We start from the raw sequence: 55780 nt of genomic DNA on the forward strand, positions 1-55780 counted from the left end.
CATGGTGCAACGGCCTGCGCCTGGCGCACGGGCAAGGTGATGCGGAAGGTGGTGCCGCGGCCGATGACGCTGCGCACGTCGATGCGGCCATGGTGTTTCTGCACCGTCGTGTAGGCCAGCGACAGGCCCAGCCCCGTGCCCTTGCCGACGGCCTTGGTGGTGAAGAATGGATCGAAGATGCGCGACAGGTGTTCGGGCGCGATGCCGCCGCCCGTGTCCTCGACCTCGATCCACACTTCCGTCGCGTTGTCGCTGCCCGTGCGCAGCGTGATGCGTCCGCGCGCCTCGCCCATGGCGTGGGCCGCGTTGACGACGAGGTTCATGATCACCTGGTTCAGCTCGGAAGGCTGGCATTCGATGTCGGGAATGTCGCCGTACTCGCGCACCACGTCGGCCTTGTACTTGACCTCGTTGTTCACGATGTTGAGCGTGGTATCGATGCCCTGGCGCAGGTCGGCCCAGACCCACTCCTGGTGCGCATCCGTGCGCGAAAAATCCTTCAGGTCCTGCACGATGCGGCGTACGCGCGCAATGCCTTCCTTCGACTCGCCCATCAGCATGGGAATGTCGGTGCGCAGGAAGTCCAGGTCGATCTGTTCGCGCAGCGCGCGCAGGCGCGCCGCCACCACGGGGTCGGCGACGGCCGGTTCGGCGTCCTCGTAGGCGTCGAGCATGCTGAACAGGTCATCCAGATAGCCTTCCAGGGTGCCGACGTTGGAAAACACATAGCCGATGGGATTATTGATCTCGTGCGCCACGCCGGCGGCCAGCTGGCCGATCGACGCCAGTTTTTCCGACTGCAGCAGCTTTTGCTGGGCCAGCGACAGCTTGCTGTTCAATTCCGTCAGGGCCAGGTTGCGTTCGCGCAGCTCGAGATCGGCGATCTGGCGCTGGCGGATGTCGTCGGCCAGGCGCTCGTTCATTTCGGCCAGCTGGGCCGTGCGCTTGGCCACCAGGTGTTCCAGGTTGTCGTGCGCCTTGCGCAGCGCCAGTTCCGCCAGGCGCCGTTCGCTCACGTCGCGCAGGGTTTCGATGGCGCCCACCAGACGCCCCTGGCGGTCGCGCAGGGGCGCCGCCGTGAAATGCAGCCAATGGCCGTCGGGCCCGATATCGGCAAAGAAATCTTCGGCCTCAAAGGCGCCGGGGATCACGGGAGAACGCTTGAGCTTGCCAAGGTAGAGGTCATTTTCACCGAGCGCGATATCGTCGGCCACCAGCAGGTCGGCCAGGCAGGCGCGCGGCTGCGGATAGAACGCCTTCCAGTGGTCGCGCGTGCCGACCATCTCGGCGGCCGTAAAGCCCAGCAGCTGCTCGCAGGCGCTGTTCCAGTGCGTCACCACGTGGTCCGTGTCGATGGCGAAGGTGGCCACGGGATGGCCGTCGAAAAACGCCGACAGCGCGATGGTGTCGCCCTGGCGGCGTTCCGGCGTGGCGGGCAGCGCCTGCCCTGCGTCTGTGTCCATGGCCTTTGTCCTGTTCATGCCAGCATGATCCGCGACATTTCATCGAAGGTGTGTTCCGTTTGCGCCAGCAGCGCCAGCCAGGCCTGCTCGTCCAGGGCGATGCTGCGCCAGCCCGCCGGCGACAGCGGCGGCACCAGCGCATCGTCGACGCCGGCCAGGTCGAGCGCCAGGGCGACGGCATTGGCCATGTGCACGGCCAGCGGCAAGCCGCCCGTTTCCAGCCGTTCGATGACATGGTGGTCAGCCACCGCCTGCTGTATCGTCTCGGGAAACTTCCAGTAGGCGGCCAGGGCGCTGCCCACCTGCGCGTGATCGATGCCGATGACGGCCAGTTCCGCCTCGGCCATCTGGCAGTCGTGCGCCTGCCGGTGGCTGCGCACGAGCGCGTGCTCGGCCGGGAAGCGCGTCACCAGCACCAGGGTGCCCAGGTCGTGCAGCAGGCCGGCCGTGAATGCCGTTTCGGGATTGACCCGCAGGTGCGGCGCCAGCAGGCGCGCGGCGATGGCCGTGGCCAGCGAGTGGCGCCAGAACGCCTGGAAATCGAAGCCGCCGCTGACGGGCGCGAAGCTGCCCGTCAGGGCGCAGGCCGTGACGACGGTGCGGATGCTGTGAAAGCCCAGCACGGAAACGGCTTGCGGAATGCTGGTGACCTTCGATTGCATGCCGTAGAACGAGGAATTGGCGATGCGCAGGGTCTTCGCCGCCAGCCCCTGGTCCAGCTCGATCTTTTGCGCCAGCACGTGCACGTCCGTGTCGTCCTGGTCCATGCTCGACAGCAGTTCCAGCACCACCACCGGCAGCGAGGGCAGCTCCTGTATCTGGCGGATGATGTGTTCAAAACTGAGCCGTGTCATGCCCCGCTCCCTTGCCGGTAGCGCCGCAGCAGCGCCAGCAGTTCCGCCCCGGCGGAATCGGGCGGCGTGGCGCGGAACAGCACGGCCAGCCGTTCCAGGCGGCGAGCCCGCTCCTGCTCGGCATACGCCTGCGCGGCGGGGTCGGGCTCCTCTGCCATGACGACGTGGCAGCGCTCCACGTTACGCCTGCGCAAGGCCGTCAGGTTCGCCGCCGTCAGGGTGGCGCCCTGAGCCAGCAGCACGGCGCCGCTGGCGTCGCTCAGCGCCAGCGCCAGCACCATGCCTTCCTGCGCCTGCTCGATGGAAATCTCGCGTCCGCTCTCACTCACGCTTCCACTCATGTATCCGCTCCATGACGGCTCAATGTGACCAGGCTGCCGCGCGAGCGCGAATGCAGGCCCATGGGATGAACGGCGACGGCATACGGCTGGCCGTCGATGGCGGCCAGGCGGGGCGCGCCCTGCCCGTCGAACAGCTGCGGCAAGACGACCGCCGCCTCGTTGCCCAGCAGGGCCGCGCCCCGCTCGAACAGGCTGGCCGCCGCCGCGTTGATGAAGGCGATCATGCCGTCCTCATCGAGCCCGATCACGGGCAAGGGTAAGAATTGCAGCAATTCGCGCGCGATGCCCAGGCTGACCTCGTCGCGGCTGATCTGGTGCTGCTGCTGGCGCACCAGCGCCTGCATGGCGGCATTGGCTGCCGCCAGCGCCTGGTTGGCGTCGCGCAGCTGCGCATTCAGGCGCACATTGTCGTCATCGATGCCCTTCAGGCGGAACGCTTCGGCGATATGCTCGCGCAGCTGATGGTCTTCCCAGGGCTTGGTGAGGAACTTGAAGATGGCGCCCTCGTTGACGGCGTCCGTGACGGCCTGCAATTCGGTATAGCCCGACAGCATGATGCGGATGGTTTGCGGGCACAGCAGCTTGGCCTTGCGCAGGAAGTCGGCGCCCAGCATGCCGGGCATGCGCTGGTCCGACACGATCACGTCAACGGCATGGCTGGCCAGCACGTCCAGCCCTTCCTGGCCGCTGCCGGCCGTCAGGATGTGGTAGGCATCGCGCCGCAGCAGGCGCTTGAGGGAGGCGAGGATATTCGGCTCGTCATCGACCAGCAGCAAGGTGCGCGGCGGCGCAGCCCGCTGCCCGGCATCCGCCGTCAGCACCGCGCTACCCGGCACACCTTGCTCGTCGTGCACATCCATCGGACCATCCTCTCATCGCCACGGCGATATCGGAGCTTGCCTGGAGGGGGAATCTGCCGCGCAAGCCAGTCTTGCGAGTCTTGCGCGGCAGCCAGCCTGCGTTGAAATTATACGACTAAATATTCCTTCATTGCACTTATCCGCGCCGTGCCGGACACGGCGTGTCGCGGTAGAACACAAAGCCGCCCAGGCCGATGGCCCGGGTGTCGGCTTTCACGCCATATACCAGCGTATTCTTGTCCGCCTCGATGCGCAGCAGATTCTGGTGCTGCACGATTTGCGCGTGGGACAGCTCCAGCGAGGGCGTCGGCGCCAATGCCAGACGCAATTCGGACGTGGCCGCGTCATACGTCCAGCGGCCCGGGTTATAGAAGGCGAAGCCGCCGTCGAAACGCAGGCTGCCATCCTTGAACTGGGTCAGGCAAATGCCGGGAAATTCGCTGGGCGGGTTGTACCAGGTGGCGGCCACGGCCGCATCGGCCGGTGTCTTGCCCGGCATCTGCATGCCGGTGCTGCCGCTGTTGCCGCCCATGCCGGCGCAACCGGCCAGCGCCAGCGCGCCGGCCAAAGCGCCCGCGCGTTTGATGAATGTCATGTGCATTCCCGTCCCCTTGCTTTATAGAAACACAATCTTAGTCCGGGAAACGTGGCCGTTCAAGCGGCTAGCGCACATAAGGCGAATTTAATTACCTGCGGCCGCCTTGGCAGCCGCTTCGCGCAATTTGTCCTTCTTGCTCTTGCGCGCGCCCTTCACGCCGCCGTTCACCGCATCGGTAACGGGGTTCGCGGGCGCGGGCAGTTCCGTCGGCTCGAAACCGGCCACCACTTCGCGCACGATGCGCAAGTCGTTGCGGTTTTCGATCAGGCGGAAATGCGCTTCCGTGTCGGCCGTGACGAAACTGATGGCCGTGCCGCTTTCGCCCGCGCGGCCCGTGCGGCCGATGCGGTGCGTGTAGTCGACGGCTGAGCGGGGCAAGTCGTAGTTGACGACGGCGGGCAGGCCGGCGATGTCGATGCCGCGCGCGGCCACGTCGGTGGCCACCAGCACCTGCAGCCGGCACGCCTTGAAGTCGGCCAGCAGCTGGCTGCGCGTGCCCTGGCTGAATTCGCCGTGGAAGGCGCCCACGTGCAGGCCCGCGCGCTGCAGCTTGTCGGCCACGTGTTCGGCCGCATATTTAGTGGCGACGAACACCAGCACGCGCTCCCACTGCTGCTGCAGGATCAGGTAGCGCAGCAGCTGCGTGCGGCGCGGCACGTCGACCGTGATGGCGCGCTGCACGATGTCGGGCTTGTCCTGCGGTTCGGACGCCACTTCGATGCGCACGGGGTCCGTGAGCAGGCTGTCGGCCAGCGCCTGCACGCTGTCGGGGAAGGTGGCGGAAAAGAACAGGTTTTGCCGTTGTTTGGGCAGCAGCGCCAGGATGGCGTTGATTTCTTCGCTGAAACCCATGTCGAGCAGACGGTCCGCCTCGTCGAGCACGAACAGCGACACGCCGCCCAGCTTCACGGCATTTTGCCGCACCAGGTCGAGCAAACGGCCCGGCGTGGCGACGACGATATCGGCGCCGCCGCGCAAGTCCATCATCTGCGGATTGATCGACACACCGCCGAACAGCACGGAAATCTTCAGTTTGACGGGCAACGGCTTGGCCAGCGCGTGCACCGTCTGCCCCACCTGCGCCGCCAGCTCACGCGTGGGCACGAGGATCAGCGCGCGCGCATGGCGCGGGCCGGAAGCGGGCGCCATCAAGGCCTGCAGCAGCGGCAGCGCATAGGCGGCCGTCTTGCCGGAACCCGTCTGCGCCGCGCCCAGCACGTCGCTACCGCGCAGGATGGCGGGAATGGCGGCCGCCTGGATGGCCGTCGGCGCGGCATAGCCGGCCTTGTCGACGGCGCGGACCAGGGCGGGAATCAGACCCAGGGAGGAAAATGGCATAGCGGGCCTTCTTTATTCGTAAAGTGAGACCGGCCGCAATGTGCGGCCGGTCGGAATAGCGACAGTATAAGGCAGGCGGCTACTGCCTGGGCATTTGCAGCGTCGGATGGCCCGCGTCATCATAGCCCGGCATGCCGCGCCGGATCGCGTGCGAAAAGTCTGCGTCGTCGTTGGCGGCCCGCGCACGCGCCGTGATGTGGCCCCCAATACGCAGCTGCTGGAAGCTCAGGCCGGGCACCAGGCCCTTGACGTCGAACAGATAGCGGTCGAGGTAGCCCGAGGCCATCAGCCGGTAATCGAGCGGCAGGCCCGGCACGATGCGGCGCACCATCTCGAAGACGATGGTGGTGCAGTTGGCCGTCAGCGTGTTGTAGAACTGCGGCTGCGCCTTCAGCGCCTGCGCCTCGTCCAGGTAGGCGAGGAACAGCGAACGCATGGCCGCCTTCGGCATCATCACGCGGTACAGATGCATGTCCTCGCCGCGCGCATTCGTGCGCACGCGCAGGATGTCGCGCTCGTCGGCGGCGATCAGGCTCATCTCGAAATGCTTGAAGAAGCCGCCGATGGCGGAAAAGCTCTCGCCCTTTTCCTTGCGGATCTCGATGGAAAACGTCAAAAAGCGGCCGTCGGCGAAGCCGAAGGAAATGAGGGTGTGCGCGATGTAGGGCCCCGTCCAGTACGACAGGGCCGTGTCCACCGTGCGCAATTCGTCGAGGTCGTAGCTGCGCTGCTCCCACTTGACCGTGTAGTCGTCATCGCTGCGCCAGTCGAAATTGCGCACATTGTCCAGCGTGACCATATTGCCCTTGACGGTGCCCGTCACATTGCGCGCCACGTCGTCGGCCCACACGCGCTGCTGCTTCGGCGTGATGAAACTCCACCACACGAGCAGCAGGATGAAACCGGCCGCATATGGCAGCAGCGCGCGCGCGTCGCCGCGCGTCCACCACAACGCGATGCTGGCCACGCCCAGCGCGGCCCACAGCAAGGCGCCGATGGCTTGCGCCGCCGTGCCGCCGGACAGCTGGTACCACAGCGCCAGCGCGCCCCACAGTGCGGTCAACAGGAGAATCAGGGAAACGGCCATTTTGCCGAAGGTGGCCAGCACGGAGCGGGCACGCAGTGATAAGAAAGTCATGCCCCGATTATACGGGCAAGCGCAGGAAGAGGTGCGTCCGGGCAAGTACAGCTGCAACAGGCCCTGGCCGCAAAATTATTTCTTGCCTGCCAATTTATTTCATGAGAGCATGTTGCAAAAATAAAATGTATAGACAAGGCATCCTGTCTCCGCAGCGCTGCCTTGCCGATTTCCGGAGACGCCTTTGCAAGCCCCTTCGCTGTACGCCCTCGCCGGCAGCCTCAATTCCCTGTTCATCGTCGTCAGCCTGTTCGGCCTGTGGTCGCAGCTGCAAAAAATCTGGCGGCGCAAGCGCGATGCCGGCATCGGTGCCGGCCAGACGACGGACATCCTGTCGATCAACCAGTTCACCGTCAGCTTCCTCGCGTATTGCGCCTTCTTCGTCTACGGCTATTCGATCACGCCGTTCAACCACTACATCGTCTGGCCCCGCCTGGTCGCCTCCTTGATCGCGCTGGCCATCCTGTATGAAATCGACCGCGACCGCCGCAGCCTGGCCTCGCGCCACGCGCTGCTGGCCTGCGCGCTGCTGCTGGGCGCGGGCGTGGCGGGCCTGGCCTTCGGCCCCACGTTCAGCGATGAAAAACGCGTGATCTCGCAAAGCCTGATCGTCGCCGTCACCGTGCTGCTGGCGCAGGGCTATGCGCACCAGATCCGCCTCATTTACCGGTCGGGCAGGACGGGCGCCGTGTCCCTGAAAATGAGCCAGTTCATCCTGGCGATGGATGTCAGCACCATCATCTTCGCCTGCGTCATGGGCCTGTCGACGGGCTGGCCCCTGCTGCTGCTCGCCAGCGTCAGCGCCACCACCAAGCTGATCATCATGTGGCTGTTCCGCTGGGAAAAGACCAGTTCCGCCGCACGCATGAAGCGCCAGGTGCCGGCCTGAGGCTAGAATGGCGGCATCGCCACCTGTCGAAAGCACCGCCATGCATGCCGCCATCCCCATCCTGCGCATCTTCTCGGAAGAAAAGGCGCGCGAGTTCTACCTCGGCTTCCTCGGCTTTACCCTGGACTGGGAACATCGCTTCGAGCCCACGGCGCCGCTGTACCTGCAGGTGACGCGGGGCGAGCTCGTGCTGCACCTGTCCGAGCACTACGGCGACGCCACGCCGGGGTCCGCGCTGCTGATCCCCGTCGACGACGTCGCCGCCCTGCATGCGGAACTGCAGGCCAGGGATTACCCGTACGCGCGGCCCGGCATCCGCGACGAGGACTGGGGCCGCATCCTGGAAGTGGCTGACCCGTTCGGCAACCGGCTGCGCTTCTGGCAGCGCAGCGAGTAAGGTCATTGCCCGCTCAGCGCCCGCATTTCCGCATACAGGTTCGCCTTGCCCTCGAAGCCGATGCCGACCAGGTCCGGCATGGTGATGTGGCCGTTTTCGACGCGCACGCCGTCGGGGAAGCCGCCGAACGGCTGAAATAAATCCGGATACGATTCATTGCCGCCCAGGCCCAGGCCCGCCGCGATATTCAAGGACATCTGGTGGCCGCCGTGCGGGATGCAGCGGCTGCGCGACCAGCCGTGCTGGTGCAGCATGTCCAGGGTGCGCAGGTATTCCACCAGGCCGTAGCTGAGGGCGCAGTCGAACTGCAGCCAGTCGCGGTCGGCGCGCATGCCGCCGTAGCGGATCAGGTTGCGCGCATCCTGCATGGAAAACAGGTTCTCGCCCGTCGCCATCGGCTTGTCGTAATAGCTGCGCAAGGTGGCCTGCAGCTCGAAGTCGAGCGGGTCGCCCGCCTCCTCGTACCAGAACAGGTCGTACTGGCGCAGCGCCTTGGCGTAGGCGATCGAGGTATCGAGGTCGAAGCGCCCGTTGGCATCCACGCACAGCTTCTGCCCATCCTGCAGCACCTCCATGATGGCGTCGATGCGGCGCAAGTCCTCGTCCAGCGAGGCGCCGCCGATCTTTTTCTTGACCACCGTGTAGCCGCGGTCGACATAGCTGCGCATCTCGTCCTGCAGGGCGGACAGGCTCTGGCCCGGGTAGTAATAGCCGCCCGCCGCATACACAAAGACTTTTTTGTCGGGCGCGCCAGTGCCGTGGCGCTCGGCCAGCAGCTGGAACAGCGGCTTGTTCTCGATCTTCGCCACGGCATCCCAGATGGCCATGTCGATGGTGCCGATGGCCACCGAGCGCTCGCCATGGCCGCCCGGCTTTTCATTGGTGTACATGCAATCCCACACCTTGTGCGGATCGAGGTTGCCGCCGTCGTCCGTGATCAGCGAAGCGGGCTCGGCGTCGAGGATGCGGGGGATGAAGCGCTCGCGCATCAGCATGCCCTGGCCGTAGCGGCCGTTCGAGTTGAAGCCGTAGCCGACGACGGGCTTACCGTCGCGCATCACATCCGTGACGACGGCCACCAGGCTCAAGGTCATCTTCGTGAAATCGATGTAGGCGTTGCGGATGGGGGAAGAAATGGGGATGGTCTTTTCGCGGATGTCGACGATTTTCATGCGGTTCTCCTGTGCTTGACGGGTGACGCCAGCTTACCCGCGATACAAAGCCCTATAATCGACTTCAATTTAAAGCATTATTCACTTGAAGTGAAAGATGAACCATGAAAACGGATGCCACCACGGAAATGGCCTTCTTTGTGCTGCTGGCCAAGCTGGGCAGCCTGTCGGCCACGGCGCGCGAGCTGGGCATCACGCCGCCCGCCGTCAGCAAGCGATTGGTGCTGATGGAGCAGCGCCTGGGCGTGCGGCTGCTCAACCGCAGCACGCGCCGCATCAGCCTGACGGGCGACGGCGAAAGCTATCTGCAGCAGGCGCGGCAAATCCTCGACGACATCCGCGCCATGGAAGACTCCCTGGCCAGCGGCAGCGCGGAACCGCGCGGGCTGCTGCGCGTGAACGCCACCCTGGGCTTCGGGCGCACGGTGATCGCGCCCCTGCTGTCGCAATTCGCGCTGCGCCACCCGCAGCTGGAAGTGCAGCTGCAGCTGACGGACAGCCCCATCAACCTGGTCGAGCAGGCGTATGACCTGGGCATCCGCTTCGGCGACCTGCCCGACACGCGGCTGTCGGCGCGGCGCATCATGTCGAACCGGCGCTTCCTGTGCGCCTCGCCCGCCTACCTGCAGGCGCACGGCACGCCGCGGACACCCGACGACCTGGCGCAGCACCGCTGCATCGTGCACCGGCAGAACGACGACGCCTACGGCATCTGGCGTTTGAGCCGTGGCCGCGCCACCCACACGGTGAAGGTGCGCGGCACGGTGGCCAGCAACGATGGCGACGTGGTGCTGGGCTGGGCCCTGGACGGCCACGGCATCCTGCTGCGCTCGGAATGGGACCTGGCCCGCTACCTCGACAGCGGCCGCCTGCGCGTGGTGCTGCCCGACTACACACTGGCGCCGGCCGACCTGTACGCCTATTACCCGAGCCGCCACCAGCTGCCCGCCAAAGTGCGCGCTTTTATCAATTTTCTCGGCCAGCAATTGCAGCCGGACTCGGCCACGGCGACGGAATCGGGTTACACTACAATATTGCGATATGGCAATATTATGAAGGAGTAGGTTTTGCTAGTCATACTCGGATTTCTCGTCGTGCTGTTTTCCGTCTTCGGCGGTTTCGCCATGCAGGGGGGGCACTTGGCAGCCCTGTTCCAGCCGCTGGAACTGCTGATGATCGGCGGCGCGGCGCTGGGCACCTTCTTTGTCGGCAACGACGCCAAGGCCATCCGCGCCACGTTCGCCGCCATTCCCACCCTGTTCCACGGTTCGCAATACACGAAGGCGCGCTACATGGAACTGATGGGGCTGATGTATGAAATCCTCAGCAAGATCCGCAAGGAAGGCCTGATGTCGGTCGAGGACGATATCGACGACCCCTACCGCAGCCCCATCTTCGTGAAATACCCGTACACGCTCGGCGACGAGCACATCCTGGAATTCATCACCGATTATCTGCGCCTGATGGTGTCGGGCAATATGGACGCCTACCAGATCGAAAACCTGATGGATAACGAGATCGAGACGCACCATGAAGATGCGGAAATGCCGATCCAGACGATTTCGCAGCTGGCCGACGCCATGCCCGCCTTCGGCATCGTGGCCGCCGTGATGGGCGTGGTGCACACGATGGCGTCCGTGGGCTTGCCGCCGGCCGAGCTGGGCGTGCTGATCGCACAGGCGCTGGTGGGCACCTTCATTGGCATCCTGCTGGCCTATGGCTTCATCGCCCCGCTGGCCAGCTTGCTGCGCCGCAAGCACCATGAAACGGCGAAGATGTACCAGTGCGTGAAAGTGACGTTGCTGGCCAGCCTGAACGGCTACGCCCCGGCGCTGGCCGTGGAATTCGGCCGCAAGGTCATTTCCGCCACGGAACGCCCCTCGTTCAGCGAACTGGAAAACCACGTGCGCCAGGTGCGCACGAAGAACTAGGCACGATGGCTGAGCCGCCCCGGCCGGTGCTCAGGACTTGCCTCCGATGCCGGCGGCGGCGCTGGCGCGGGCCAGGCTTGAGCGCGCGCCAGCCAGCGCGCGCAGGCGTTCTTCCAGGTAGGCGCTGACGCGCGGATGCTGGCTGAAGGCGACGTTGAAGCGGACGTGCCGGTCGGGCGTGTCGTTGGCCGAGAACGCCGCGCCGCGCATCAGCAGAATCTTGTTGCGGTAGGCATCCTGCACCAGCAAGTCCACGTCCAGCCCTTCGGGCATGCTGCCCCACAGGAAAATTCCCGCGTCGCCGGGCTGCTCGAACAGCACGCCGGCCGCGCTCAGTTGCCGCGTGCTGGCGTTGCGCGCCACCATGATCTTGCGTTGCAGCCGCTCCAGGTGCTTGCGCAGATTGCCGGCCTTGAGCACTTCCAGCAGCACGTATTCGTTCAGCGCAGGCAAGGTCATGATGGAATGGATCTTGGTGCGCATCAAGGGCTTGAGCAGGGCCGGCGCCGCGGCCAGGTAGCCCATGCGCAGGGCCGGGCTCAGCGCCTTGCACAGGCTGGAATAGTAGATCACGCCGTCCAGTCCCGACAGCGACGCCAGCCGCGTGCTGTGGCCCGGCTGGAAATGGCCGTGCACGTCGTCTTCGGCGATCAGGAAGCCGTACTGCTGCGCCATGATCAGCACCTTGTGCAGGTTGGCGGCGCTGCTGCTCCACCCGGTGGGATTGTGCAGCGCCGTCTGCATGAACAGCAGGCGCGGACGGTGCGCGCGGCAGGCCGCTTCCAGTTCGTCCAGGTCGAGGCCATCGGGACGGCGCCGGATGGGCACCAGGCGCACGCCGTCCTGGCGCAGCCTGCCGAACATCAGGAAGTATCCGGGGTCTTCCACCAGCACCGTATCGCCGGGCTGCAGGAAGGTGCGGCAGATCAGATCGATGGCATGGGTGCCGCCGAACGTGGTGAGGATGTGGCTGGCGTCAGCCGCGATGCCGATGCCGCGCAACAGCAGCGCGATCTGCTCGCGCAGTTCGGCCAGCCCTTGCGGCGGACAGCGCGAAGCCATGCCGGCCGCGCTGCGCGCCAGACCGCGTTGCACGGCGGCCGCCGGCAGCGCGTCCTGCAGCCAGGTGGGCGGCAAGGCGCCGCTGCTGGCCAGCAGCACGCCCGGCCGCTGGTCGTTCACTTGCTGGCTCAGCCAAACCGGCTCCTGCTCCTGGCCCGCTTCCAGCGCCACCTCGTCGGGAATGGCGCGGCTGGCGTCGGCCGGCGCGCAGACGAAGAAGCCCGCCGTGCCGTGCGTATCGATGACGCCTGCGGCCACCAGCCTGTCATACGCCACCACCACGGTGTTGGTGCTCACCGCGAGCTGCGTGGCGAGCTGGCGGATCGACGGCAGCCTGGTCCCGCCAGGCAGCACGCGCTGCGCGATCTGCTGGCGCAATGCGTCCTCGATCTGCTTGAAGAGGGCGATGGGGGAGGAGCGGTCGATGGCGAACATGGCGCAAGTCTAGCGTAAAAACGTCAGGGCGAGGACCAGCAGGATGGCGCCCATCGTCAGATTGAAGATGCGCTGGTTGCGCGGCGCCTTCAGCACGCTGCGGATCGAGATGCCGAACAGCGCCCACATGGCGTTGCACGGCGTGCCCACCACGGTGCCGGTCACGGACACCAGCAGCGCGCTGGCGAGCATGTTGCCGTGCGCAGGCATGAAGACCGACGCCATGGTGATCGCCTTGAGCCAGCTCTTCGGGTTCAGCGCCTGAAACAGCGCCGCCTGCGCAAACGACACGGCCTTCGGCGCGCTGCTTCCCGACACCGAGGCGCCGGCCAGCTTCCAGGCCAAAAACATCAGGTACAGCGCGCCCGCGATCCGCAGCAGCTGCTGCGCCATCGGGTACGCGACGAACACGCTGCCCAGCCCCACACACATGAGCATGGTCTGCACAAAGATGCCGACCTGGATGCCGAGGATGACAGGCAGCGCCCCCCGATAGCCGAAATTGGCGCCGGTGGTGGCCAGCATGACGTTGTTCGGCCCGGGCGTGGCGGACATTACAAAGCAATAGCTCATCAGGGGCAAGAGTTCGGTCATGGCAGGCAGTCGCAGCGTGGAGAAGGCCCCAGTCTAGAAGCGCGGCACGGCGGCGACAAGGCACAAGGCGGCGCGTACAGGCACATGCTGTATCAGCCGGACGACTGCTACAGCGGCGATACAGGCAGCCCTGCCCGGACAAACAGCTGGAAAGCTATGCTTCTGGCCGGTTGCGGCCGGCAGCGCCGAAGGGCATTGTCAATGTTGATAACGGATTTCAGCGTCCATCGCAGGCGCACAACGCAACTGGCGGATTGTCCATTGGGCTCAAGCGAGTCGAATTGTCATTTCGAAGGGGCTTCCACATTGGCTGGGATACCACCCCTTCATCAATGCCTGTCGAATAGCGTGTTCCACGACTGAGGGCGTAATAGCACGCGTAAAATTACCCAGCCAAATATCCGGACGTGCGATATCTGTTCTCACCAGAAGGGTGGTTCGGCCACCGCTTTCAGATTCAACTGCGAAAGACACATTCGTTTCCCCCATGGCCTGTGTATAGGCAGGCAGGCTGACGGACCATCGATATGGCAAAGAATCGACGGTAATCCGACGGCTTCCTTTTCTTGCAATGGACATGCTATTTCCTATGATTCGGTGGCAGCCTCTAGCAGGCTATCGTCGTTGGCAGATTTCGCCACAAAACGGAGGCTCATCTTTATGATAAATGGCGCTTTACATTTGATCCGAACACTTGCTGTCCATTTCGCATGGACGAATGTAATAATTGTCAAAGTCTCCTTCCTCGATCAACTTAAATCCGTGGCGTACATAGAAACGGTTTGAGTCGCTACCGCGCAGGGCCCCCACTCGAACCGGCAAACCAAGAGCGTTTGCCTCTTCGATAATACGAGCGAGAGCAACGGCTCCGATACCATTGCCCTGGTTGTTTGGATGAATATAGAGGTGGTCGAGAAGCATGGCCTTTGGTTGCTGTTTGAGAACAACAAAGCCGACCCGTTTGCCTTCTGTTTCAATATAGCGTGTATGCTCCGGCAAGAAGCCTGACAGAAACCTCTCTCTCGCTCGAACCGGATCGAATCTCCCCACCTGCATCAGGCTATCGCGCATCGCCTCAATGCGAAGTGCGACAAGTTCATCTGCGTCGCCTTCCTGCGTCGGTGTAAACGTTACAAACGGTCTTTTCAATTGCATATCAAAAATAAACCTTACCTTGGAAGAAGATGGAGGAGGCTGCCGAACGCCGGCTTCTGGCCAGTTGCCACCGTTCCCCCTGGTGCTCGTTCAAGCGCGTTCTCGGCGGCCCCTTCGATAGTGGCGAGGTTTGAAAAGTGGCGCGCCCAATCAATATTTTGATCCCCGAAAGCTATTCTCCTCACAGCACTTCCCGATCGCGACCCGGCGGCCTGCCGATGACGCGCTTAAAAGCACGACTGAACGCGGCTTGAGATGTATAGCCAAGGCGTCGGGCAACGACGTCGATGGACACTCTTTCGTGAGTGAGCAATTGTTTAGCAAGACGCATCCGCAGTTCCGTGGCATACCGTAGGGGCGGCACACCGATGGTGGTTTGAAAGCGTCGTGCGAAGACAGAGCGAGAGACATGAGACTCCGCAGCCAACTGTGCAACTGTCCATTCCCGTCCAGGCTGGCGGTGCAGCGCCAATATGGCAAGAGCGAGGCGCGGATCACGCAATGCGGCGAGGAGACCGGAGGCGTTTTCACAACCGCATTCAATCCAGCCGCGCACGATCATTGCTGCCGCAACCTCTGCCAGTCGAGCCAGAATGCCTGCAAAGCCAATACGGCCGGCGCAGATTTCACGCTTCATTGAATCAAGCACAGGTAGTAACCCAGGATAACCTTGCGCTTGCGTGTCGGCCACCATGACGGTTGGCATCAGCTTGCCGATCCCCTGCATCCCGCCGAGATCGAATTCCATGCAACCGTAAAAAATAACGGCACTGGGCACGGGGTGCGTACTGGGACATGTGTCTACTCCGCTAACGGCTTCACCAAGGGGCGCGACATCGAACTTTCCGATGTCCTGAAATGCCATGCCCGCATCCGATAGGAGTTGGTGGCTCCGGCCGTGCGGCATGAACGCCGCGCTACCGGCGGACAGCTTATGCAACTCGCCATCATCCGTATATAGGTAGGCAGTGCCAATAGCCACGAAGTGGAAGTAGGCGTGGCTTGGCTTGTCTTCAAAGCCTATGCCGAAAGCTGGACCGGTCTGAATGCGGCGGTACTGGACTCCACGCAGGCGCATCCCCATCAACAGTTCACTGACGAGACTAGAGGACAGGAAAACTTGATTCTTCTTGGTCATTTTAGGTGTTTCGATCAAAACATCAAGACTTGTCATCATAGATCATCCTGGACTTTCCCTCTAGACTTTCGACTCTGATCGTTTTAGGAATGTTAAAGATGAACAATGATGTTTTGGGTAACGGGCAAACGCCCAACGCGAGCGATACGTCTGTTGTAGAGCCAGCGGCAGCAGCATGGATGGCAGTGTTTTCACTGGCAATGGGAGTTTTCGGCCTCCTGACGGCGGAGTACCTGCCAGCCAGCCTATTGACCCCGATGGCCTTCGATCTTGGTGTGTCGGAGGCGCTAGCTGGTCAGGCAGTGACGGTGACGGCCGTCGTGGCCATGGTCGCTGGGCTTTCAGTGCCGCGCCTGACGCGTAGTTTTGACCGACGTGTCGTCTTGTTGGCTTTCACAGTGCTGATGATCGCGTCGAACTTGTTGGTGGCGTTATCGTCAAGCCTGACAGTATTGTTGGTGATGCGCATTCTGCTGGGCGTCGCGTTAGGCGGCTTTTGGAGCATGGCGGCAGCCGTGGCTATGCGACTGGTGCCAGCAAAGTCAGTGCCGCGAGCGCTATCCATAATATTCAGCGGTATCGCCATCGGGACGGTTGTTTCCGTACCGTTGGGCAGCTACTTGGGGGGGATATATGGCTGGCGCAGTGCATTTATAGCAGCCGCAGCTGTCGGAGGGCTAACACTTTTGTTTCAATTGTTCACACTGCCCCGTATGGCACCACGCACGATGATGCGCACCACGTCTGTACTGGCACTGCTCCGTCGCCCGGGGATCGGGATCGGGATGTTGGGCTGTGTACTGGCCCATACGGGGCAATACGCATTGTTCACCTATATTCGCCCCGCTCTTGAAAGCGTTGCCCATATTGATGTAAACAGTTTGTCTCTGATGCTCCTGGATTTTGGTGTCGCCAACTTCATTGGCACGCTGCTGGCCGGCTGGCTAATGGAACGTAGCCTGCATGCTACTTTAGTGAGTATGCCTGCGCTGGTGGGCTTGGCGGCATTCGGCATGATTTTACTGCCAGTCCAAGGAACCGGCCTGATACTTTTGGTGGCTCTCTGGGGCTTGGCGTTCGGCGGCGTGCCTGTCGCCTGGTCCAACTGGGTAGCTCGTGCTGTTCCAGATCAAGCGGAGACGGCTGGCGGCATGGTCGTCGCTGCGGTGCAATCTTCAATAGCTGCCGGCGCTGCATTGGGCGGCATTATGTTCGGGTTTGGTGGCGTCACAGGCGTTTTCATTATTGCTGGCGTTGTGATGCTGTTCGCTTCTCTCGTCATCGCTTTAAGAGTTCAAGTCGAACCGCCACAGGAAGACGCTACACTACCAGACACCGGCTCAACGATTTGAACAGTGTGTTGCGTTGACCGCTTAAATCCGCAGCCGATACCGGGCAACCTGAATGATTCAATGCACGAAGTTGCTGCCTTCGGAACCAGCAAGAGGCTTGGTCCGGTGCGCCAAGTCCTCTTACTGCCATTTACGGAGTCGGCACCGTCTCATCGGGGCAGCTGACCTCGTCCTCTGGCGTATACAAAGTCATCGGCACGCGCTGGCCGTCGACTTCCAGCTCGCGCACTTTCGGCGGCACCAGTTGGAATTCGCCCGCCTGCAGTTTTTCGCGCAGGGGCTTGCAGCGCAGGGCGTCCGTGGGGATTTGCCCGCGCGCGGTCCAGCTGCCGTCGTCCTTCTCCGCCAGCAAGACGGATGAGGCGCGCGGGTCATTGCTGATCAGCAGCACGTCCTGCTTGCCGTCGCCATCGAAATCGAGCAGGTAGGCGTCGCACTGGGGCCCTGCCCGCTTCAGGCAGGCGGGCAGGCGCCAGGCCGGGCTCACTTGCGTCCAGTCCTGGCGCAGGAAACTCTCCGGCAGCTTCGCCGTGGCCGGGCGCAGGGTCAGGTTGATCGACACGTCGCTCAGCGCGCCCGTCTCGTCGAGACGGTTCTGGCGCTTGAGCATGGCCTCGGCGCGCGCCCGCACGATGGCCGCGTCGGTGCCCGTCGTGCGCTTGCTCAATTCCTGCAAGGCTGCCTGGCCATAGCGGGCCCCCTGGAAGCGCAGGTATTCGAAATCGAACTTGTCCACGCCCACTTTACCGCTGTCCAGGCGCGCCATCTGGCTGGCCACGGAAATGCGCGCCGGGTCGGCCAGCGGCGAGAACAGGGCGAACAGCACCAGCAGGGTGACAAAGGCGGTGGCCACGTTGACGTTGGCGATCAGGTGCAGCCAGTCGCCATACTTGCTGGCCGCCCAGGCATAGCCGGCGGCGTAGCAGGTGGCGATCAACAGGCAGGCGGCAGCGATCAGGCGGTCCGACGTCCAGCCATGCGACATCACGCGCAGGGTCAGCGCATAGATGGCGATGCCGACCACCCACGGCAGCAGCAGGCAGGCCAGGCGCGTGCCCAGGCGGATGCCGCGCGCCACGCCATGGCCCACTTCGCCATTCTGGAAGGCGGCATTGATCAGCACCACCAGCACGCCGGCCATGCCCAGCAGCACGGACGCCGCATGGCGCGTGGCCCACAAACGCTCGAAGCCGATGAATGGCAGGGTCAGCAGGAAACCGGAGACGAGCACGGCGGCAATCGGCATCAGCCACGACAGCAGCACCAGCAGCAAGGTGCGGATGCCGCGCACGATGGACGGGCGCACGTCCGTGATGTGGATGGCGAACGAAAACGCGAAGCAGATGACGGGAATCACGAACCAGGCCTGGCCCAGCAGCTTTTTCAGGAAACTGAGCTTGATCAGCAGGAACAGCTGCCCGCCCAGCCACAGCACCAGCCACAGACCCAGCACGAACAGCAGGGAGAACAGCAGCTGGATGCCCAGCTTCCAGGCGATTTCAAAATAGGTGGGATAGCGCGCGATGCGCTGGCCATCCTGGGCGCTGGCCAGCACCAGGGCGTGGGCGATATACAAGCCCACCACGCAAAAACCGAACAGCTGGGCGGAAATCACGCGCAGCGGCGCGCCCGGCTTGTAATTACCCCAGATGACGTGTTCCGCGCCCCGCGCCACGTCGTGCCAGGCCAGCACGGCCAGCACGACGGCGGCGCCCGCCATCCACAGGCCGATGCGCTTCGCCGACATGTGGCCCAGGCTGGACACCAGCAGGATGGGCAGCAGCAGGCCGATCAGCATCAAGGGCGCCAGCAGGTAGGCTTCCGTCGCGGGCCACACCTTGTCTTGCGCCGTGCTGTACAGCCAGTACAGCAGCAAGCCTTGCAGCAGGCCCGTCACCAGGCGCGTCACCGCGATGCGCGGCGCCACCACCGGATCGAGCAACGCCATGTTTTTTCCTGCGGCATCCTGCTGCATAATCATTCCCTTAGAGTCGTTCATTGCAGTCATTGTTGCACTGCGAGCACGGCCATTATTGCATTTCGTTATCGTCATCTCAACAGCGATTCGTGCGCGCGCCCTTCCCGCCCGACTCCGGCGCGGTGCAAGGGCAGGCTTTGCGCGAGGCCCCAGGCCAGTTCCGGCACGAGGAACAGCCACAGCAGGGGCTGGCCCGTCTCCAGCAGCGCCCACGCCATCCAGGTGGAAAACAGGTAGCGGGCCGCCGCGTCATAGCGGCCGAAGCGCGGCTGCGGATCGAGCATGCGCAGCACCGACCAGACCATCACCACGCTGCCAAACAAGCTGCCGATGAGCACATGAAACGGTTCGAAGGCGGGCAACGGCACGCCGCCCAGCGTCACATTGAGGGCGCTCAAGTGCTCGCGCAGCAGCAAAAACGTCCACGGCGTGGTAAACGGGGCCGTCATGAGCACATCATAAATGGCGCTGGCGCGCACCACGCGGCGGAAGGCGGAAACGGACAACATGGGAACTCCTGTCTATGAAAAGCGCCCATGATCGAGCTTGGAGTACACTCCATGGTCAAGCATTTTATGAAAGAAAAAACCATGCAGATCGGCGAGATGGCGCAAGCGACGGGCTTGAGCCGCGATACCCTGCGCTTCTATGAAAAACGGGGCTTGCTGCGCGCGCGGCGCGGCGCGAATGGCTACCGCGATTATCCGCCCGAGGCGGCCGACTGGCTGCGCTACCTGCGCACGGCGCAGCAACTGGGCTTTACCCTGGCTGAAATCGAGGCCGACATGCCGCTGCTGGCGGCCGCCGGCGATCCCGCCACGGCGGACCTGCTGCGCGCGGCGCTGGCGCGCAAGCTGGGCGAAATCGATGCGCGCATCGATGGATTGACGCAGTTGCGCGGCGAACTGGTGCGGCGTATGGGGGCGGCAGCGGCAGCCTGTCCCTTGCGGGGAAATGCCGACGTCGTCCGCTAAATGACTGCCGTGGCTGCAGTTGCCGGGCGCGGCTTACGCGCACGGCCCCTGAAAAACAAAAACCGCCTGGGCATGGCCGCAGGCGGTTTTGACGTGGAGCAAAGCTGGAATTACTTGGCAGCCTTGCGGCGGCGCAGGAAACCCATCAGGCCCAGGCCGGCCAGCAGCATGGCGTAGGTTTCCGGTTCCGGCACGGCGCTCACGGACACGTTGTCGATGACGGCGCCCGAGTAGTTGTCGAACGGCGTGCCGGCCTTGGCGGCGCTGGCAAACGACAGGGTCGCCAGGCCCGTGGAAGCGGCCGTGAAGCTCAGGGTGTTGCTGTACAAGGTGTTCGAAGCGGCAGCCGTCGAGTAGAAATTGCCGGCCACGCCACCGAAATTGACGCTCACGCCCTGGCCAGCGGGGCCTCCCGGATTGCGCGCCATGTCAAAGCTCAGGTTATACGTCTGGCCGGCAACGACATTGAAATTTTGCGACAGGAAACCGGGACCTGGCGTACCAAGCAAATCGATGCTGTAGCCATCGATGGCGTTATACGCATTGCGGATCAGGTCGACTGAACTGGCGCCCACGGTCCAGCCCGTGATGGCCGACGAACCGCTGTTGACGACCTGGAAGCCACTGGAAAACGTGGAACCGGGCGCGACCGTCTCGAAATTGCCGTTCGTGATCAGGTTGACGGGGCTGGCGCTGGCGGTGCCTGCGGCAAACAGGGCGACAACTGCTGCGATGGTGGCGATTTTCATGAGCTGATTTCCTTGCCTTATTGACATTAAAGTTACCTTAAGTGAAATCATATCTCAGCCTTGATGAAAATCAAAGAACTTTGCAGAAACATATTGAATGTGGATAATTTGTAACGTTTTCAGGCGCGCCGTCAATCGAGTTGCTGCCGCGCCACCAGGACGCCGTCCGCATCGGCGTAGATCCAGTCGCCCGGATGCACGGCCACGCCGCTGAGCTGCACGCGCACGTCGCGCTGGCCCGCGCCCGTCTTGCCGCTCTTGCGCGGATGCGTGGCCAGGGCGCGCACGCCGATCTGGCAGACATTGATTTCCTCGCTGTCGCGGATGCAGCCATCGACGACGATGCCGGCCCAGCCGTTGCTTTCGGCCAACACGCCCAGCTGGCCGCCCACCAGCGCGCGGCGCAGGCTGCCTCCCCCATCGATCACCAGCACGCGGCCCTGGCCCGGCGTTTCCAGGGTGCTGCGCACGAGGGCATTGTCCTCGAACACTTGCAAGGTGGTGGCGGGACCGCTGAAACGCACGCGCTGGCCAAAGGCGCGGTACACGGGGGGCAACACGGCCAGGGTGCCCTCGTCGAGCATGGCCGCATAGTCGTCGCACAGGTCGGTGGTGGCAAAGTTCATGGGAACTCCTTTCGTGGCATATGGCAACGATTCTATGCCTTTTGCAGCGCGGCGGCACGCGTTTTGCCGCCCACGCCCACGGCCGTGGCAATCGCCAGCGCCTGGAACAGGCCGATGAACACGAACAGCAGGGCCGGATGGCCGCCATCCATCAGCGCGCCAAAGAACAGGGGGCCGACGGCCAGGCCGCTGTCGAGTCCCGAATACACGACGCCATACACGCGCCCGGTGGCATTCTTCGGCGCTGCCGCGCGTATCATCAAGTCGCGCGACGGTCCCGCCACGCCCGACGTCAGGCCGATGGCGCCCATCAGCACCACCGCGCCCCAGGCCGGCACGACGGCCATGGACAGCAGCACGGCCAGCAGGGCGGCGGCGGAAAAGGCGATCGCCACGTTGCGGTCCGGCTGCTTGCTGCGCGCGCCCACCACGCCGCCGGCCAGCATGCCCACGGCCGAGGCCAGCATATAGGCCGTGTAGGCGCTGGTGGCCAGCGCCAGGCTCATGCCGTACAGCTTGACGAGGGCCACGCTGGCAAAGCTCTGGATGCCGCCCAGGGCGATGGCGGTGATGAAAAAGAAGGCAAAGCACATCCACACGGCCGGCAGGCGCAGGAAGTCCAGGGTGCCTTCGCCGCCGGCGATCTGGCCTGGCGCCGCCTTCCTGACCGGCTCGGGACGGATGGCGTGGCGGTTCAGGAACAGGATCAGCAGCACGCCGAACGGCAGCACTGCCGCGCACTGCAGCGCGATTCGCCAATCGTAATGGGTGGCGACATAGGTCATGAACAGCGGGGCCAGGGCCCAGCCGATGTTGCCGCTGATGCCATGCACGGAAAAGCCGTAGGCCACGCGGGCCGCCGAGACGCGCTGGTTGAGGATGGTATAGTCGGCCGGATGGAACACGCTGTTGCCCATGCCGGCCAGCATGGCGCCCAGCATCAGCGCCGCATAGCTGTGCGCGGTGGACAGGGCCAGCGCCGACACGCCCAGCAGGAAAATACCGGAAAACAGCACGGCGCGGGCGCCGAAGCGGTCGACGACGAAGCCGGCCAGCGCCTGCCCCACGCCCGAGATGATGAAGAACACCGTCATCAGCAGGCCCAGTTCCGCATACGAGAGGCCGAATGCGGGTTTCAACCAGACGAACAGGGCCGCGAGGATCAGGTGGTAGAAGTGCGACACGCCATGCGCCAGCCCCACCAGGGCGATGACGCGCGCATCGCTGCGCAAGGTGGGCGGTGACGGCGGTGGCAAGTCCCTTGCCGAGTTGGTTGTTATCATGTCATACCCTGTCTTATACTGGTGAAGCTCAAGTGTATGCAAAATACCATCGTCTGTTTTCCGACAGAACGACATAATTTATCGAATTAAGGCCAAGCTGATGGGTGTACCTATCCTCCACCATACCCGCATGTGTCCGCCGCGGGAAGCGCCCAGCGCGACCATCCCCGTGACGATGATCGCGCGCGATTTGCAACCCGATGAATTCTTGTTACCGCACAGCCACCCCTGGGGCCAGGTCACGATGGCGCTCGAAGGCGTGCTGCGCATCACCGCCAACAACAGCAGCTGGGTGCTGCCGCCGATGCGCGCCATCTGGATCGCGCCCAACGTGGAACATGCCGTCACGATACTGGAAAAAACCCGCTTGCGCCCCCTGTGCATCCATGCCGCGCGCGCGCCGTTCGCGGGCCACGACTGCAAGGTGCTGGAAGTATCGAACCTGCTGCGCCAGCTGATCATGGCGCTGGAACAGCTGGACCCGGGCCAGGAGCCGGCGCGCGAGGCCTTGCTGGCCGAACTGATCCTCGATGAATTGAAACGCTCGTCCACGCGCCCCATCCGCGTCCCCTTGCCCAGCGACAAGCGCCTGAAGACCCTGTGCGACAGCCTGATCGAGAAGCCAGGTTCGAACCAGACCCTGGAACACTGGGCGCAGCTGGTCGGCGCCTCGGAGCGTACCCTGGCGCGGCTGTTCGAACGGGAATTGGGGATGAGTTTTGGCCAGTGGCGCCAGCAGGTGCGCCTGGCGCACGCGGCGCCCCTGATCGCGCGCGGCGTGCCGCTGTCGCAGGTGGCCGAAGAACTGGGCTACGCCAGCCAGTCAGCCTTTTCCGCCATGTTCAAGAAGACCTTCGGCAGTTCGCCGTCGGCCTTCTTTGCCCAGGGCGAACGACTATAGCAAGCGCGCCGTGTTTCAGGCCATGAAATCGAAGAGGGAATTCTTGCCCGTATAACCCGGCAAGGCCGAGTTCGTGCCCATCTGTTCCTGGGCCGAATACGCCTTCACCAGCGCCTGCGCCTGGGCCGTCAGCGCCTTGGCCAGCACGGCTTTCTTGTTGGTCAGGGTGGTGATCTCCTTGCCGACCGTTTGCACTTCCTTGCGGATGATGCTCGTTTCGCCCGTCAGCTCGCCGATCTTGCTGGCGAACTGGTCCGCCACGCCCTTGCCGTTATTGGTAAACATCTTGCTGACGGCGTCCGGATCGGCCGCGATGGCCGCCTTGAGCTTCTTGTCGTCGAGCACCAGCTCGCCGCTCTTGCCCAGGGTCACGCCCGCGCTGCCCAGCACCGACGATGGCACGCCCGTGCTGGCCGTGCGCAGCACTTGCTCCATCTGCGAGCGCACCTGGCCCAGGGCCGTGTCGGATTTCAAATCGCCCTGCTGCAGGCTCTGCAGCTTGCTGTTGAGCTCATTGTAGGCCGTGACGAAACTGGCCACGTTGGTGGCGATCTGGCTGCTGTCCTTGGCGATGACGAGATCCGTCGTGCCCTTTTTCTTCAATTCGATGGTGGCGCCCTCGACGGCCGTCGTCAGGGTATTCGTGGCGCTCTTGATGTCCTTGCCGTCGACGGTCAGCAGCGCGTCCTGCGCGGCGGCCGTCTGCTGCATGCCCTTGCCGGCGCCAGGCGCATAGCTGAGCAGATTACTGACGGCCGCGTCGCCGGACACGCTGATGCGCATGCTGCTGTCGGCGCCGCTCTTGCCATTGATGGCCAGCGAATAGCCGTCGGCGCCCTTCACCACGCTGGCGTCGATGCCCTGCTGCTTCAGCGCGGCGGCGATGCCGTCGAGGCTATTGTTGCTGCTGTCGATGGTCACCGCAATGATCTTGCCGCTGCCGGGCGTAAATTGCTTGCCGTCGGCCGTGCCCACCTCGATCTTGACCAGCGCCGGCGCGCCCGTGCCGATGGCCGCGCTCGAGGATTTCTGCGCGCCGCTGAGCAGGGTCTGTCCCTGCGCCAGTTGCTTGACGTTCAATTCATGGCTGCCGCTGACGGCCTTGTCGGTGGTGGTGGCGCTCAGCACGTCCTTGGCGCTCGACGTGGCCGACGTGGCCAGGCCGCTGCCGGCCATGTTCTTGGCCACGGTCTGGAATTTCGCCAGCGCCGATTGAAGCTGGCCCAGGCCCGAGAACTTGGCCTGGTCGCGCGCCAGGCTGGCATTGAGCTTGACGACGCCCGTGTTCTGCGACTGCATCTGACGCTCCACCTTCGCATACACATCGGCCGAAATATTGCCCTGCGTCGTCTGCTGCGTGTTGTTGGTGTAAGCCCTGCTGTTGATGGTCGAATTAAACATGGTAGGCGTTCCCGTCGGGTGTATGGTCATGGCACACGGTTCAGGTCGTGACCGTGCTGCGCTGAAACGGACGGCAGGCGCGCGTGGCGCGGCGGCGTCCCTCTTCTGGTTGATAATTATGCAGTATTACCGGAATATCAAAACAGCGAACAGAACAGGTTTTTCCTGACTGCAAACCCATATGCACCATGTTAGCGCATTTCACCGGCAGCACTTTCCGGACGCGACTCAGCGCATGAATTTCGAAATGGCGCTGCTGACGGCCATGTCCAGCTGCAGGAAAGTGAGTCCCACCTTGAAACCTGCACTGCTGAAAATACAGTGCGAGACGGACGCGCGCGCCTCGATGATGTGCGCCGAGCCGTCGTAAAACAACTCGAACAGCACCTTGCCCTGCTTGCCTGTCGGCACCGGTTCCGCGATGACGGCCGACATGCCGCCCGGCCCCACATCGAGGGTGCGCGCCGCCACGGGACCCGCGCCATCCATAACCAACATTGCCTTGGCACGCAATATCTTGCGTGCGCCCTGCCTTTGCTCAACTGACACTGTATTCCGCTTCTCTATCAATTCATTGTCGGCGCGAACTCGCTGCGCGAATCCATCGGACAAATATTATAGTTCTAAACGGAAATTTAGTTTGACTTGTCTCAAGCTTGGCATTTAAACCATACCAACTCTTACTCCAGGTCGCGCAATTTATTAAATGCTTCGTCGATGCGCTCCACGCCGATGACCTTGAGGCCTTCGATGACCTGCTTCGGCAGGTTGGACTTGGGCACCACGGCCAGGGTAAAGCCCAGCTTGGCCGCTTCGCGCAAGCGCTCTTGGCCCCTTGGCGCGGGGCGGATTTCACCGGCCAGCCCCACTTCGCCAAACACCACGAGTCCGCGCGGCAAGGGCTTGTTGCGCATCGACGAGTTAATCGCCAGCAACACGGCCAGGTCGGCTGCCGGTTCCGTGATCTTGACGCCGCCGACGGCATTGATGAAGACGTCCTGGTCGAAGGCGGCGATGCCCGCGTGACGGTGCGCCACGGCCAGCAGCATGGCCAGGCGGTTCTGCTCCAGGCCGACGGACAGCCGGCGCGCATTCGGCAGGTGGCTGGTGTCGACGAGGGCCTGGATTTCCACCAGCAGGGGACGCGTGCCTTCCTGCGTCACCATCACGCACGAGCCGGGCACTTGATTATCGTGCTGCGACAGGAACAGGGCCGACGGGTTCGACACCCCCTTCAAGCCCTTTTCCGTCATGGCGAACACGCCCAGTTCGTTGACGGCGCCGAAACGGTTCTTGATGGCGCGCACGAGGCGGAAACTGGAATGGGCGTCGCCCTCGAAATACAGCACCGTGTCGACGATGTGCTCGAGCACGCGGGGGCCGGCCAGCGCCCCCTCTTTCGTCACGTGGCCCACCAGGATGATGGTCACGCCCGTCTGCTTGGCCGCCCGCGTCAGCTGCGCCGCGCATTCGCGCACTTGCGCCACGGAACCGGGCGCCGAGCTGAGGGCGTCCGAATACACGGTCTGGATCGAGTCGATGACCACCACTTCCGGTTTTAAATCGGCCAGCGTGGCGAGAATCTTCTCAAGTTGGATCTCGGCCTGCAATTTGAGTTCCTTGGCGTCGATGACGAGGCGCTTGGCGCGCAGGGCGATCTGCGCGCCGGACTCTTCGCCGCTGACGTACAGCACCCGCTTGTGGTGCGACATGTTCGCCAGCGCCTGCAGCAGCAGGGTCGACTTGCCGATACCGGGATCGCCGCCAATCAGCACGACGCCGCCCGCCACCATGCCGCCGCCCAGCACGCGGTCGAATTCCTCGATGCCCGTGCCGAAGCGGGGCACGTCGATGGCGTCGATATCGTCGAGCGACAGCACGGGCGCCGTCTGCGCCAGCGACATGTGCTGCGGGTTCGAATAGCGGTTGTTGCCGCCCGTCTCGGGCAGGGTTTCCACCATGGTATTCCACTGGTTGCACGAGGTGCATTGCCCCATCCATTTGTTGCTGATGGCGCCGCAATCGCTGCAGGTGTAGATGGTCTTGACTTTTGCCATGGTGTACTTTGCCCGGGTAAGATGAAACAGCTGGTTATATATACAGTATATACAAACCGCGCTTGCGCGTCACCTACGCTTCGCTCACCGGAACGCGCGGCGCCAGCGCGCACATCAGCTCGTAGCCGATGGTGCCGGCGGCCAGAGCCACCTCGTCGATCGGCATGCCCTGGCCCCACAGGGTGACGGCACTGCCGACCTTTGCGCCAGGTACCTGCGTCAGGTCGACCATCAGCATGTCCATCGACACCCTGCCGATCAGCCCCGTGCGCACGCCGTCGACCAGCACGGGCGTGCCTTCGGGGGCGTGGCGCGGGTAGCCGTCCGCATAGCCGCACGCCACCACGCCCACCTTGACGTTGCCGGCCGCCTCATAGCGGCTGCCGTAGCCGACCACTTCGCCAGCGGCGATATCCTGGATGCCGATGATGCTGCTGCGCAAGGTCATGGTGGGCAGCAAGCCGAAGTCCTGCGCGGACATGCCGCCGGGAGCACCGCTGGGCGTGCCGCCATACAGCATGATGCCGGGGCGCACCCAGTCGCTGTCCAGATGGTGCATCAGCAGGCCGGCCGAATTGCACAGGCTGCGCGGCAGCGGCGTACCGATGCTGACCGCGCCCGCCTCAAAACGCAGCATCTGCTGCGCCAAGGGCAAGCGCGTGGGCCCCGCCTCGTCCGCATTGGCGAAATGCGTCATCAGGGTAATCGTGCCGATATGCGGCATGGCGCGCAGGCGCGCATACGCACCCGCCACGGCAGCCGGCGTGAAGCCCAGGCGGTTCATGCCCGTATTCATTTTCAGGTGCACGTCAATGGCGTGCGGCAAGCGCGCCGCTTCCAGCATGGCGATCTGTTCCTCGCAATGCACGCTGCCGTTCAAGCCATATTGGGCCATGAGCGGCAAATCGCTGGCATCGAAAAATCCTTCCAGCAGCAGGATGGGCTTGCTCCAGCCCAGTTCGCGCAAGCGCACGGCGTAATCGACCTCGACCAGCGCCAGACCATCGGCCTCGGCAAAGCCCCGCATGGCCCGTTCCAGGCCATGGCCATAGGCATTTGCCTTGACGACGGCCCACACCTTGGCGCCGCGGGCAGCGGCACGGGCGCGCGCCAGATTGTGTTGCATGGCATCGAGATGGATGGTGGCGAGGAGTGGCCTGGGCATAAGCGTGACACACGGCAAGTGGGAAAGCCGTATTTTACCGGATGGGCCGCAAGCGGGCGCCGCTAGCCGGTCCGCCGGCGCGCGCCGCAAGCGGGAGCCAGACCGACGCACAGGACACCATGTACAAAATGCTCACATGTGATGTATTTTTCTACGGCAGATTAATTAAGCTTCGCTTAGGCAAGACTATGCAAAGCGGCCCCGTCCAAACTTGGGGTTTGCCGTTTTTTCGTGGTATAAAGCAAGCCAGATATGATTTCAGGCATTCCAGAATGAATCGTGGTTTTTATACCATCATGGCGGCGCAGTTCTTTTCCTCGCTGGCCGATAACGCCCTCTTTTTTGTCGCCGTCGATTTATTGGTGTCCATGAAATCCCCGGCGTGGATCACGCCGCTACTCAAATTATCGTTCGTCTTGTTTTACGTGCTGTTGGCAGCTTTTGTCGGCGCTTTCGCGGATGCTTTGCCGAAAGGCAAGGTCATGTTCATCGCCAACATGGTCAAGATCTTCGGCTGCGCCCTCGTCTTCTTCCATGTGCACCCGCTGCTGGCCTATGCCGTCGTCGGCTTCGGCGCGGCCGTGTATTCGCCCGCCAAGTACGGCATCCTGACGGAACTGCTGCCGCCGGAAAAGCTCGTGGCGGCGAACGGCTGGATCGAAGGCTTGACCGTCACCTCCATCATCCTCGGCACCGTCATGGGCGGCGCGCTCGTCAGCGGCCACGTGTCCGACCTGCTGCTGTCCTTCGACTTCCCCCTGATCGACACGGGCATCACCAGCAAGACGGAAGCGGCCCTGTGCGTGGTGGTCGGCATCTATGCGCTGGCAACCCTGGCCAACCTGAAGATTCCCGACACGGGCTGCGTGTATCCGCACCAAGAACGCAATCCTATCAAACTGATCACCGATTTTGCCAATTGCTATTCCATCCTGTGGAAAGACAAGCTGGGCCAGATCACCCTGGCCGTGACGACCCTGTTCTGGGGCGCTGGCGCCACCTTGCAGCTGATCGTGCTGGAATGGGCCAAGCAATCCTTGAACATGCCGTTCGACAAGGCGACCAGCCTGGTGGGCGTGGTCGCCATCGGCGTGGCGGCCGGCGCCGTGCTGTCGGCGCGCTTCATTCCGCTGCGCAAGTCGCTGACCGTCATTCCGCTCGGCATCGCCATGGGCGTGATCGTCATGATGATGACGCAAGTACACTCCGTATGGATCGCCTACCCGCTGCTGATCCTGATCGGCGCCCTGTCCGGCTTCTTCGTCGTGCCCATGAATGCCCTGCTGCAACATCGCGGCCACGTCCTGATGAGCGCGGGCCATTCCATCGCCGTGCAGAACTTCAACGAGAACCTGTCGATTCTCACCATGCTGGCCGTGTATTCGATCATGATCCGTTTGCACCTGCCACTCAATATCATCATCACCCTGTTCGGCCTGTTCGTCGCCGGCACCATGTACGCCATCATGCGCAAGCACAAGCTGAACCAGGCTGAGCATGACAACTTGTCATTGATTGGCGAGCAGAAGCATTAAGCAATGTGGCGTCGGATTACGCGCTATGCGCTAATCCGACCTACATGACTCCGGCGTTACGGCTGTGGTTCATGGTTACGCAGGTAGCGCACCTGCTATCCGCCGCGCGGCAGCCTGCTCCGTCCAGTCATGCGGCACGACAAAACCGCGCGTGCGCTCCACTTCCCAGCCTTCGATAGTATCCACCGTGGCCACCATCACCGGTTGCGCCAGATCAAACAACTGCGCGCGCAAGGCTTCCACATCCAGCACTGCCACCCCGCACCCCTTGAACGGCGCCAGCCATTGCAGGCGCGGCAGCACGATATAACGCTGTTCCGGCAATTGTGCCGGCGTGCACCAGAAGCCGTGACCGTGTGCCGGGGAAATGCCGTCCATGCCGGGCGCCGTGCCGAGGGCGTAAAACAGCCAGCCCTTGACGAGCGCCTGCGCCGCGCGCACGGGCTGCGCCAGCAGGCTTTGCGCGGCCGGATGGCGGGACAGGGCCAGTTGCTTGTCGAGAATCTTGCGCATCTTCAAGCCCAGGGTGTCGGCCAGATTCGGGCCGATCAAGTGGTTGAAGACGCCGGGATCGGGCGTGCCTTCGAGCAGGTAGAACTTGGTGGCGAATTCCCAGTGCAGCAATTCGCTGTCGTCATGCAGCAGGAAATCGAATTCGCCGACCGTGTCGTTGCGGTTGACCTGCACCTGCAGGCCATGCGCAGCCAGCACGCCGTGTTGCTCAAAATAAAAGGCCAGCAGCTTTTCAGCATACAGGCCCAGGCGGGAATAGAATTTCGACCCCAGCGCCGCATCGAGCGGCGATGGGTCATCCTGCAGCGCCCCCAGCCAGGCGGCCACGGCAGGCGTAACGGGAGGCAAGCTGGCGATGTGCCCGCCCCAGTGGGGGCTGGACGGGTCCAGCAAGTCGGGCGAGTCGAGCAGCCAGGCCAGCGCCCGCACGCGGGGGTGCGTCAGATGGCCCCAGCGCTGCTCGAAGCGGGCCTGGAAAGTAGCGACGGCCGTATCAACCACCGTGCGTGCTTTTCGCCAGGCACAGGTCGGCCCAGGCGCGCGCCTTGGCCTTGCCCGTCTCGTCCTGCAACAGCATTTCCGGATGGAAGGTGGCGATCAGCGAGGCATTGCCCAGCTGGCGCACCTTGCCGCGCGCGGGCTTTTCGCCGGGATGGATGCCGGCGGCGGCCATCGAGCCGAGCGTCAAAATAGTGCGCGGCTGCAGCAGAGCCAGTTCGCGGTCAAAATACGGGCGGCAGGCGGCGGACTCGGCCTCGGTGGGCAAGCGTTCCTGGCCCGCCGCGTCGAGCGGACGGCATTTCAGCAAGTGCGTGATGTACACGTCGCTGGCCGCGTCAACGGCGATGGCTTTCAACATATTGTCGAGCAACTTGCCCTGCTCGCCCGGCAAGGCGCGCCCTTCCCGCTCTTCCAGCCGGGACGGGCTGCTGGCCAGCATCAGCCAGGCACCCTGGCGGTCGCCACGGCCCATGACGACGCCCTTGCGCGTCTTGCACAAGTCGCAGCGCGCGCATTTGGACACGGCGGCCGCCAAGCCATCCCAGTCGAGGGCGGCGATGTCCGTATCGCTGAGCTGTCTGGCGGGCGGCGGCAGAGGCGCATCGTCGAACCAGGCCGTATCGTCGGGCGCGGCGGCAGGCAATGGCGTAGCGGCAACGGCGACGGGCGCTTCGGCCCGCACCTCGGCGGCAACTTCGACGACGACCGCAGCGGCCACCTCGGCAACCACCTCGATCACGGCTTCAGCGGCTTCGGCCACGGTTGGCGCCAAAGCGGTTTCCATCTCCACGGGAGCTTCAAGAGCTTCAATAGCCTCGGGGGCAACACCCTGGCGCAGGCGCCACAACGGCCCCACGCCCATTTCATCGAGGAAAACGGCGCTGCGGCTCATAAGGTATAACGCATGACGATGGCGTCCTCACGTTGCGAATTGGCCGCCGGATAATATCCCTTGCGGCGGCCGATCTGTTCAAATCCATAGCGCTGGTAAATATCGAGCGCGCGCGTATTCGACGGGCGCACTTCCAGCAGCATCGATTCCATGCCCAGCTGGCGCGCGCAGGCGCAGGACTGGTTCAGCAGGAAGCGGCCCAGTCCCTGCCCCTGGATGGCGCCCTCGACGGCCACGTTCAGCAAATGCGCTTCGTCGACGACCAGCATCAGCAAGAAGTAGCCGAGCAAGGTGCCATCCACGTCGCGCAGCACCCAGGCCGGGTAGCCGCTGTTGAGGGAATCGACGAAGTTGCCGTGCGTCCAAGGATGCGGATACACGCGCTGCTCCAGCGCCAGCACCTCCAACAGGTCCGCCTCACACATCGGCTGATAGTCGAGGCGCAGCAAGTCCCAGCCGGCAGCATTGTCGTGGCCCTCCACGCTCATTGCGCGGACTCCGTGGCGGCCTTGGCCTGTTGCATGTCGAGGCGCTCGGCACTGGTATACGCGATCTTGTTGCGCAAATACAAAGGCTGCGCCTCGGCCGCCGTCACGCACTGGCCGGCCGCAAACGCGATGCGCGCCAGCTGCGCCACCTGCACGGCGTGCGGCATGATGGCGGCATCGGCCGTGGCGGCGCACGGCAACGCAGCCAGCGCTTCGGCGTAGGCGCCAAAGCCGTTGCCGCAGCCGGCCACGTCGCCTTGCGGCGCCACGCCGGCCGGCGCGCTCAGGGCCGGCGGCAGCACGGCTTGCAAGCCATCTTGATAGTCGTACTGCGCCCAGTACACTTCGCCCATGCGGGCGTCGAGCACGGTCACGATGCGCTGTGCGCCATGCTGCTGGTGGCAAGCGAGGGCCATGGCGTCGAGCGTGACGACGGGCACGACGGGCAGCTTGGCGCCATAGGCCAGGCCCTGCGCGATGCCGCAGGCCGTGCGCACGCCCGTAAACGAGCCGGGGCCGGAGCCGTAGGCGATGGCATCCACGTCGGCCAGGGTCACGCCCGCTTCCGCCAGCAATTCCTGCACCATCGGCAAGATCGACTGGGAATGGGTGCGCACGCCCGACGAGGCACGGGACAGGACGACATCGCCGCGCAGCAAGGCGCAGGAGGCGAGTTCGGACGAAGTTTCAATGGCAAGCAAGGTGGGAAGTAAGATAGGCATGCCGTATTTTACCTTGCCGCGCCATGGCGCGGCACTCCCCGCTGCGGCCTGCCCGGAGCAGGCGGGCAGCGGTCAAGCTGACGCGGCTTGCACAGCGGCCCCGCGAGGACGGCTATAATGAAAGACGCAGCCTATTATTTGACCGGCATCAAGTCTGCCGCGCCAAGCAATCGTTCAGTCATGACTAAGCAACACTACCAAGCTACATCGCTCAGCAACATCGTCTTTCCACTCTTGCCCTGGTCCGTTCCGTGAATCCACTTCTTGCTAAACTGCAACCATATCCATTCGAAAAGCTGCGCCAGCTGTTTGCCGGCGTGACGGTCAATCCCGAGTATGCGCCCATCAGCCTGGGCATGGGCGAACCCAAGCACCCGACGCCGGCCTTCATCGAGCAGGCGCTGGTCGACAATATCCACGGCCTGGCCAGCTATCCGACCACCATCGGTTCGGAAGCCTTGCGCAGCGCGATTGCCAGCTGGCTGGAGCGCCGCTACGGCATCCCCAAGCTCAATCCTGCCACGCAAATCCTGCCCGTGAACGGTTCGCGCGAAGCGCTGTTTGCGCTGGCGCAAACGGTGATCGATCCGTCGGCCGGTTCGCTCGTGATCAGCCCGAATCCGTTCTACCAGATCTATGAAGGCGCGGCCTACCTGGCCGGCGCCGAACCGTATTTCGTCAACTCCGACCCGGCGCGCAATTTCGGCTGCGATTACGACAGCGTACCGACCAGCGTGTGGGAAAAGGTCAAGCTGCTGTTCCTGTGTTCACCGGGCAACCCGACGGGCGCCGTGCTCACCCTGACGGACTGGGAACACCTGTTCGCCCTGTCCGAGCGCTACGACTTCGTCATCGCCGCCGACGAGTGCTATTCCGAGATCTACCACGGCGACACGCCTCCGCTGGGCGCGCTGCAGGCGGCGCACATGCTGGGCCTGTCCACGATCGAGCGCCCGTATGCGCGCCTGGTGGTGTTTTCCAGCCTGTCGAAGCGCTCGAACGTGCCGGGCATGCGCTCGGGCTTCGTCGCCGGCGACGCGGAAGTACTGAAAAAATTCCTGCTCTACCGAACCTACCACGGCGGCGCCATGAGCCCCGCCGTGCAGGCGGCCTCCGTCGCGGCCTGGAACGACGAAACCCATGTCGAGGAAAATCGCGCCAAGTACCGCGCCAAGTTCGACGCCATCACGCCGCTGCTGCAATCGGTGATGGACGTGCAATTGCCGGACGCCGGTTTCTACCTGTGGGCCGACGTCAGCCGCACGGGACTGTCCGACACCGAATTCGCGCAACGCCTGTACGCCGAATATAATGTCACGGTATTGCCTGGCAGCTACCTGGCGCGCGACGCGCACGGCATCAATCCGGGCCGCAACCGCATCCGCATGGCCCTGGTGGCCGAAACGGCCGAAGGGCTGGAAGCGGCGTTGCGCATAGTAAAATTCTGCCAGCAGCTTTCCGCATCCGCATCAACCAACTAAATGAACAAGACATCATCATGAGCCAACAACTGCAAACCATCATCGACCAGGCCTGGGAAAACCGCGCCGAGATCAATCCGCGCAACGGCACGGCCGAACTGCGCGACGCCGTCTCCCACGTCATCAATGGCCTGGACAACGGCAGCATCCGCGTGGCGGAAAAAACCTCGGGCGACTGGGTCGTCAACCAGTGGGTCAAGAAAGCCGTGCTGCTGTCGTTCCGCCTGGAAGACAACGTCGTCCTGCCATCAGATGGCACGATGCAGTTCTACGACAAGGTGCCGACCAAGTTCGCCAACTACACGGCCGAAGACTTCGCCAAGGGCGGTTTCCGCGTGGTGCCGCCAGCCGTCGCCCGCCGCGGCAGCTTCATCGCCAAGAACGTCGTGCTGATGCCGTCCTACGTCAACATCGGCGCCTACGTCGATGAAGGCGCCATGGTCGACACCTGGGCCACCGTCGGTTCCTGCGCGCAGATCGGCAAGAACGTCCACCTGTCCGGCGGCGTCGGCATCGGCGGCGTGCTGGAACCGATGCAAGCGAACCCGACCATCATCGAAGACAACTGCTTCATCGGCGCCCGCTCGGAAATCGTCGAAGGCGTGATCGTCGAAGAAAATTCCGTCATCTCGATGGGCGTGTACATCGGCCAGTCGACCAAGATCTACGACCGCGCCACGGGCGAAGTGACCTACGGCCGCGTGCCAGCAGGCTCCGTCGTGGTCTCGGGCAACCTGCCTTCGGAAGACGGCAAGTACTCGCTGTACTGCGCCGTGATCGTCAAGCGCGTCGATGCAAAAACCCGCGCCAAGACGGGCATCAACGAGTTGCTGCGCGGTATCTGATGACTGCGCCGCAAGGCGCACGCAGCACCCTGAATGTCCCGCTCCGGCGGGACATTTTTATTTCCGACTAGCAACTTCAATCGTCCCGCTGTCCTGTTCCATCCTGTCCTATACTGGATGGCATGAATACTCCTCCCGTCTTGATCGTCGGCGCCGGTCCTACCGGCCTCATGCTTGCCTTGCGCCTGGCGCGCCATGGCGTCGATTGCCGCATCATCGATAAAAACAGCGGCCCCGGGCAGGCGTCGCGGGCCATGGCCGTGCATGCGCGCACCCTGGAGTTTTACCAGCAGCTGGGCTTTGCGGACGAGCTGGTCAGCCTGGGCATCAAGATCAATGCCATGCACATCCATGAAGGGGGCGAAGAGCTGGTAAAACTGGCGCTGGGCGAGATCGGCGAAGGGCTGAGCCCCTATCCTTTCGTGCTGAGCCTGCCCCAGGACGAGCATGAACGCTTCCTGATCAGCAAGCTGGCGGCGGCCGGCGTGCACGTGGAATGGAACGTCACGCTGGACCTGTGGACGCAGGACGATAGCGAAGTGCAAGCCATCCTGCTCAAGGATGGCGAACGTCAATATTGCACGTTTGACTATATCTGCGGCTGCGACGGCGCCCGCAGCAAGGTACGCGAGATCGCCGGGTTCGCGTTCTCGGGCGGCACCTACGACCACCTGTACTACGTGGCCGACGCGCAAGTGGCCGGCAACAATACGGATTTGCACGCCCACCTGGGCGCGAACTCTTTCGCGCTGATGCTGCCCGTGCGCACCAGCGGCATGCAGCGCCTGATCGGCATCCTGCCCGACCGTTCCGACGGCGCGCCGGCGCCCGTCTTCGACGACGTGCGGGAACAGGTGCAAGCCTTGCTGGGCATCCACGTCGAACACGTGAACTGGTTTTCCACCTATAAAGTGCATCACCGGGTAGCGGCCCAATTCCGCGCCCGGCGCTGCTTCATCCTCGGCGACGCGGCCCACTTGCACAGCCCCGTGGGCGGCCAGGGCATGAACACGGGCCTGGGCGACGCCGTCAACCTGGCCTGGAAACTGGCGCAAAAGCTGCACGGCCAAAGCAACGATGCCCTGCTCGACACCTATGAAAGCGAGCGCATCGTGTTTGCCCGCAAGCTCGTCGCCACAACCGACCGCGCCTTCCAGTCCATCGTCGCGCAAGGCATCGCCGGGCAATTCCTGCGGCGCTGGCTGGTGCCGCACGCGCTGCCCTTCCTGTCCGGCTTCGCGCGGGCGCGCCGCTTGCTGTTCAAGACCGTATCGCAAATCGAGATCAGCTATGAAGACAGCGCCCTCTCCGCCGGCCATGCGGAATACCTGCGCGGCGGCGACCGCCTGCCCTGGTTCTCGGACGGCACGCAAGACAATTTTATCGCCCTGCGCAGCATGGATTGGCAATTGCACATCTATGGCGAGCCGGCGCCCGAGCTGCTCGACGAGGCGCGCGTGCTGAAACTGCCCGTGCATTGCTACACCTATAACGTGGCCGCCAAGCTGGCCGGCCTGGGCCGCGACGCTGCCTACCTCGTACGCCCCGACGGCCACATCGCGCTGGCCCTGCACCTGCAGGAAAGCGGCGCCCTGCGCGCCCTGGCCTTGCGGCTGGGCCTGCATTTCGGTCCTGCCGAACCGGGCAAGGCGGCGCCACGGCCCGTGTAGGCCGCCGCACTCGAGGTTTGTGCTGCATCAACGCGTTGAGATTTAATTTACTTGCTTTGTTTGCTTTGTTTGACTTCGTGTCCTATGCTGAAACATGCATTGCAAGGAGTTGGCCATGTCAAACACATCAAACACACGTCGCCCTGCCGGCAATGGCGACACCGGCACAATTGATGAGGCAGTCACCGAAGCCGCCCATGCTCCAGCCGCGCCCTCGCTGGCCAGGCAGCTGGCGGATACGCTGGCCGCCAGCGCCACCGGCTTGCGCTTCAACATTGCGCAAGACACCTTCCAGGAAGCCTATGCATCGCTGCTGGACGCCGTACCGCACGACGACCGGCCCGCGCTGCTGGCGCAAATGCGGCGCGATCTCGATATCGTGGCCGAGCGCGAACTGAACCTGGCTTCCGTCCTCGACATTCAGGCAGGCCACGTCAGCACCCGGCAATTCATGCGCGGCCTGGAAGAGCAGGAACGGCAGCAGCGTGAAAAAGACGTGGCCTCGCACAGCTTGCTATCCGGCCCCGAATTGCGCGCCCGGCTGGCAGTCACGCCGCAGGCAATCAGTGCGGCACTGAAAGCCAGGCGCCTGTTCGCCTTGCGCGGCGCCTCCGGCGAATATGTTTACCCCGCATTTTTCGCCGATCCCCGCCACGACCGCCACACCCTGGAAAAAGTCAGCAAAATTCTCGGCGACTTGCCCGGCGCCGCCAAATGGGACTTTTTTACCGCCCCGCGCCTGTCGCTGGGCGGCAAGTCGCCGCTGCAAGCCCTGGCAAAAGGAAAACTCGACGCCGTGATGGCGGCCGCCCGCGCCTACGCCGACGAATAGCGGCGACACCGTGGCAACCTTGCGCCTGCCCCGCTTGCCGCAACTGCCCGCAGCGCTGCAAACGGTGCGCTGCGATCCCGCCACCTTGTACCGGGTTTCCGGCCATGCCACGGGTGAACCGTACTTCGGCAGGGCGAATACCTACCGCTTCGACGATCCCCACCCGCAAGCGGCGGCCCGTTTCGGCACCTGCTACCTGGGCGCATCGCTGGCCGTGGCGCTGGCCGAAACCCTGCTGCACGACCGCAAGCCCATCCGCAACCACTTCATCATCGGCCTGGCCGTGATACAGGCGCGCTTTGTCATACGGTTCACGGGAGAAACACTCATCCTGGCCGACCTGACGGGTGCCGCCCTCCGGAAGCTGGGCGGCCACGCGGGGCTCAGCGGCACATCGTCGTGTCAAACCACCAAAGCCTGGTCGGCCGCCATCCATGCGCATCCGGACGAGGTCGATGGCATGCTCTACATGTCGCGCCACAAGAATGATGAAACGGCAGGGGTGCTGTTCCACCGCGCCGCGCCCAAGCTGGCGATGGCATCCGCCACGCCGCTATCCACGCACCGCGACTTCGGCCAGGTGGCCACGCAACTGGGCATTCGCAGCGCCTGGCCCTGAACCTGCCCGCAACATGCAACCGTGTTGCACTGCCGCATCGACTGCGCATCGACTGTATAATGGCGGCTACCATCGCATTTTGGCCTGGCGCAAGCGCCGCGATCAAGCGAACCGCATTCATTCCCCTTAGCCCTACCCATGACGACCATTACACTCTACGGTATCCCCAACTGCGATACCGTCAAAAAGGCCCGCACCTGGCTGGCCGCGCAGCAACTCGATTTCACCTTCCACGACTTCAAGAAGCAGGGCCTGGAACGCGCCACAGTGGAAGCGTGGCTCGGGCAATTGCCGTGGGATGTGCTGGTCAACAAGAAAGGCACGACCTGGCGCGCCCTGTCCGACGAGCGCAAAGCCGCCACCGTCGACGCCGCCAGCGCCCTGGAACTGATGCTGGAAAACCCATCCATCATCAAGCGCCCCGTGCTGGACAAGGATGGAAAGTATAGCGTGGCGTTTTCCGATGCCCAGTACAAGAACATTTTTTCAGTTTAAACCCGACACCTGCAAAGCTGGGGTCGTACGGGGACGCCGAGTCCCAAGGGTACGACCCCGCTCCACACCATGACCACCTCCAAAACCCTCGCCCTGACCGAAAAACTGATCGCCCTGTCCTCGGTCACGCCCGACGACAAAGGCTGCCAGCAGCACCTGATCGACCTCCTCACGCCGCTGGGCTTTGTCTGCGAGACGATCCAGTCGAACGACGTCACCAACCTGTGGGCACGCCGCGGCACCACCTCGCCCGTATTCGTCTTTGCCGGCCATACGGACGTGGTGCCGACCGGCCCCGTCGAGCAATGGCGCTCGCTGCCCTTCATTCCCACGCACCGCGACGGCAAGCTGTACGGCCGTGGCGCGGCCGACATGAAGACCTCGATCGCCGCCATGGTGGTCGCTTGCGAGGAATTCATCGCCGCCACGCCCGGGCACACGGGTTCCATCGCTTTTTTGATCACCAGCGACGAGGAAGGCCCGGCCACGGACGGCACCGTCATCGTCTGCGAGCAACTGAAGGCGCGCGGCGAGCAGATCGACTATTGCCTGGTGGGCGAGCCGACCTCGAGCGCGCAGCTGGGCGACATGATCAAGAACGGCCGCCGCGGCTCCCTGTCAGGCCGCCTGACGATCAAGGGCGTGCAAGGCCATATCGCCTACCCGCACCTGGCGAAAAACCCGATCCACGAGGCGGCGCAGGCGCTGGCCGACCTGGTCGAAGAGAAATGGGACGCCGGCAACGAGTATTACCTGCCGACCTCGTGGCAAATGTCGAACATCAACGCGGGCACGGGCGCCAATAACGTGATTCCGGGCGACATGGTGATCGATTTTAACTTCCGCTTTTCCACGGCCAGCACGGCGGAAAGCCTGCAGGAAAGGGTGCACGCCATCCTCGACAAGCATGACTTGCAATACGATTTACAATGGACCCTGAGCGGCCTGCCCTTCCTCACGCCGCGCGGCACCCTCTCCGATGCGCTGTCGTCGGCCATCCTGGAAGAAACGGGCCTCACGACGGAGCTGTCGACCACGGGCGGTACCTCGGATGGCCGGTTTATCGCGCAACTCTGCCCCCAAGTGATAGAATTCGGGCCGCCCAATGCCAGTATTCACAAGATCGACGAGCACATCGAACTGCGCCACATCGATCCCCTGAAGAATATTTACCGGCGCACGCTGGAGCATTTGCTGCCCGTCTGAACCAGAATACCGAGGCCCGTCACGGCGGGCCAGAACACCGTCTTTTCGAGAATGCCATGACCCCGAACCCGTTTTCCACGCCACGCGACCTGCTGCGCTACGCCGTCACCCGTTTCAACACCGCCAAGCTGTTTTTCGGCCACGGCAGCGCCGAAGCGTTCGACGAAGCGGCCTATCTGATCCTGCACACCTTGAAGTTGCCGCTCGACAAGCTCGAACCGTTTCTCGACGCCAAGCTGCTGCCGTCGGAAGTGGCCAGCGTGATGACGGTCATCGACCGCCGCAGCATCGACCGCGTGCCGGCCGCCTACATCACCAAGGAAGGCTGGCTGGGCACGTATAACTTCTACGTCGACGAGCGCGTGATCGTGCCCCGCTCCTTCATCGCCGAGCTGATCCCTGAATACTTCTCGCCATGGGTGGCGGAACCGGAAGCCGTGGAAAACATCCTGGAACTGTGCACCGGTTCGGGCTGCCTGTCGATCATGATGGCCGACGCCTTCCCGAACGCCAGCGTCGACGCCGTGGACATTTCCGCCGATGCGCTGGCCGTGGCCAAGCGCAACGTCGACACGTACAAATTGCAAGACCGCGTGCACCTGATCGAATCGGACCTGTACACGAACGTGCCGGCCAAGAAATACGATTTGATCATCAGCAACCCGCCTTACGTGAATTCCGCGTCGATGGGCGCCCTGCCCCAGGAATACCTGGCCGAACCGCAGATCGCCCTCGACGGCGGCAGCGACGGCATGGACCTGGTGCGCAAGATCATCGCCGGCGCAGCCGAGCGCCTGACGGACGACGGCATCCTGATGATTGAAATCGGCAACGAACGCGCCTACGCGGAAGCGGCCTTCGGCGAGCTGGGCCTGACCTGGCTGACGACGAGCGCCGGCGACGACATGGTATTCCTGCTGACGGCCGAGCAGCTCAAGCTGGTTTGATCGACTTGGTAGGTCGGATTAGCGTAGCGTATTCCGACATGCCTGAATTTTACGGCGAGGGGTAAAGCCCAGCCTTCACAAAGAAAAAAATGATACGTTTCCTACAAGTAAGCCTGATGCGCGGCATCAAACCGTTGCTCGAACAAGTCGACGTCACCCTCAATCCGGGCGACAAGATCGGCCTGATCGGCGCCAATGGCGCGGGCAAATCGAGCCTGTTCGCCATGATGCGCGGCGAACTGCACCCTGACCAGGGCGAGATCGATTTCCCGGCCAAATGGCGCGTGGCTTACGTGGCGCAGGAAACGCCGCCGCTGGACCGTGCCGCACTCGACTACGCGATCGACGGCGACGTCACCTTGCGCAAGCTGGAAGCGGAACTGGCGCGCCTGGAATCGGAGCCGGCCACATCGGAAAACGGCATCGCCATCGGCGAGATCTACAGCGCGCTGGCCGATGCCGACGCCTACACCGTGCAGTCGCGCGGCGAGCAATTGCTGCTGGGCCTGGGCTTTACCCTGGACCAGATGCAGCAGCCGGTGGCGAGTTTTTCCGGCGGCTGGCGCATGCGCTTGAACCTGGCGCAAGCGCTGATGTGCCCGTCCGACCTGCTGCTGCTCGATGAACCGACCAACCACTTGGACCTGGACGCCATCATCTGGCTGGAAGACTGGCTCAAGCGCTACGCCGGCACCTTGCTGATCATCTCCCATGACCGCGACTTCCTCGACGAAGTGGTCAACGTGGTCGTGCATATCGACGAGCGCAAGCTGAAACGCTATTCGGGCAACTACTCGAGCTTCGAGCGTCAGCGCGCGGCGCAGATGATCCTGGCCGCCGGCGCGCTGGAAAAGCAGCAGCGCAAGCGTGCCCATCTGGAATCCTTCGTAAACCGCTTCAAGGCGCAAGCCTCGAAAGCGCGCCAGGCGCAAAGCCGCATGAAGGCGCTGGCGAAGATGGAAGAACTGGCGCCCTTGCGCGCCGCCGCCGAATTCTCGTTCGAATTCCGCGAGCCGCTGTCGGCCCCGAACCCGCTGCTGGTGATGGAAGACGTCGATGCGGGCTACAAGATCGAAAACGAAGCGACGGGCGAAATCACGCACAAGACCATCGTCAACGGCATCAAGTTTTCGCTGCAGATCGGCCAGCGTATCGGCTTGCTGGGCCAGAACGGCGCCGGCAAATCGACCCTGATCAAGACCATCGCCGGCGAACTGATGCCATTGACGGGCGACGCCACCATGGGCAAGGGCCTGAACATCGGCTACTTCGCCCAGCACCAGGTGGAAATGCTGCGCCACGACGAATCGCCGCTGTGGCATCTGGCCAAAATCGCACCGACCGTGCGCGAGCAGGAATTGCGCAACTTCCTGGGCGGCTTCAACTTCCCCGGCAACATGGTCACCGCTTCCATCGCCCCGTTCTCGGGCGGCGAAAAGGCCCGCCTGGCGCTGGCCCTGATCGTCTGGCAACGCCCTAACCTGCTGCTGCTCGATGAACCGACCAACCACCTGGATCTGGAAACGCGCGAAGCGCTGACGGAAGCGCTGGCGCAGTTCGAAGGCACCCTGGTCGTCGTTTCCCATGATCGCCATTTGCTGCGCGCCACCACGGACGAATTCATCATCGTCGCCGACGGCAAGCTGCAGCCGTTCGACGGCGACCTGGACGACTACAAGGACTGGCTCTTCAAGACCAAGCTGGGTAAAGGCACGGATGTGCTGCCGGCCGCCGGCAAGGCCAACAAGACCGACTTCCCGGTAACGTCGTCCGTCCCTGCGCCGGCCGCCGCCCCTGCCGCGCCCGTGCGCGACAAGCGCAAGGAAGCGGAGGAACGCCAGAAAACGGCCGCCCTGCGCAAGCCGATCGAGAACAAGATCAAGCGTCAGGAAGAGCAGATCGCCAAGCGCAACGCGCAAAAGGCGGAAACCGATGCCAAGCTGGGCGAGCCGACCATCTATGACGCCGCCAACAAGGCCAAGCTGAAGCAATTGCTGGCCGACCAGACCTTCTTCACCAAGGACCTGGCGCAGCTGGAAGCGGAATGGCTCGATCTGCAGGATCAGCTGGAAAAACTCGGTTAATCAAGCAGCGACAAAAGACGACCTCCGGGTCGTCTTTTTTTTCAGGCTACCTGCATGGGACTGGGGCTGCGGATGGCCATCAGGCGGTCGATGTCGACGAGAATCAGGCGGCGGCCCGCCACCGTGCCCAGGCCCAGCAGATAGTCGGCCTCCGCCTCGCCCAGGCCGGGCACGGCGGCGATGTCGCCGGGCGCCAGGCTGACGATGTCGGTGACGCCGTCGACCACCATCCCCATCACGCCATTGCTCAGCTGCAGGATGATCACGTCGGTGGCCGGGTCGGGCGCGCCGTGGGCGCTGCCGAACGCGGCGCGCATGTCGACGATGGGGATGATCACGCCGCGCGAGACGGCCACGCTGTGCAGCACTTCCCCTTCCGAGGAAAAGCGGTCGAGCTCCTTGAGCGGACGCAATTCCCGCACGCAGCGGTAGTCGAGGCCGTATTCCAGGCCGCCCAGCCGAAAGCTCAAGTACTGCGTCAGGCATTGCGCGGTTGCGGCGCCAGGCGTGGTCGTCGGCTGCATGGTGTTCCTTTCATCCGGTAAGCGCTGCCAGGATGCGCAGTGGCGCAACGTTGGCCCCATGCTAACCAGCATCGCCACAGGCGGCGTTGAGAAACATCAACTTTCCAGGAAGGCATCATCGGCTGGCCGTCCCGGCCTTGCGCCGGCGCAGCCAACTTCCCTTACAATACCCACATCGTTTCTCCACAGGCAGGCCATGCAACACCTCGTCAATCCCGCTGAAGTTGAATTTTCCGCCATCCGCGCCCAGGGCCCGGGCGGGCAAAACGTCAACAAGGTGTCCAGCGCCATCCATTTGCGCTTTCCCATCGCCGCCTCGTCGCTGCCGGAAGCGTACAAGGAACGGCTGCTGGCCCTGCGCGACAGCCGCATCAGCAAGGATGGCGTGCTGGTCCTCAAGGCGCAGCAGTCGCGCAGCCAGGAGCAGAACAAGGAAGAAGCCTTGCGACGCTTGCAGGAAATCATCGACAGCGTGACCTTCCTGCCCGCCGTGCGCCGCGCCACCAAGCCCACGCGCAGCTCGCAGCGGCGCCGCCTCGACAGCAAGAGCACGCACAGCGTCCTCAAGCAGTCGCGCGGCAAGGTCACGGATTAAACGCTAGGGCGGCGGCGCATACGTCCAGTCCAGGCTGCCCGTGCTGTCCGCAAACACGGGCTGCGTGGCCGGCGTGGCGCTGCGCAGCAAGGCCTTGATCTCCTTCGGCGGCCGGTCGTAGACCTTGGCCGGCCCGGGCGGCACGACCAGGGCGCGTACCGTCGTCTCGCCATCGACCAGGCCCAGGGTGCAGCGCGACTGGCCAGCCGTCGCCTGCCGCTCCTGGCGCAATTGTTCCACCAGGGCCAGCATCTGCGCGTGCAGGATTTCCGACTGTTTGACTTCCACGCGCAGCCGCGCCACCTCTTTCAGGACGGGGGCGATGCGCGTGGCCAGCTTGTCGTATTGCAGCTGTTGCGCCGGCTGCAGCTGCAATTCGCCGCGCCGCAGCTGGCCTGCCAGGGTCAGATAGTTGCGCACCTCGGGCAATTGCGCGATGGCGTCGATTTCCTGCTGGCGCTTATGCCGCATCTGCTGGTGTTGCGCGGCCTTCGCCAGGCTTTCCGCCATCTTTTGCTCCAGGGCGCTCAAGTCGGGCACCAGCGGGAACAGCAGCATCTCCACCTGCTTGCGCGGGCCGGCGCTGCCGATGCGGATGGTGCGCGCCGCCACGGCGCAGCCTTCGGCCAGTTCGATGACGACCTCGTCGGCGATAATTTCGCAATTGCTGGCGCTGTCGATCACCACGCGCGTGCCGGCGATGACGCAGCTTTCCGCGCGCTTCACGTGCACTTCGCCGCTGAGCGCCTGCAGCACGGAACCGGAAGCGACGCCCTCGACGCGCACGTCGCCATGTTCGTTGAACGCCGTGCCGCCCACCAAGTTGCGCTGTAGCCATATCAGTCCGCCATGCGAGTGCAGATGGCCGTACACATCGCCATGGATGGTGATGTCGCTGCCGTCGAGCTGGCGCTGCTCCTGCACTTCGCCATATTCCTCGTAGGCGGCGCGCAGCTTGAGGTTGCCCGTGGTGCGGCTGCTGACGCCTTCGCGGCTGACGATCTTGTTTTCGATGGAAATCTTGCCGTGCTCATCGACATTCACGTAGCCATCCTGCGTGGCCACGACGAACTCGCCATCGCTGAAGCGCTCGACCGCCGTGCCCACGCCGGCCACCGCCGCCAGGTCCAGTTCCAGCGGCGCGGGCGGCGGCAGCGCCGTGCCGGCCAGGTCGTAGCCGGGCAAGCCGGGGAACGATGGCAGCAAACGCAGCAGGCGCGCATGTTTTTTCACTTGCGGAAAGCGGTTCTTGAAGCTGAGCAGGTCGAGCCGGCCATCGGGACGTTCGCGCGGCGCATCGTCGCGGTGGATGCCTTGCGATACCTCGACCAGCTGGGCGTCGCGCCCCGGCTGCGGCGCCAGCGCCCGCGCCACCGTGATGCGCTCGGCCTTGCCGCTGCCGAGCATGGCGCGCACGGCCGCGCTATCGATGCCGTAGCGTACGCCCTTGCCCCACAGGTCGGCCACCAGCTCGTCGAATTCGCGGCGCGCCGGCACCTGGCCATCCGCGTCAGGAAGCAATGCTTCAAAGTAAAACTCGGCGCTGTCGCCGCGGATCTTGACCTGTTTATACAGCGCGCGGCGCTGGGGCGGGAATGGCGCCACGCGGGCGGCGATGCGCAGCAAGGCGTCGCCCTTGGGCGCGGCGCGGGGCGTGGGGGCATGGAACAGGGTCAGCAGGAACAAACCGTAATCGAGTCCGGCCAGCAGTTGCCCCGACTGGAACAGCTGGTCGACGGCGGCGCGCAGCTGCGCGGGCGCCAGCGACAGGTCGAGACACACGCCCTCGCCGCGCTGGACGAGGCCATGCGGCAGGCTGCCTGCGGGCGCCGCATCAGGAACGGGCGTGTCGTCGTCGCTCACCACTTGCCTCCCCCAGCAACAGATTCAGAGAATTGTCTTATTGCACTATAACAATATCACGGGGCGTGGCGCTGTGCCTGGCTGGGCAACAATGTTGAGGGCCAAATGCAGACAGGGCCATGTCTTGCGAGATGGCCCTGTCGGATGAGGTGTGCGATGCCTAGCGGCGCGGCGGATTCGAATAGATGTCCTGGCCCACTTCGTTGATCTGGCGGCGCAGGTCGCGGCGCTCGTCGGGCGTCATGCGGCCCGTGCGGCGCGAAGCGTCGGCGCCTTCGTTGGCACGGCGCTGCTCTTCGGCGCGCGTGTCGAAACTGCGTGCGTCACGCTGTTCGCGCAGTCGCGTATCATTGCTATTGCTGCGCTGTACCTGTTCGTACCGCTGGGCCTGCATTTGCTGCTGGTCGTCACGGCGTGGCGGCGGCTGGTTTTGCGCCAGCGCCAGGCTGGCGGCCAACACGGAACAAACGGCAAATGCGGACAACACAGTCGTACGTGCGGCGATAGCTGCGCTGGGAGCGGCGTGAATTTTTTTAGTAAAGATATTCATTGAGTTCCTCTTCCGCGATGCCGTATAAACTTAAAGCTGATTTCCACTGTGGCCCCAGTGTATGATGCTTTACACGGTGCAGTAAGAGTAATTGGGTAAAGTTTGTAACACTTTGTAATGGGTCGCCACAGCCCCTTGCCGACGCCGCGCGAGGCGTTACTATAGCAACTAATATAAGATAACACGACACCCTAAATGACCACAACCTCCACTACCGGCAGCAATACAACAACGCAATCGATCCACGGCCACCAGGCAAAGATCATGGTGGTCGATGACGATGTGCGCCTGCGCGACCTGCTGCGGCGCTACCTGACCGAACAGGGTTTCAATGTCTTCACGGCAGAGAGCGCGACGGCCATGAACAAGCTGTGGCTGCGCGAACGCTACGACCTGCTGGTGCTCGACCTGATGCTGCCCGGCGAAGACGGCCTGTCGATCTGCCGCCGCCTGCGCGGCGCGGGCGACCAGACGCCGATCATCATGCTGACGGCCAAGGGCGAGGACGTGGACCGCATCGTGGGCCTGGAAATGGGTGCCGACGATTACCTGCCGAAGCCGTTCAACCCGCGCGAACTGGTGGCCCGCATCGGCGCCGTGCTGCGCCGCAAGGGTCCCGATGAAATCCCGGGCGCACCGTCGGAAACGCCGCAAACCTTCGAATTCGGCGACTTCGTGCTGGACCTGGGCACGCGCACCTTGAAAAAGAATGGCGAAACGGTGCCGCTGACCACGGGCGAATTTTCCGTATTGAAAGTGTTTGCCCGCCATGCGCGCCAGCCGCTGTCGCGCGAAAAACTGATGGAACTGGCGCGCGGACGCGAATACGAAGTGTTCGACCGCAGCCTGGACGTGCAGATTTCGCGCCTGCGTAAACTGATCGAACCCGATCCGTCGAGCCCCCTGTTCATCCAGACCGTGTGGGGCCTTGGCTACGTCTTCATCCCGGACGGACAGCCGCGCTGATCGCTGGCGAGGCATGATGAAGCTTGTTCCCGATATCAGCCTGGCACGGCTGAAAAGCGGCCTGTTCTGGCGTACCTTTTTGCTGCTCGGCACTTTGACCACGGTCAGCATGATCACCTGGATCGGCATGATTTCCGTCATCCAGCGCGAACCGCAGGCGCAGCAGATTTCCGCCCAGATCATTTCCGTCGTCACCATCACGCATGCGGCCCTGACGCACTCGGCGCCCGAGCTGCGCCGCGAACTGCTGTTCGACCTCGTCAGCAACGAAGGCATCCGCATCTTCTCGCTGGAAGAGGACGACCGCATCGAGCCGCCGCCAGACAATTACCTGATGCCCGAGATCGAGGCGCTGGTAAAGGCCAAGCTGGGCAAGGACACGCGCTTTTCCGCGCGCGTCAACGGCGTGGCGGGCTTCTGGGTCAGCTTCAAGATCGACGACGACGAATACTGGCTGATGCTGGACCGCGAGCGCCTGCGCGGCCTGACGGGCTTCCAGTGGCTGGGCTGGGCCAGCCTGGTGTCCCTGCTGTCGCTGCTGGGCGCGGCCATCATATCCAGCCTGATCAATCTGCCGCTGTCGCGTCTGACGGCGGCCGCGCGCGACATCGCCAAGGGCAAGCAGCCGGCGCCGCTGCCGGAAAAGGGCCCGATCGAAATCATCGAGGCGAACCGCAGCTTCAACCAGATGGTCGATGATCTCAAACAGGTGGAATCGGACCGCGCCGTGATTTTGGCCGGCATTTCGCACGACTTGCGCACGCCGCTGGCGCGCATGCAGCTGGAAGTGGAAATGGCCAACCTGTCGGACGAGGCGCGCGAAGGCATCCAGTCCGATATCGGGCAGATGGACGCCATCATCGGCCAGTTCCTCGACTACGCCAAGCCGACGGAAGCGTCGAGCTTTACCGATGTCGACCTGAGCGGTTTGCTCCACGACATGACGCGCGAAGCGATGCGCCTGCCGGATGTGAAGCTCAACGCCAGCATCGCCGACGGCGCGCATGCGATGGGCAACCCCACCGACTTGCGCCGCGTGCTGAACAACCTGATTGAGAATGCGCGCCGCTATGGCAAGACGCCGGGCAGCGACGTGACGGAAATCGACATCGCCTGCCACGTGCGCACCAGCCACGGCGCGAAAAAGGTCATCATCGAAGTACAGGACCACGGCACGGGCGTGCCGGCGGAAAAGATCGAGCAGCTGATGAAGCCGTTCACCCGCCTCGACACGGCGCGCGGGCAGGCCAACGGCGCAGGCCTGGGCCTGGCCATCGTCGACCGCGTGCTGCTGCGCCACGGCGCCGAATTACAGGTGCGCAACCGCGAAGGCGGCGGCCTGGCGTTTCAGATCAGCTTGCCGGCGGTATAAGCGGCGCTGGTCGGTGTAGGTCGGCTTAGCGCAAAGCGCGTAAGCCGACACCACCAGCGGCCTTGGCCAACAATGTGGTCGGATTACGCGAGGCAAGGCCTCGCTAATCCGACCTACGCCGCCCGATGCAGGCTCCGGCACCTACTGGCGTTTCAGATCAGTTTGCCGGCGGTGTGATTTATTTAGGTTGGATTAGCACGGCATCGCCGTGCGTCATCCAACGCCAACGCCGCCCGACTGCCATCAGGCCGACGCCTGCTCCTGCACCAGCAATTTGCTCATCAACAATTCCGTCGCCCCGTAGCCATACAGGGAATCGCTTTCCATGCCCGGCGTGTCGAAGGGGATCGATTCCTCGCGGTCCAGCTTGGCCGGATCGGCGTCCGCATAGCTGGCGCGCCAGGCGCGCTGCAAGGATTCATTGCGGCGGATAAACGCCGGCATGGGCCAGTCGTCGCGGTTCCAGTGGCGGCTGTCGCCCAGCAGGGGCCAGCGCTCGTTGAGCAGAGCCATGTCGCCCGTGCGCAGGCGGCGCACGGCCTGTTCCGGCCGCAAGCCTTCCAGTTCATCGAGTGTCGGCAAGACATCGCGTCGTGGTCCGAACATATACGCCAGCATGATGCGCCCGGCAGGCGCCGTACGCGCCACCACGCCGACGGCATAACCGCCGCCCGGCAAAGGCACGGCAAACCAGCTGCCTTCTCGGTATGGTAATGATTTCATTTCTGCAGACTCCCCCAAAATCGTGTTCGGGGCACAGTCTACGCGAAGCAAAGGCCATGTGGCGCATGGTACGCCACAACAACAAACCGATAGTTACAATATTTTCTCGTCATAGTGATACTGGGCAACAATCGGGCCCGCCTTGAACAGCGCCTCCTTCATGGCCGTATCCAGGCGCGCGTCGCGGCGGCGCATCCATTCGAGCAGCATGGCCGCTTCCTTGCGGCTAGTGTCGCCCGCGTGGGCCAGCACGCGGCGCAGTTCGGGGTCGGTGCACGCCTCGAAACGCTGGCTGTTCAAGTCCAGCGCCTGCAGCGCAGCGATGGCGGCGCCGATGGCGCGATGCATGTCGAGCGCGGTGGCCGGCAAGCCGGATTCTTCCAGTGGGACGGTGGTCATGCGCATTCCTTTTCGCGTGGTGGTGACATCGGCTGCATTCTCCACCGCGCGGGCGAAAAGCTCAAGCGTCCACGACACGATTTCACCCGTTCGGCCATAATCATGACTCAGCAACAGCCTACACCTCGGCAGCGGGAGCCCCATGTTCAATTTCGACTTTTACAATCCGACGCAAATCCTCTTCGGCCAGGGCCAGATCGCCGCCATCGCCGGCCTGATCCCGCCGCAGGCGCGGGTCCTGATGACCTACGGCGGCGGCAGCATCAAGCAGAACGGCGTCTACGATGAAGTCAGGGCGGCGCTGGCCGGCCACACGGTGCTGGAATTTGCCGGCATCGAACCCAATCCCAGCTATGAAACCCTGATGCAGGCCGTGGCCATGGTGAAAAGCGAGCGCATCGATTTCCTGCTGGCCGTCGGCGGCGGCTCCGTGGTCGACGGCACCAAGTTCATCGCCGCCGCCGCCCTGCACGAGGGCGTAGCGTGGGACATCCTGGCGAAGGGCGGCAAGATCGTCGAGGCCGCCCTGCCCTTCGGCACGGTGCTCACCTTGCCGGCCACGGGTTCCGAAATGAACGGCTCGGCCGTGATCACGCGCAAGGCCACGCAGGAAAAGCGCTCGTTCATGAGCCGCAAGGTGTATCCGAAATTCTCCGTGCTGGACCCGTCGAAGACGTTCACCTTGCCGTTGCGCCAGGTGGGCAATGGCGTCGTCGATGCGTTTGCGCATGTGATGGAGCAGTACCTGACCTATCCCGTGAACGCGTCCGTGCAGGACCGCTTCGCCGAAGGCATTTTATTGACCCTGATCGAGGAAGGCCCGAAAGCCCTGTCGCACCCGGACGACTACGACGTGCGCGCCAACGTGATGTGGAGCGCCACCCTGGCCTTGAACGGCCTGATCGGCGTGGGCGTGCCGCAGGACTGGTCCACGCACGCCATCGGCCACGAATTGACGGCCCTGTACGAGCTCGATCATGCGCAGACGCTGGCCATCATCCTGCCCAGCATGTTGCGCGTGCGCAAGCAGGCCAAGCGCGCCAAGCTGCTGCAATACGCGGCCCGTGTGTGGGGCCTCGATGGCGGCGACGAGGATGGCCGCATCGAGGCCGCCATCGCGCGCACGGAATTCTTCTTCCGCCATATGGGCGTCAAGACGCGCCTGGCCGACTATGGCCTGAACCATGCCAGCGTGGACGCCGTCGTGTCCGCCCTGGAAGCGCATGGCATGACGGCGCTGGGCGAACAGCGCGAAGTGACGCCGGCCGTCAGCCGCAAGGTGCTGGAACTCAGTTTATAGATTCGCGCCACACTGTTGTAAAACGGTCGGCCAGGGGGACAGCCGGCCGTGCTTCATGCTAAGCTGTCAGTTCGCTAGGGGTCCTGGAGCAGTCATCCGGGTGAGAGATACCCTTCGTACCTGATCTGGATAATGCCAGCGAAGGAAAGCGCAAAGTACCTCCCTCCTTTGATAGCTCCTGCGTTGGCGCCAGCCGAACAAGCAGCCTGCCGTGCTCTTTCCCAGAGCCGGCTTGAACCACGAGCAATCTATGTCCACACCGAATTTATCTGTTTCCGTCCTGACACTGGCCATCCTGCACGCGTTTGCCGCGCCGGCCTTCGCCGCGAATGACACCACCGAAGCCGCCGACCCGCAGGCGCAAAGCATGGCCGAAGTCGTCGTCACGGCCAGCAAGGCGCCGGCCGCCAAGCGCGCCTCCGTGGGTGGCTTTTCCGACGCGCCGCTGCTGCAGACGCCCGCGTCCGTCACCGTCATTTCGCAAAAAGACATGCAGGACTTGCAAATCCGCAATCTCAGCGATGCCGTCAAGCTCGACGCCAGCATCAACGATGCCTACAACGCCGTCGGTTATGCGGAACAGTTTACGATCCGCGGCTTCAAGCTCGACAACAATTCCAGCTACCGCAAGGATGGCGTGGCCATTCCTGGCGACACGCAAATTCCGCTGGAAAACAAGGAACGCATCGAAGTGCTGAAAGGCCTGGCCGGTTTGCAGGCGGGCGTGGCCGCGCCGGGCGGCGTGATCGACTTCATCGTCAAGCGCCCCACCGCCGCGCCGCTGCGCACGGTGACCGTGGAAACGCGCGAACGGGGCACCTTGTACGGCGCCGTCGACCTGGGCGGACGCCTGGAAGACACGCGCTTCGGCTACCGGGTCAACGTGGCGGCCGAACGCCTGCGCTCCTACATCAAGGGCGCGGACGGCAACCGCAAGTTCATTTCCGGCGCCTTCGACTGGCAGATTTCGCCGCAAGCCCTGCTGCAGCTCGATGCCGACTACCAGGACAAGGCGCAGGCCACGGCGCCCGGCTTCCAGCTGCTGAACAATAAAACCTTACCAACCGGCATCAGCGCCGACGCCATGCTCAACCTGCAGCCGTGGACGCGCCCCGTGGAAACCGTCACCAGCAATATCGGCCTGCGCTTCCAGTACGCCTTCAATGACGACTGGCACGCCACCCTGTCGGCCAACCAGCACTCGTTCAAGCGCGACGACTACACGGCCTTCCCGTACGGCTGCAGCGGACAAGACCTGTACCCCGGCTTCTGCGGCAATGGCGATTACGACGTGTACGACTACCGCAGCCTGGGCGAGACGAAAAAGCCGCTGAGCGCGCAAGCCATGATCCAGGGCAAGTTCGCCACCGGTTCCCTGCGCCACGACTTCACGGCCGGCGTCTCGACCTTCCGCCGCAAGGACCGCGCCGGCCTGTACGTGTACGACTGGGTGGGCGTGAGCAATATCTACCAGCCGCAGATCGTCGGCACGTCGCCCGGCGTCACGGGTCCCGTGCGCCTGGTGCGCAAGGATACGGAAAACTCCGTCTTCGTGCAGGATATCGTCAGCCTGGCGCCGAACTGGAAGCTGCATGGCGGCTTGCGCCAGATCAATGTCGACGGCTACCAGTACGTGCTGAAGGCCGACACGGAAATCCGCGCCAAGCACGACTTCCTGCTGCCGAACGTCTCGCTCGTCTACACTCCGCTCGACAATGTGTCCGTGTATGCGGCCTATTCGCAGGGCATGGAACATGGCGGCACGGCCGACCGCAAGGCGATGAATGCCAACGAAGAACTGTCGCCGAGCCGCTCGAAGCAGATCGAATTGGGCGCCAAGATGGATGTGACGCCGGACTTCATGCTGGCGGCCAGCCTGTTCCAGATCCGCAAGGGCCTGGAATTCCAGAATACGGCCGGCTACTTCGTGCGCGAAGGCCAGGCCCAGCACCGCGGCCTGGAATTGTCGGCTCAGGGCAAGGCATCGTCCAACCTGAGCCTGGGCGCTTCCGTGACGGCCCTGAACAGCCAGCAGTCAGGCACGGGCAATGCGGACCTCGACGGCAAGCGCGTGCCCAACGTGCCCGCCTTCAAGGCGGCAGTGCATGCGGACTACGCCGTGCAACAGGTGGCGGGCTTGAGCGTGAACGGCAGCTGGGAATATGCGGGCAAGAAAGCGTTTGAGTACAACAACACGACCTTCGTGCCGTCATACCACGTGTTCAACCTGGGCGCCGCTTACGCCACGCGCATCGCCGGCACGCGTGCCGTGCTGCGCGCCGCCGTCAACAACGTGGCCGACAAGTTCTACTGGCGCGACGTGACGCCGGAGTCCGACGGCTACCTGTACCCGGGCGCCAGCCGCACCTTAAAGGTGTCGGCGCAGTTCGATTTTTAATTCCTGTAAAGATTGATCCTGGGCGCAAGAGACCTGGCACGGGGACGACGGCGAGGATGGCGAGGAAGCTGGAAATATTTCCTAATAGGAATTGATTTTATTGCTACAATAAATATCATTATTTGCAACTACCCACCCTTGCCGATGCCTACATTGCCACGCGCCTTGCCCTTACTCGTCGCCGTCCTGTTCCCGACTTTGGCGGCCAGCGCTGCCTGGTCGGCAGAGCGACTCATCCCCATCGAACACTTCACCAAGCGCGATGCCGTCAGTAAGCTGCGGCTTTCGCCAGATGGCAAGCATTTGGCCGTGACGGTGCAAGTTCCCCAGGGTGAACGCATGGTTCCCACCATCGGGATCTACAGCCTGCCCGAGATGCAACTGGTCGGCACGCTGCGCCTGCGTATCTTTGAAGTGCCGATGAGCTACTTCTGGCTGAACAACCGGCGCCTCGTCATGCGCAAGGGCGAGGAACAAGGCTCCCTCGAAAAGCCCATGTCGACGGGAGAAATCCTCGCCTTTGACCTCGACGGCAACAAGCAGGAATATTTGTATGGCTATGAAATGTTTCGCTCATCAAGCCGCGGACAGTATCAGGATGATTATGGCTACGCCTATATCAATACCATTCCCCGGCCGCGCACGGGCCATGTCTTTCTGTCCGCCCAGGACTGGGATCGCGACCGCTCGATGCTGTATGACGTGGACAGCAAACAGGGCGTGCGCAAGCTGATCGCCAATATTGCTGCGCCGCGGCTGAGTTACATCTTGCAGAATAATCAGGTGCCACGTTTTGCCTATGGCTGGAACGACGAGCTCACTCCCATCTTGTATCGCTATGACGATGCCAGCAGCGAATGGCGTCTGCATACGATGCAAAAAGGCAGGAATTTCATTCCATTCCAGTTCACGCCGGACGACAGCGCGTTTTTCGCCTTTCAGAACAACGATAACGGCCCGTATTCGCTGATACGTCAAGAACTTGCCAGCGGCAAACAAACTGTCCTGGCGCAGGATGCCGTCGGCGACGTCAGAACTGCCATGCTGGCGCCCGACGACACGCCATTTGCCGTCGTCATCGACATCGGCAGGCCACGCACCGTGTACGTCGATCCTGCCAGCGATAGCGCCAGACTGCACCAGCAATTGAGCGCCTCGTTTCCGGACGATCATGTCCAGTTCATCAATTTCACGGACGATGGCGCCACCTTGCTGTTTGCCGTTTCCAACGACCGCGATCCGGGCAGCTATTACCTGTATCACAAAGCCAGCAACAAGGCCGACCTGCTGTATGCGACCATGGCCGACATCGATCCGGAACAGATGGCCCCGCGCCGGCCGATTGCCTTCAAGGCACGTGACGGACTGGACCTGCATGGCTACGTGACCATGCCGAAGCATGCTCCCGGCGTCAAGCTGCCTCTGGTGGTGATGCCCCATGGCGGCCCGCACGGCATCGCCGACACCTGGTATTTCGATAGCGACGCCCAATTCCTTGCCAGCCGCGGCTATGCGGTGCTGCAGGTAAATTACCGTGGCTCCGATGGTCGCGGCGAGCGGTTCCGGCGCGCCGGCTATCGCCAATGGGGTACGCTGATCCAGGATGACATCCTCGATGGCCTCGCGGCCGTACTGGCGCAGGGTGAAGTCGATGCCAGCCGCGTCTGTTCGTATGGCGCCAGCTTCGGCGCGTATGCGGCCATGATGCTGCCTGTCCGTGCGCCTGGCGCCTTCAAATGCGCGATTGGCTATGCCGGCGCGTATGAACTGAAGCTGCTGCAGGACGCCCCCATGACGCGCCGCCTCAAGTATGTGCGGCGCGAGTTCCAGGACTATCTGGGCGAGGATACACGCGAACTCGATGCCATTTCACCGAGCCAGCAAGCGCAGCGGATCAAGGTGCCGGTGTTGCTCATCCATGGCGACAAGGATGAGACCACGCCGCCCGTGCAGGCCGAGCTGATGCGCAAGGCGCTGATTGCCGCCAATAACGCGCCTGAGTGGATGATGGTGGAAGACGAGGGGCATGGCTTTTACAAGACGCGCAACGCCACCGCGATGTATCGGAAACTGGAAGCATTCCTGCACCAGCATATTGGCAGGCCTTAACGCTGCAGGACTGCCGCAGCCCTCGCCATCCAGCCGTCAACCTGCTTCAAGCGCTGCGCGAGTGGACCGTTGACCAGCAGGTAGGCGATGCCGCGCGCGTCCAGCTCGTCGAGCAGATAGCGGTAGATCAGCTGGCGCACGGCTTCCGATTCGCGCTGCAAACCGTCTGGCGTCCAGGGGCTGTCGGGGGCAGTCACGATGGTCGCGTGGTATTGATGGCCGGCGGCCAGCGCCGCCAGTTGCGCATCGGCGCCATTGAAATAATGGCGGCTGTAGACCAGCGTCATCAAGGGCGTCGTG

General features: G+C 63.5%; 54 protein-coding genes, 1 pseudogene and 1 riboswitch (2 of these 56 only partly in view). Of the genes and pseudogenes, 23 read left to right on the forward strand and 32 right to left on the reverse strand.

The genetic code is table 11. The features are described from left to right. The 7 genes from AC07VH_RS09175 to AC07VH_RS09205 form a co-directional block, all read right to left on the reverse strand. Positions 1-1463, reverse strand: partial view of an ATP-binding protein gene (locus AC07VH_RS09175; protein ID WP_494787275.1) — the 5' portion only. It extends 1 nt beyond the left edge of the window; 1463 of the gene's 1464 nt are visible here — the first part of the coding sequence; it begins with the start codon at positions 1461-1463; its stop codon straddles the left edge of the window (only 2 of its three bases are visible, at positions 1-2). A gap of 14 nt (positions 1464-1477) precedes the next feature. Continuing rightward, a complete protein-coding gene (locus tag AC07VH_RS09180; RefSeq protein WP_494787276.1) occupies positions 1478-2317 on the reverse strand; it encodes an HDOD domain-containing protein in 840 nt (279 codons plus the stop codon). Further along, entirely contained in the window at positions 2314-2646 is a 333-nt protein-coding gene (locus AC07VH_RS09185) for a hypothetical protein (RefSeq protein WP_494787277.1), read from the reverse strand. Before AC07VH_RS09185 ends, AC07VH_RS09180 begins: the two co-directional genes overlap by 4 nt. Before the next feature lie 8 nt (positions 2647-2654). After that, positions 2655-3518 carry a response regulator gene (locus AC07VH_RS09190; protein WP_475415273.1) on the reverse strand — a complete coding sequence of 288 codons (864 nt, stop codon included), beginning with the start codon at positions 3516-3518 and terminating at the stop codon, positions 2655-2657. Positions 3519-3654: 136 nt separating this feature from the next. Next, the gene (locus tag AC07VH_RS09195) at positions 3655-4113 is read right to left on the reverse strand and encodes a hypothetical protein (RefSeq protein WP_475415272.1); all 459 of its coding nucleotides are present in this window, start codon (positions 4111-4113) and stop codon (positions 3655-3657) included. A gap of 87 nt (positions 4114-4200) precedes the next feature. Then, entirely contained in the window at positions 4201-5454 is a 1254-nt protein-coding gene (locus AC07VH_RS09200; RefSeq protein WP_494787278.1) for a DEAD/DEAH box helicase, read from the reverse strand. 79 nt (positions 5455-5533) lie between these two features. Then, positions 5534-6592 (reverse strand): Lnb N-terminal periplasmic domain-containing protein, encoded by a 1059-nt coding sequence (locus tag AC07VH_RS09205; protein ID WP_494787279.1) that lies wholly within the window; start codon positions 6590-6592, stop codon positions 5534-5536. Between the two features lie 184 nt (positions 6593-6776). Here AC07VH_RS09205 and AC07VH_RS09210 point away from each other — a divergent pair, with 184 nt between their 5' ends. Together AC07VH_RS09210 and AC07VH_RS09215 are read left to right on the forward strand one after the other, a co-directional pair. Beyond that, positions 6777-7481: a hypothetical protein gene (locus AC07VH_RS09210; protein ID WP_494787280.1), complete on the forward strand. Its 705-nt coding sequence runs from the start codon at positions 6777-6779 to the stop codon at positions 7479-7481. Positions 7482-7488: 7 nt separating this feature from the next. After that, entirely contained in the window at positions 7489-7878 is a 390-nt protein-coding gene (locus tag AC07VH_RS09215) for a glyoxalase superfamily protein (RefSeq protein ID WP_475415268.1), read from the forward strand. Between the two features lie 2 nt (positions 7879-7880). On the opposite strand, the gene AC07VH_RS09220 is transcribed toward AC07VH_RS09215, so the two are convergent. After that, on the reverse strand, positions 7881-9050 hold the full coding sequence (locus AC07VH_RS09220) for a mandelate racemase/muconate lactonizing enzyme family protein (RefSeq protein WP_494787281.1): 1170 nt from the start codon (positions 9048-9050) through the stop codon (positions 7881-7883). Between the two features lie 104 nt (positions 9051-9154). Here AC07VH_RS09220 and AC07VH_RS09225 point away from each other — a divergent pair, with 104 nt between their 5' ends. Next, entirely contained in the window at positions 9155-10114 is a 960-nt protein-coding gene (locus AC07VH_RS09225) for a LysR family transcriptional regulator (protein ID WP_489630387.1), read from the forward strand. 3 nt (positions 10115-10117) lie between these two features. Continuing rightward, positions 10118-10981: a flagellar motor stator protein MotA gene (gene motA, locus AC07VH_RS09230; RefSeq protein ID WP_077406831.1), complete on the forward strand. Its 864-nt coding sequence runs from the start codon at positions 10118-10120 to the stop codon at positions 10979-10981. A gap of 30 nt (positions 10982-11011) precedes the next feature. Here motA and AC07VH_RS09235 read toward each other — a convergent pair whose 3' ends face one another. From AC07VH_RS09235 to AC07VH_RS09255, 5 genes are all read right to left on the reverse strand, one after another. Continuing rightward, positions 11012-12478 (reverse strand): aminotransferase-like domain-containing protein, encoded by a 1467-nt coding sequence (locus tag AC07VH_RS09235; RefSeq protein WP_494787282.1) that lies wholly within the window; start codon positions 12476-12478, stop codon positions 11012-11014. Between the two features lie 9 nt (positions 12479-12487). Then, positions 12488-13072, reverse strand: a complete 585-nt coding sequence (locus AC07VH_RS09240; protein ID WP_494787283.1) for a LysE family translocator — start codon at positions 13070-13072, stop codon at positions 12488-12490. Between the two features lie 267 nt (positions 13073-13339). Then, the gene (locus AC07VH_RS09245) at positions 13340-13651 is read right to left on the reverse strand and encodes a hypothetical protein (protein ID WP_429237917.1); all 312 of its coding nucleotides are present in this window, start codon (positions 13649-13651) and stop codon (positions 13340-13342) included. A gap of 96 nt (positions 13652-13747) precedes the next feature. Beyond that, positions 13748-14227: a GNAT family N-acetyltransferase gene (locus AC07VH_RS09250; protein WP_494787284.1), complete on the reverse strand. Its 480-nt coding sequence runs from the start codon at positions 14225-14227 to the stop codon at positions 13748-13750. A 181-nt stretch (positions 14228-14408) separates the two neighbouring features. Continuing rightward, on the reverse strand, positions 14409-15404 hold the full coding sequence (locus AC07VH_RS09255) for a cupin domain-containing protein (protein ID WP_494804023.1): 996 nt from the start codon (positions 15402-15404) through the stop codon (positions 14409-14411). 59 nt (positions 15405-15463) lie between these two features. Between AC07VH_RS09255 and AC07VH_RS09260 the strand changes: the two genes are divergently transcribed. Beyond that, positions 15464-16717, forward strand: coding sequence for an MFS transporter (locus AC07VH_RS09260; protein WP_494787285.1), 1254 nt, complete (start codon positions 15464-15466; stop codon positions 16715-16717). 130 nt (positions 16718-16847) lie between these two features. Here the strand turns inward: AC07VH_RS09260 and AC07VH_RS09265 are convergent. Together AC07VH_RS09265 and AC07VH_RS09270 are read right to left on the reverse strand one after the other, a co-directional pair. Next, positions 16848-18494 (reverse strand): annotated as a pseudogene (locus tag AC07VH_RS09265) (DUF4153 domain-containing protein); the annotation flags it as partial. Positions 18495-18766: 272 nt separating this feature from the next. Then, complete coding sequence (locus tag AC07VH_RS09270) at positions 18767-19204, reverse strand: hypothetical protein (RefSeq protein ID WP_494787286.1); 438 nt, start codon at positions 19202-19204, stop codon at positions 18767-18769. A gap of 81 nt (positions 19205-19285) precedes the next feature. On the opposite strand from AC07VH_RS09270, the gene AC07VH_RS09275 reads away from it, so the two are divergent. After that, positions 19286-19669: a MerR family transcriptional regulator gene (locus AC07VH_RS09275; protein ID WP_475415344.1), complete on the forward strand. Its 384-nt coding sequence runs from the start codon at positions 19286-19288 to the stop codon at positions 19667-19669. A 110-nt stretch (positions 19670-19779) separates the two neighbouring features. Here the strand turns inward: AC07VH_RS09275 and AC07VH_RS09280 are convergent, their stop codons facing one another. The 3 genes from AC07VH_RS09280 to AC07VH_RS09290 all read right to left on the reverse strand — a co-directional run bounded on the left by AC07VH_RS09280 (position 19780) and on the right by AC07VH_RS09290 (position 22327). Then, the gene (locus AC07VH_RS09280) at positions 19780-20418 is read right to left on the reverse strand and encodes a choice-of-anchor C family protein (RefSeq protein ID WP_494787287.1); all 639 of its coding nucleotides are present in this window, start codon (positions 20416-20418) and stop codon (positions 19780-19782) included. Positions 20419-20549: 131 nt separating this feature from the next. Continuing rightward, positions 20550-21044, reverse strand: coding sequence for a ribonuclease E activity regulator RraA (rraA, locus tag AC07VH_RS09285; RefSeq protein WP_475415261.1), 495 nt, complete (start codon positions 21042-21044; stop codon positions 20550-20552). Between the two features lie 32 nt (positions 21045-21076). Continuing rightward, the gene (locus AC07VH_RS09290) at positions 21077-22327 is read right to left on the reverse strand and encodes an MFS transporter (RefSeq protein ID WP_475415260.1); all 1251 of its coding nucleotides are present in this window, start codon (positions 22325-22327) and stop codon (positions 21077-21079) included. Between the two features lie 100 nt (positions 22328-22427). Between AC07VH_RS09290 and AC07VH_RS09295 the strand changes: the two genes are divergently transcribed. After that, positions 22428-23228 carry an AraC family transcriptional regulator gene (locus tag AC07VH_RS09295; RefSeq protein WP_494787288.1) on the forward strand — a complete coding sequence of 267 codons (801 nt, stop codon included), beginning with the start codon at positions 22428-22430 and terminating at the stop codon, positions 23226-23228. A 15-nt stretch (positions 23229-23243) separates the two neighbouring features. Here the strand turns inward: AC07VH_RS09295 and fliD are convergent, their stop codons facing one another. From fliD to alr, 4 genes are all read right to left on the reverse strand, one after another. Next, a complete protein-coding gene (gene fliD, locus AC07VH_RS09300; protein ID WP_475415258.1) occupies positions 23244-24629 on the reverse strand; it encodes a flagellar filament capping protein FliD in 1386 nt (461 codons plus the stop codon). Positions 24630-24857: 228 nt separating this feature from the next. After that, positions 24858-25178 carry a PilZ domain-containing protein gene (locus AC07VH_RS09305; RefSeq protein ID WP_475415257.1) on the reverse strand — a complete coding sequence of 107 codons (321 nt, stop codon included), beginning with the start codon at positions 25176-25178 and terminating at the stop codon, positions 24858-24860. Between the two features lie 131 nt (positions 25179-25309). After that, complete coding sequence (gene radA / locus AC07VH_RS09310; protein WP_230540493.1) at positions 25310-26686, reverse strand: DNA repair protein RadA; 1377 nt, start codon at positions 26684-26686, stop codon at positions 25310-25312. A gap of 73 nt (positions 26687-26759) precedes the next feature. Beyond that, positions 26760-27851: an alanine racemase gene (gene alr / locus AC07VH_RS09315; RefSeq protein ID WP_494787289.1), complete on the reverse strand. Its 1092-nt coding sequence runs from the start codon at positions 27849-27851 to the stop codon at positions 26760-26762. 272 nt (positions 27852-28123) lie between these two features. Between alr and lplT the strand changes: the two genes are divergently transcribed. Continuing rightward, positions 28124-29386 (forward strand): lysophospholipid transporter LplT, encoded by a 1263-nt coding sequence (gene lplT / locus AC07VH_RS09320; RefSeq protein ID WP_475415255.1) that lies wholly within the window; start codon positions 28124-28126, stop codon positions 29384-29386. A 75-nt stretch (positions 29387-29461) separates the two neighbouring features. Here the strand turns inward: lplT and AC07VH_RS09325 are convergent, their stop codons facing one another. The 4 genes from AC07VH_RS09325 to tsaB are packed head-to-tail and all read right to left on the reverse strand — an operon-like array spanning position 29462 to position 32502. Then, positions 29462-30400, reverse strand: coding sequence for a DUF1853 family protein (locus AC07VH_RS09325; RefSeq protein ID WP_494787290.1), 939 nt, complete (start codon positions 30398-30400; stop codon positions 29462-29464). Beyond that, positions 30393-31292 carry a uracil-DNA glycosylase gene (locus AC07VH_RS09330; RefSeq protein ID WP_494787291.1) on the reverse strand — a complete coding sequence of 300 codons (900 nt, stop codon included), beginning with the start codon at positions 31290-31292 and terminating at the stop codon, positions 30393-30395. Before AC07VH_RS09330 ends, AC07VH_RS09325 begins: the two co-directional genes overlap by 8 nt. Continuing rightward, complete coding sequence (gene rimI, locus AC07VH_RS09335; RefSeq protein ID WP_494787292.1) at positions 31289-31780, reverse strand: ribosomal protein S18-alanine N-acetyltransferase; 492 nt, start codon at positions 31778-31780, stop codon at positions 31289-31291. Before rimI ends, AC07VH_RS09330 begins: the two co-directional genes overlap by 4 nt. Continuing rightward, positions 31777-32502, reverse strand: coding sequence for a tRNA (adenosine(37)-N6)-threonylcarbamoyltransferase complex dimerization subunit type 1 TsaB (tsaB, locus tag AC07VH_RS09340; protein ID WP_494787293.1), 726 nt, complete (start codon positions 32500-32502; stop codon positions 31777-31779). The genes rimI and tsaB overlap by 4 nt, the downstream gene beginning before the upstream one ends. A gap of 251 nt (positions 32503-32753) precedes the next feature. Between tsaB and dapC the strand changes: the two genes are divergently transcribed. The 9 genes from dapC (at position 32754) to AC07VH_RS09385 (ending at position 42681) form a co-directional block, all read left to right on the forward strand. Beyond that, on the forward strand, positions 32754-33983 hold the full coding sequence (gene dapC, locus AC07VH_RS09345) for a succinyldiaminopimelate transaminase (protein WP_494787294.1): 1230 nt from the start codon (positions 32754-32756) through the stop codon (positions 33981-33983). 17 nt (positions 33984-34000) lie between these two features. Beyond that, the gene (gene dapD, locus AC07VH_RS09350; RefSeq protein ID WP_070223998.1) at positions 34001-34828 is read left to right on the forward strand and encodes a 2,3,4,5-tetrahydropyridine-2,6-dicarboxylate N-succinyltransferase; all 828 of its coding nucleotides are present in this window, start codon (positions 34001-34003) and stop codon (positions 34826-34828) included. A 122-nt stretch (positions 34829-34950) separates the two neighbouring features. Continuing rightward, a complete protein-coding gene (locus AC07VH_RS09355) occupies positions 34951-36498 on the forward strand; it encodes an FAD-dependent oxidoreductase (RefSeq protein ID WP_494787295.1) in 1548 nt (515 codons plus the stop codon). Positions 36499-36613: 115 nt separating this feature from the next. Then, complete coding sequence (locus tag AC07VH_RS09360) at positions 36614-37330, forward strand: hypothetical protein (protein ID WP_494787296.1); 717 nt, start codon at positions 36614-36616, stop codon at positions 37328-37330. Between the two features lie 10 nt (positions 37331-37340). Next, positions 37341-37949, forward strand: coding sequence for an RES family NAD+ phosphorylase (locus AC07VH_RS09365; protein ID WP_489630368.1), 609 nt, complete (start codon positions 37341-37343; stop codon positions 37947-37949). Between the two features lie 138 nt (positions 37950-38087). Continuing rightward, positions 38088-38444: an ArsC family reductase gene (locus tag AC07VH_RS09370; RefSeq protein WP_494787297.1), complete on the forward strand. Its 357-nt coding sequence runs from the start codon at positions 38088-38090 to the stop codon at positions 38442-38444. A 69-nt stretch (positions 38445-38513) separates the two neighbouring features. Further along, positions 38514-39650, forward strand: coding sequence for a succinyl-diaminopimelate desuccinylase (gene dapE / locus AC07VH_RS09375; protein ID WP_494787298.1), 1137 nt, complete (start codon positions 38514-38516; stop codon positions 39648-39650). Positions 39651-39706: 56 nt separating this feature from the next. After that, positions 39707-40597 (forward strand): 50S ribosomal protein L3 N(5)-glutamine methyltransferase, encoded by an 891-nt coding sequence (gene prmB, locus AC07VH_RS09380; RefSeq protein ID WP_475415245.1) that lies wholly within the window; start codon positions 39707-39709, stop codon positions 40595-40597. Positions 40598-40686: 89 nt separating this feature from the next. Further along, the gene (locus tag AC07VH_RS09385; RefSeq protein ID WP_230540458.1) at positions 40687-42681 is read left to right on the forward strand and encodes an ATP-binding cassette domain-containing protein; all 1995 of its coding nucleotides are present in this window, start codon (positions 40687-40689) and stop codon (positions 42679-42681) included. Between the two features lie 41 nt (positions 42682-42722). Here the strand turns inward: AC07VH_RS09385 and AC07VH_RS09390 are convergent, their stop codons facing one another. Then, complete coding sequence (locus AC07VH_RS09390; protein ID WP_475415243.1) at positions 42723-43205, reverse strand: chemotaxis protein CheW; 483 nt, start codon at positions 43203-43205, stop codon at positions 42723-42725. Positions 43206-43401: 196 nt separating this feature from the next. Between AC07VH_RS09390 and arfB the strand changes: the two genes are divergently transcribed. Then, complete coding sequence (arfB, locus tag AC07VH_RS09395) at positions 43402-43800, forward strand: alternative ribosome rescue aminoacyl-tRNA hydrolase ArfB (RefSeq protein ID WP_034749850.1); 399 nt, start codon at positions 43402-43404, stop codon at positions 43798-43800. A gap of 3 nt (positions 43801-43803) precedes the next feature. Here the strand turns inward: arfB and AC07VH_RS09400 are convergent, their stop codons facing one another. Both AC07VH_RS09400 and AC07VH_RS09405 read right to left on the reverse strand, forming a co-directional pair. Beyond that, positions 43804-45663 carry a flagellar assembly protein A gene (locus AC07VH_RS09400; RefSeq protein WP_494787299.1) on the reverse strand — a complete coding sequence of 620 codons (1860 nt, stop codon included), beginning with the start codon at positions 45661-45663 and terminating at the stop codon, positions 43804-43806. 160 nt (positions 45664-45823) lie between these two features. Next, positions 45824-46213 (reverse strand): hypothetical protein, encoded by a 390-nt coding sequence (locus tag AC07VH_RS09405; RefSeq protein WP_475415241.1) that lies wholly within the window; start codon positions 46211-46213, stop codon positions 45824-45826. 264 nt (positions 46214-46477) lie between these two features. Between AC07VH_RS09405 and ompR the strand changes: the two genes are divergently transcribed. After that, positions 46478-47179 carry an osmolarity response regulator transcription factor OmpR gene (ompR, locus tag AC07VH_RS09410; protein ID WP_223278807.1) on the forward strand — a complete coding sequence of 234 codons (702 nt, stop codon included), beginning with the start codon at positions 46478-46480 and terminating at the stop codon, positions 47177-47179. A 13-nt stretch (positions 47180-47192) separates the two neighbouring features. Continuing rightward, entirely contained in the window at positions 47193-48551 is a 1359-nt protein-coding gene (locus AC07VH_RS09415) for a sensor histidine kinase family protein (RefSeq protein WP_494787300.1), read from the forward strand. Positions 48552-48794: 243 nt separating this feature from the next. Here AC07VH_RS09415 and AC07VH_RS09420 read toward each other — a convergent pair whose 3' ends face one another. Together AC07VH_RS09420 and AC07VH_RS09425 are read right to left on the reverse strand one after the other, a co-directional pair. Next, positions 48795-49274, reverse strand: coding sequence for an Imm26 family immunity protein (locus AC07VH_RS09420; protein ID WP_489630361.1), 480 nt, complete (start codon positions 49272-49274; stop codon positions 48795-48797). A 93-nt stretch (positions 49275-49367) separates the two neighbouring features. Continuing rightward, complete coding sequence (locus AC07VH_RS09425) at positions 49368-49673, reverse strand: ferritin family protein (RefSeq protein ID WP_070288812.1); 306 nt, start codon at positions 49671-49673, stop codon at positions 49368-49370. A 142-nt stretch (positions 49674-49815) separates the two neighbouring features. Between AC07VH_RS09425 and AC07VH_RS09430 the strand changes: the two genes are divergently transcribed. From AC07VH_RS09430 to AC07VH_RS09440, 3 genes are all read left to right on the forward strand, one after another. Then, the gene (locus AC07VH_RS09430; RefSeq protein ID WP_070288711.1) at positions 49816-50973 is read left to right on the forward strand and encodes an iron-containing alcohol dehydrogenase; all 1158 of its coding nucleotides are present in this window, start codon (positions 49816-49818) and stop codon (positions 50971-50973) included. Between the two features lie 66 nt (positions 50974-51039). Continuing rightward, a riboswitch (TPP riboswitch) is annotated at positions 51040-51137 on the forward strand. An 86-nt stretch (positions 51138-51223) separates the two neighbouring features. Beyond that, on the forward strand, positions 51224-53371 hold the full coding sequence (locus AC07VH_RS09435; protein ID WP_494787301.1) for a TonB-dependent siderophore receptor: 2148 nt from the start codon (positions 51224-51226) through the stop codon (positions 53369-53371). 12 nt (positions 53372-53383) lie between these two features. Further along, positions 53384-55480 (forward strand): alpha/beta hydrolase family protein, encoded by a 2097-nt coding sequence (locus AC07VH_RS09440; protein ID WP_494787302.1) that lies wholly within the window; start codon positions 53384-53386, stop codon positions 55478-55480. Here AC07VH_RS09440 and AC07VH_RS09445 read toward each other — a convergent pair. After that, positions 55477-55780, reverse strand: partial view of an AAA family ATPase gene (locus AC07VH_RS09445; protein ID WP_494787303.1) — the 3' portion only. It continues 281 nt past the right edge of the window; only the last 304 of its 585 coding nucleotides appear in the window; the start codon falls outside the window, past its right edge — the gene reads right to left on this strand; it ends in the stop codon at positions 55477-55479. The genes AC07VH_RS09440 and AC07VH_RS09445 overlap by 4 nt on opposite strands.

The organism is Janthinobacterium sp. GW821-FHT03C10, assembly GCF_059420865.1.

What these genes read in the sequence shown, in the direction of transcription:
- AC07VH_RS09180 (WP_494787276.1), bottom strand. Translation starts at nt 2,317, where the DNA reads ATGACACGGCTCAGTTTTGAACACATCATCCGCCAGATACAGGAGCTG.
- AC07VH_RS09190 (WP_475415273.1), bottom strand. Translation starts at nt 3,518, where the DNA reads ATGGATGTGCACGACGAGCAAGGTGTGCCGGGTAGCGCGGTGCTGACG.
- AC07VH_RS09195 (WP_475415272.1), bottom strand. Translation starts at nt 4,113, where the DNA reads ATGACATTCATCAAACGCGCGGGCGCTTTGGCCGGCGCGCTGGCGCTG.
- AC07VH_RS09200 (WP_494787278.1), bottom strand. Translation starts at nt 5,454, where the DNA reads ATGCCATTTTCCTCCCTGGGTCTGATTCCCGCCCTGGTCCGCGCCGTC.
- AC07VH_RS09205 (WP_494787279.1), bottom strand. Translation starts at nt 6,592, where the DNA reads ATGACTTTCTTATCACTGCGTGCCCGCTCCGTGCTGGCCACCTTCGGC.
- AC07VH_RS09215 (WP_475415268.1), top strand. Translation starts at nt 7,489, where the DNA reads ATGGCGGCATCGCCACCTGTCGAAAGCACCGCCATGCATGCCGCCATC.
- AC07VH_RS09220 (WP_494787281.1), bottom strand. Translation starts at nt 9,050, where the DNA reads ATGAAAATCGTCGACATCCGCGAAAAGACCATCCCCATTTCTTCCCCC.
- AC07VH_RS09225 (WP_489630387.1), top strand. Translation starts at nt 9,155, where the DNA reads ATGAAAACGGATGCCACCACGGAAATGGCCTTCTTTGTGCTGCTGGCC.
- AC07VH_RS09235 (WP_494787282.1), bottom strand. Translation starts at nt 12,478, where the DNA reads ATGTTCGCCATCGACCGCTCCTCCCCCATCGCCCTCTTCAAGCAGATC.
- AC07VH_RS09240 (WP_494787283.1), bottom strand. Translation starts at nt 13,072, where the DNA reads ATGACCGAACTCTTGCCCCTGATGAGCTATTGCTTTGTAATGTCCGCC.
- AC07VH_RS09245 (WP_429237917.1), bottom strand. Translation starts at nt 13,651, where the DNA reads ATGTCCATTGCAAGAAAAGGAAGCCGTCGGATTACCGTCGATTCTTTG.
- AC07VH_RS09250 (WP_494787284.1), bottom strand. Translation starts at nt 14,227, where the DNA reads ATGCAATTGAAAAGACCGTTTGTAACGTTTACACCGACGCAGGAAGGC.
- AC07VH_RS09255 (WP_494804023.1), bottom strand. Translation starts at nt 15,404, where the DNA reads ATGATGACAAGTCTTGATGTTTTGATCGAAACACCTAAAATGACCAAG.
- AC07VH_RS09260 (WP_494787285.1), top strand. Translation starts at nt 15,464, where the DNA reads ATGAACAATGATGTTTTGGGTAACGGGCAAACGCCCAACGCGAGCGAT.
- AC07VH_RS09270 (WP_494787286.1), bottom strand. Translation starts at nt 19,204, where the DNA reads ATGTTGTCCGTTTCCGCCTTCCGCCGCGTGGTGCGCGCCAGCGCCATT.
- AC07VH_RS09275 (WP_475415344.1), top strand. Translation starts at nt 19,286, where the DNA reads ATGCAGATCGGCGAGATGGCGCAAGCGACGGGCTTGAGCCGCGATACC.
- AC07VH_RS09280 (WP_494787287.1), bottom strand. Translation starts at nt 20,418, where the DNA reads ATGAAAATCGCCACCATCGCAGCAGTTGTCGCCCTGTTTGCCGCAGGC.
- rraA (WP_475415261.1), bottom strand. Translation starts at nt 21,044, where the DNA reads ATGAACTTTGCCACCACCGACCTGTGCGACGACTATGCGGCCATGCTC.
- AC07VH_RS09290 (WP_475415260.1), bottom strand. Translation starts at nt 22,327, where the DNA reads ATGATAACAACCAACTCGGCAAGGGACTTGCCACCGCCGTCACCGCCC.
- AC07VH_RS09295 (WP_494787288.1), top strand. Translation starts at nt 22,428, where the DNA reads ATGGGTGTACCTATCCTCCACCATACCCGCATGTGTCCGCCGCGGGAA.
- fliD (WP_475415258.1), bottom strand. Translation starts at nt 24,629, where the DNA reads ATGTTTAATTCGACCATCAACAGCAGGGCTTACACCAACAACACGCAG.
- radA (WP_230540493.1), bottom strand. Translation starts at nt 26,686, where the DNA reads ATGGCAAAAGTCAAGACCATCTACACCTGCAGCGATTGCGGCGCCATC.
- alr (WP_494787289.1), bottom strand. Translation starts at nt 27,851, where the DNA reads ATGCCCAGGCCACTCCTCGCCACCATCCATCTCGATGCCATGCAACAC.
- lplT (WP_475415255.1), top strand. Translation starts at nt 28,124, where the DNA reads ATGAATCGTGGTTTTTATACCATCATGGCGGCGCAGTTCTTTTCCTCG.
- AC07VH_RS09330 (WP_494787291.1), bottom strand. Translation starts at nt 31,292, where the DNA reads ATGAGCCGCAGCGCCGTTTTCCTCGATGAAATGGGCGTGGGGCCGTTG.
- rimI (WP_494787292.1), bottom strand. Translation starts at nt 31,780, where the DNA reads ATGAGCGTGGAGGGCCACGACAATGCTGCCGGCTGGGACTTGCTGCGC.
- tsaB (WP_494787293.1), bottom strand. Translation starts at nt 32,502, where the DNA reads ATGCCTATCTTACTTCCCACCTTGCTTGCCATTGAAACTTCGTCCGAA.
- dapD (WP_070223998.1), top strand. Translation starts at nt 34,001, where the DNA reads ATGAGCCAACAACTGCAAACCATCATCGACCAGGCCTGGGAAAACCGC.
- AC07VH_RS09355 (WP_494787295.1), top strand. Translation starts at nt 34,951, where the DNA reads ATGAATACTCCTCCCGTCTTGATCGTCGGCGCCGGTCCTACCGGCCTC.
- AC07VH_RS09360 (WP_494787296.1), top strand. Translation starts at nt 36,614, where the DNA reads ATGTCAAACACATCAAACACACGTCGCCCTGCCGGCAATGGCGACACC.
- AC07VH_RS09370 (WP_494787297.1), top strand. Translation starts at nt 38,088, where the DNA reads ATGACGACCATTACACTCTACGGTATCCCCAACTGCGATACCGTCAAA.
- dapE (WP_494787298.1), top strand. Translation starts at nt 38,514, where the DNA reads ATGACCACCTCCAAAACCCTCGCCCTGACCGAAAAACTGATCGCCCTG.
- prmB (WP_475415245.1), top strand. Translation starts at nt 39,707, where the DNA reads ATGACCCCGAACCCGTTTTCCACGCCACGCGACCTGCTGCGCTACGCC.
- AC07VH_RS09385 (WP_230540458.1), top strand. Translation starts at nt 40,687, where the DNA reads ATGATACGTTTCCTACAAGTAAGCCTGATGCGCGGCATCAAACCGTTG.
- AC07VH_RS09390 (WP_475415243.1), bottom strand. Translation starts at nt 43,205, where the DNA reads ATGCAGCCGACGACCACGCCTGGCGCCGCAACCGCGCAATGCCTGACG.
- arfB (WP_034749850.1), top strand. Translation starts at nt 43,402, where the DNA reads ATGCAACACCTCGTCAATCCCGCTGAAGTTGAATTTTCCGCCATCCGC.
- AC07VH_RS09405 (WP_475415241.1), bottom strand. Translation starts at nt 46,213, where the DNA reads ATGAATATCTTTACTAAAAAAATTCACGCCGCTCCCAGCGCAGCTATC.
- ompR (WP_223278807.1), top strand. Translation starts at nt 46,478, where the DNA reads ATGGTGGTCGATGACGATGTGCGCCTGCGCGACCTGCTGCGGCGCTAC.
- AC07VH_RS09415 (WP_494787300.1), top strand. Translation starts at nt 47,193, where the DNA reads ATGATGAAGCTTGTTCCCGATATCAGCCTGGCACGGCTGAAAAGCGGC.
- AC07VH_RS09420 (WP_489630361.1), bottom strand. Translation starts at nt 49,274, where the DNA reads ATGAAATCATTACCATACCGAGAAGGCAGCTGGTTTGCCGTGCCTTTG.
- AC07VH_RS09425 (WP_070288812.1), bottom strand. Translation starts at nt 49,673, where the DNA reads ATGACCACCGTCCCACTGGAAGAATCCGGCTTGCCGGCCACCGCGCTC.
- AC07VH_RS09430 (WP_070288711.1), top strand. Translation starts at nt 49,816, where the DNA reads ATGTTCAATTTCGACTTTTACAATCCGACGCAAATCCTCTTCGGCCAG.
- AC07VH_RS09435 (WP_494787301.1), top strand. Translation starts at nt 51,224, where the DNA reads ATGTCCACACCGAATTTATCTGTTTCCGTCCTGACACTGGCCATCCTG.